Here is a 56880-nt window from a genome sequence, read left to right on the forward strand (position 1 = left end):
GGTGAACGCGGCTCCGCCCGCCCTGAAGTGACGCGCTGACCTGCACGCACTCGGTACACACCGACGCGAGGACCCGCCCCTCACCGGGGGCGGGTCCTCGCCTGTTTCGCGGTGGGAGCACCCCGTAGCATCGTGCGATGACGCAACCACGACTGGTCGCCACCGACCTCGACGGCACCCTCCTGCGACGTGACGGCAGCCTCTCCGACCGCAATCTGCGCGCGCTGCGGACCGCGCAGGACGCCGGGGCCGAGGTCGTCGTGGTCACCGCCCGGCCGCCCCGCTACCTGGACCGGCTCGCCGACATGACCGGGCTGACCGGCACGGCGGTGTGCAGCAACGGTGCCGTCGTCTACGACATCGCCACCCGTACGGTCACCGCCTCCCGGCCGCTGGCCCTGCCCACCGCCCGGACGGTGGCCGGCCTCCTCGCGGCGGAACTGCCCGAGATCTCGTTCGGGATCGAGGCCGCGGGCCACATCCACTTCGAACCCGCCTTCCTGCTGCGCTTCTCCGGCGACCCTGCCTTCGAGTCCGTCCTCCCGTCCCGGGAAGCGCTCTGGCAGACCGGGATCCCGCTCGCCAAGCTGCTCGCCTGGTCCGACCGGACCGATGCCGACACCCTGCTCACGACGGTCGAGCGGGTGGCGCCCGGCCTCGCCCAGTACACGCACTCGGGCGGGCGCGGACTGCTGGAGGTCAGCGCCATCGGAGTCACCAAGGCGGGCACCCTGTCGCTGCTCTGCGCGGAGCGCGGGCTCACCGCCGCCGACGTCGTCGCCTTCGGTGACATGCCCAACGACCTGGACATCCTCCGCTGGGCCGGAGCCGGCTACGCCATGGCCAACGCCCACCCCGCCGTCCTCGCCGCCGCCCCGTACCGCACCCTCTCGCACGAGGAGGACGGGGTCGGCGTCGTCCTGGAGCGGCTGTACGGGCCCCTCGGTACGGGGGACCTCGGCACGGCTGACCTCGGTGCGGGGGAGGAGCTCACGGTCACCCCGCTCGTCCACGCCGTCCCGGTCGCCCCGGTCGCCCCCGCCACCCGTGTCACCCCCGTACCGAGGAGCTGACAACGGCCCACGCGCGCCCGTGAGGACGGCGCAAACACCCGGGACCCTTCGCGGCAACGGACCGGCAACCTCCGCCCGGCAGGCTGGTGCCAGAACGGTACGGGCTCCTCGGCGCCAGGTGTCCCGGCGCCAGAGCGCCCCGCCGTCCCCCACCTCCGTCCCCGTCCCCACTCCCCGTCGCCCACCCCCCCCGTCACCCACCCCCGTCTCCCGCCGTCGCCTCCCGGAACGGACCCCGCAGACCCATGCAGCGCACCCGGCACTCCGCCCGCCCCAAGGGCCGCAACCTCGCAGAGGTCCCCGGCTCCCCGGCCCTGGTCGCCGTGGCGCACGGCAGCCGGGACCCGCAGGCGCTCCGGACCGTGACGCAACTCCTCGACCGCGTACGGGATATGCGCCCCGGCCTCGACGTACGCCTCGGCCACATCGAGCTGAACGAACCGCTGCTGCCGCAGACGCTCGCCGGACTCGCGGGCGGCTCCGCCGTCCTCGTACCGCTGCTGCTCGGCAGGGGCTACCACGTCAAGCAGGACCTGCCCGCGCTCGCCGCCGCCGCACCCGCCGTCCGTACCCGCGTCGCCGCCCCGCTCGGCCCCCACCCACTGCTGGTGGAGGCGCTGTACGGACGGCTCGTCGAAGCGGGCTGGCCCGCCGGTGAAGGGCCCGACGAGCAGCGGACCCGGCGCGGGGGCGCCGTCGTCCTGGCAGCCGCCGGTTCCCGCGACCCCGAGTCCGCCGCCGACACCCGGCGCACCGCCCGCCTGCTCGGCGAGCGGCTCGGCGGGGTGCCGGTGGTGCCCGCGTACGCCTCCGCCGCCACGCCCACCGTGCCCGTCGCGGTCCGCGCGCTGACCGCCCGGGGGTACCACCGCATCGCCGTCGCCTCGTACTTCACCGCCCCCGGCCGCTTCGCGACGGCGGCCGCGGACGCCGCCCCCGGCATCGCGGCGGCCCCGCTCGGCGACCACCCCGCGATGGTCCGGCTGCTGCTGCACCGCTACGACCAGGCCTGCGCGGGCGCGGCCCCGGCGGAAGGCGGCCCGTCGGCCGGCGAACCTCTCCTCGCAACCGCCTGACCCCTGTCCTGTCCTGCCCTGTCCTGCTCTGCCCTTCCGTGCGCTTCCCTCCCGCACGATCCCGGTCAACTGTCGGATCCGGTCGTTATGGTCGTAACCATGGACGGGACACACGGGACCGGTACGCACGGGACACACCAGCACGGGACACGACACACCGACAGCACGGACCAGGACGTACGCGACCAGGCCCCGGGCCTCCACGGCACGGAGCGGAGAACAGCCGCGCCTGCGCCCTCGGCGCCGCGACACCCGGCACCCGCGCCCCACTCGCCCCCCGGCTACACCCCCTCCGACACCGCACGCTGGGACACCGAGGCCGACAAGCGCCCCGGCCGCACCGCGTTCCAGCGCGACCGCGCCCGGGTGCTGCACTCCGCCGCGCTGCGCAGGCTGGCCGGGAAGACGCAGGTCGTCACGCCCGGCACCCGGGGCGACGTCTGGGACGCCAGCCCGCGCACCCGGCTCACCCACTCCCTGGAGTGCGCGCAGGTCGGCCGGGAGCTGGGGGCGGTCCTCGGCTGCGACCCGGACCTGGTGGAGACGGCCTGCCTCGCGCACGACATGGGCCACCCGCCGTTCGGCCACAACGGCGAGCAGGCGCTCAACGAGTTCGCCGCCGACTGCGGCGGCTTCGAGGGCAACGCCCAGTCGCTGCGGCTGCTGACCCGGCTGGAGCCGAAGCGGTTCGTCCGCGACCCGTACACCGGCGAACCGGCCAGCGTCGGCCTCAACCTCTCCCGGGCCGCGCTCGACGCCGCCACCAAGTACCCCTGGCCGCGCGGCGGCCACCCCACCGACCCGAAATCGGCCAAGTTCGGAGTGTACGAGGACGATCTGCCGGTCTTCTCCTGGGCCCGCGAGGGCGCCCCGCCCGGCCGTACCTGCTTCGAGGCCCAGGTGATGGACTGGTCCGACGACGTCGCCTACTCCGTCCACGACTTCGAGGACGGCCTGCACGCGGGGCACTTCGTCCCCGCCCGCCTGCACGACCCGGCCGAGCGGGAGGCGATCTGGGCGGCGGCCATCGGCCGGTACGTTCCGCCGGACACCGACCCCGAGGAGCTAGCGGCGGCGCTGGACCGGCTCATCGGCCAGGAGTGGTGGCCGCACACCTACGACGGCTCCGCTGTGGCCCAGGCCCGGCTGAAGGACGCCACCAGCCAGCTCATCGGCCGGTTCTGCCAGGCCGCCGAGACCGCGACCCGCGAGGTCCACGGCCCCGGCCGCCTCACCCGGTACGGAGCCGAACTCGTCGTCCCCCGCGAGGTCCGCGCCGAGTGCGCGGTGCTCAAGGCCGTCGCCGTCCGGTACGTCATGCAGCGCACCGAGCAGGAGGCGATCCGCGCCGGCCAGCGCGTCGTCATCGCCGAACTGGCCGCCGCGCTCACCGCCCGGGCACCGGAAGGCCTGGAACCGCAGTTCCGTGCCCTGTTCGAGTCCGCGCCCGACGACCGGGCCCGCAAGCGCGTCCTGGTGGACCAGATCGCCGCCCTCACCGACTCCTCCGCGCGCTCCCTGCACATGTACCTGACGGGACCTGCCTCCTGACGCGCCGTGACCTGCGGGGCGCGGCGGCCGTCCCCGGCGGCGCGGCGGATGATGTGCTGGCACACAGCCGGGCCCGCAACCATGGGACATGCGCCAGGAGGGGCACACCCTCTTTCGCCCTCACCCTCCGTGCGGGAGGCTCGCAGGGTGAGGGCGCCGCGCAGTACGCACCGCGCAGTACGCATTGAGGAGGCAGCAAGTGGTGGACGCACACAGGACGTTCGTCATCGTCGGCGGAGGACTGGCCGGCGCGAAGGCGGCCGAGGAACTCCGCTCGCAGGGGTTCGACGGCCGGGTGATCCTGATCGGCGACGAACGCGACCACCCCTACGAGCGGCCACCGCTCTCCAAGGGGTACCTCGCCGGAAAGGCGGACCGCGACAGCGTGTTCGTCCAGGAGAAGGCGTGGTACGCGGGCGCCGACGTGGAACTCCACCTCGGCCAGCCGGTCACCTCCGTCGACCGGTACGCCCGTTCCGTCCAGCTCGGCGACAACACCGTGATCCACTACGACAAGTTGCTCCTCGCCACCGGCTCCGAACCGCGCCGCCTCCCCATCCCGGGCACCGACCTGGTCGGCGTCCACCACCTGCGCCGCCTCGCCCACGCCGACCGGCTGCGCGGGGTGCTCTCCGCCCTCGGCCGGGACAACGGCCACCTGGTGATCGCCGGGGCCGGCTGGATCGGCCTGGAGGTCGCGGCGGCGGCCCGCGGCTACGGCGCCGAGGTCACCGTCGTCGAGCCCGAACCGACCCCGCTGCACGGCGTCGTCGGCCCCGAGCTGGGCCAGATCTTCACCGACCTGCACAGCGATCACGGCGTCCGCTTCCACTTCGGCGCCCGCCTCACCGAGATCGTCGGCCAGGACGGCGTGGTGCTCGCCGCACGCACCGACGACGGCGAGGAGCACCCCGCCCACCACGTGCTCGCCGCGATCGGCGCCGCCCCGCGCACCGGCATCGCCGAGGCCGCCGGGCTGGAGCTCGCCGACCGGGCGCACGGCGGCGGCATCGCCGTGGACGCCTCGCTGCGCACCTCCGACCCGCACATCTACGCCGCCGGGGACGTCGCCTCCGTCGAGCACCCGCTCTTCGGCACCCGGCTGCGCGTCGAGCACTGGGCCAACGCGCTGAACGGCGGCCCGGCCGCCGCCCGCGCGATGCTCGGGCAGGAGGTGAGCCACGAGCGGGTGCCGTACTTCTTCTCCGACCAGTACGACCTGGGCCTCGAGTACTCGGGGTGGGCGCCGCCCGGTTCGTACGACCAGGTCGTCATCCGGGGCGACGCCCGCAAGCGCGAGTTCCTCGCCTTCTGGCTGCGGGACCGCCGCGTGCTGGCCGGGATGAACGTCAATGTGTGGGACGTCACGGAGACCGTCCAGGCGCTGATCACCGCCCGCTCCCAGCACGACCCGAACGCCCTCGCCGACCCCTCGGTACCCCTCGAATCCCTGCTCTGACCGCCGATCCGCCCTTTCGGTCCCGCCCGGGCCCCTGTCCCGTACACGAAACCGCGCACCACCTCTGTGTACGGGACATGCCACCGGCAATCACCCGGCGCACGTGCGCGCTCGGCCCCGCGCCTCCCGGCCAGGGCAGTAACCCCTCGCGCCCCCGTAGACTTCTCCCGTGGCTGGCAGGATCAATGACGACGACGTGAAGGCGGTACGGGACGCGGTCCCGATCGACTCCGTCGTGTCCGAATACCTCCAGCTCAAGAACGCGGGCGGCGGAAACCTCAAGGGACTCTGCCCCTTCCACGACGAGAAGTCCCCCTCCTTCCAGGTCAGTCCCTCCAAGGGCCTGTTCCACTGCTTCGGCTGCCAGGAGGGCGGCGACACCCTCGCGTTCGTGATGAAGATCGACCACCTCACCTTCTCCGAGACGGTCGAGCGCCTCGCCGCGAAGGCGGGCATCACCCTGCGCTACGAGGAGGGCGGCTACAACCCCTCCCACCAGCGCGGCGAACGCATCCGGCTGATCGAGGCCCACCAGGCCGCCGCGAAGTTCTACGTCGAGCAGCTCGACGGACCCGAGGCCGAGATCGGCCGGAAGTTCCTCGCCGAGCGCGGCTTCGACCAGGCCGCCGCCGCCCACTTCGGAGTCGGCTACAGCCCGGCCGGCTGGGACCACCTCACCCGCTACCTGCGCGGCAAGGGCTTCAGCGACAAGGAACTCATCACCTCCGGCCTCTCCCAGGACGGCCGGCGCGGTCCGATCGACCGGTTCCGGGGCCGGCTGATGTGGCCCATCAGCGACACCGCCGGGGAGATCGTCGGCTTCGGCGCGCGCAAGCTGCGCGACGACGACAACGGCCCTAAGTACCTGAACACCCCCGAGACCCCGGTCTACAAGAAGTCGCAGGTCCTCTACGGCATCGACCTCGCCAAGAAGGACATCGCCAAGGCCAGCCGCGCCGTCGTCGTCGAGGGGTACACCGACGTCATGGCCTGCCACCTGGCCGGCGTGACCACCGCCATCGCCACCTGCGGCACCGCCTTCGGCAACGACCACATCAAGATCCTCCGCCGCCTCCTGATGGACAACGGCAGCGCCCGCGTGATCTTCACCTTCGACGGCGACGCGGCCGGCCAGAAGGCCGCCCTGCGCGCCTTCGAGGACGACCAGAAGTTCGCCGCCGAGACCTACATCGCCATCGCCCCGGACAACATGGACCCGTGCGACCTGCGCCTGGTCAAGGGCGACGACGCCGTCCGTGACCTGGTCGAACCCCGCACCCCGCTCTTCGAGTTCGCGCTCCGCCAGATCGTCGCCCGCTACGACCTGGAGACCCCGGCCGGCCGCGCCGCCGCCCTGGACGAGGCCGCGCCCGTCGTCGCGAAGATCAAGACGAGCAGCGTCCAGCGCGAGGTGGCCGTCCAGCTCGCCGGACTCGTCGGCATCCTCGACCAGGAGTACGTCGTCCACCGCGTCCACCAGCTCGCCCAGTGGGCGCGCGGCCGGGGCGGCGACGGCGGACGCCAGGGCAGCGGCGGCAAGCAGTCCCGCCCCGGCGCCCGGCACCAGGACGTGACGCCCGTCTCCATCGCCCCCTCCGGCCCCGCGCTCAACCTCCGCAGCCCCGCCCACCGCACCGAACGCGAGCTCCTCAAGCTGGCCCTCCAGAAGCCCGCCCTGGTCTCGCCCGCCTTCGACGCGTACGGCTCCGACGAGTTCACCGCCCCGCCCTACGCGGCCGTGCGCGAGTGCATCGCCGAGGCGGGCGGCGCCGAACAGGGCGTCGCCGAACCCCGCGATTACCTGGCCGCCGTCCTGGAGGCCACCCCGCACGACTCGGTGCGCAAACTCGTCACCGAACTGGCCGTCGAGGTCTTCCACGGCAAGTCCATCGACGAGACCTACGCGGGCATGCAGCTCGTCCAGGTCCGGCTGCGCGCCGTGGACCGCCGGATCGCCGACGTCAACAGCAGCCTCGCCCGCCTCGGCTCCCAGGTCGCCCCCGACCACCTCGCCGCCGCGCAGAACGAGGTCTGGGTCCTCCAGCAGTACGCCCAGGCGCTCCGCAGCCACGGCACCGACGCACTCTGACACCCGGCGCGCCCCGGCGCGCACGCGGAACGGCAGCACCGAAAAAGTCACCGCACGCCCCTCGTGGCGGCGTTGTGCCGTACGCCACACTGGACGGCGGTGCCTGAGTCATCGGAGCGCGTCGGCCCACCGAGGGCGGACCCCCGTCACCGCGTTCCGGCAGCGATCACCTGGAGGTCGCCCCCGTGCAGACCCGGACCGTGACGAGTACGACGGACCACGCCCCCGCGTACGCCCCCGCGATTCCCCCGCAGAGCAGGGCCGCGCACCATCCGGAGAGCGGGGCCCGGCCGCCCGCGCCCCCCGACGCCGTGCTGGAGGAGGAGCAGGACGACGAGGAGACCGCACCCGCCGCACCCCCGGGCCGGGCCACCGACCACACCGGGGCGGGATCGGACCTGCTGCGCCAGTACCTCCGGGAGATCGGCCGCGTCCCGCTGCTGACCGCCGCCGAGGAGGTGGAACTGGCCCGTCGCGTCGAAGCCGGGCTCTTCGCCGAGGAACGCCTCGCCACCGGCCCCCGCCCCGACTCCCGGCTCGCCCACGACCTCGACCTGATCACCGTCCTCGGCCGCAACGCCAAACGCCGCCTCATCGAGGCCAACCTCCGGCTCGTCGTCTCCGTCGCCAAACGCTACGTCGGACGCGGCCTCACCATGCTCGACCTGGTCCAGGAGGGGAACGTCGGGCTCATCCGGGCCGTCGAGAAGTTCGACTACACCCGGGGCTACAAGTTCTCCACCTACGCGACCTGGTGGATCCGCCAGGCCATGTCCCGCGCCCTCGCCGACCAGGCCCGCACCATCCGCGTCCCGGTCCACGTCGTGGAGCAGATCAACCGCGTCGTCCGGGTACGCCGCCGGCTGCTCCAGGAACGCGGCTACGAGCCCGCCGCCGAGGAGGTCGGCGCCGAACTCGAACTCAGCGCCGAACGCGTCCGCGAGGTCCTCCGGCTCGCCCAGGAACCCGTCTCCCTGCACGCCCCGGTCGGCGAGGAGGACGACGCCTGCTTCGGCGACCTCATCGAGGACGGCGACGCCGCCTCACCCGCCGAGTCGGCATCCTTCCTCCTGCTGCGCGAACACCTCGAAGCCGTGCTCTCCACCCTCGGCGAACGCGAACGCCGGGTCGTCCGGCTCCGCTACGGCCTCGACGACGGACGCTCCCGCACCCTGGAGGAGATCGGCACGCTCTTCGGCGTGACCCGCGAACGCATCCGCCAGATCGAGGCCAAGACCCTCGCACGGCTCCGCGGCCACGCCTACGCCGAACAGCTCCGCGGCTACCTCGACTGAGCCCCGGCCCCCCTGGTCCCGCGAACGCCGAAGGGCGCCCCCGGACGGCCGTGCAGACCGTCCAGGAGCGCCCTCGGCCGCCGTACGACCCTCAGTCGACCTCCGCCAGCGCCTCGGCGAACTGCGCCGCGTACAGCCGCGCGTACGCGCCCTTCGCCGTCAGCAGCTCGTCGTGCGAACCCTGCTCCACGATCGAACCGTTCTCCATCACCAGGATCACGTCGGCGTCCCGGATCGTGGAGAGCCGGTGCGCGATCACGAAGCTGGTCCGCCCGTGAGCGAGACGCGCCATCGCCTTCTGGATCAGCACCTCGGTACGGGTGTCCACCGAGCTGGTCGCCTCGTCGAGGACGAGGATCACCGGATCGGACAGGAACGCCCGTGCGATGGTGATCAGCTGCTTCTCGCCCGCGCTGACCCCGGTGCCCTCGTCGTCGATGACCGTGTCGTAGCCCTCGGGGAGCGTACGGACGAAGCGGTCCGCGTGCGCCGCGCGGGCCGCCTCCTCGATCTCCTCCCGGGTGACCTCGCGCGCGGCGCCGTACGCGATGTTCTCCGCGATCGAACCGCCGAACAGCCAGGTGTCCTGGAGGACCATCCCTATCCCGGACCGCAGCTCGTCGCGCGACATCCTCGCCACGTCCACGCCGTCCAGCACGATCCGGCCGCCGGTCACCTCGTAGAACCGCATCAGCAGGTTGACCAGCGTGGTCTTGCCCGCGCCCGTCGGCCCCACGATGGCCACCGTCTGCCCCGGCTCCACACTCAGCGACAGATCCTCGATGAGCGGCTTCTCCGGGTCGTAGCGGAACGACACGTTCTCCAGCCGCACACTGCCCAGCAGCTCGGCGGGACGCTCCGCGTCCACCGGGTCCGCCCCCTGCTCGTCGGCGTCCAGCAGCTCGAAGACCCGCTCGGCCGACGCGACACCGGACTGCAGCAGGTTCGCCATCGACGCGACCTGCGTCAGCGGCATCGAGAACTGCCGCGAGTACTGGATGAACGCCTGCACGTCACCGATCGACAGCGAACCCGACGCCACCCGCAGCCCGCCGACGACGGCGACCAGCACGTAGTTCAGGTTCGACACGAACATCATCAGCGGCTGCATGATCCCGCTGTTGAACTGCGCCTTGAACCCGGCCTCGTAGAGCGCCTCGTTCTCCTCCGCGAACCGCTCCGCCGACTCGTCCTGGCGACCGAAGACCTTCACCAGGCTGTGCCCGGTGTACATCTCCTCGATGTGGGCGTTGAGCTTGCCCGTCACCTTCCACTGCTGCACGAACTGCGGCTGCGAACGCTTGCCCACCCGCGACGCCACGACCACCGACAACGGCACCGTGACCAGTGCCACCAGCGCCAGCAGCGGTGAGATCCAGAACATCATCACCAGCACGCCGACGATCGTCAGCAGCGAGTTGATCAGCTGCCCCATCGTCTGCTGGAGCGTCTGAGAGATGTTGTCGATGTCGTTCGTCGCCCGGCTCAGCACCTCACCGCGCTGCTTCTGGTCGAAGTACGACAGCGGCAGCCGCGACAGCTTCGTCTGGAGATCCTCGCGGAGCTGGAACACCACCCGGTTGATCATCCGGATCGACAGCCGCGTCGACACCAGCATCAGCAGCCCGGCACCGACGTAGACCGCCAGCACCGCCAGCAGCACATGGCCCACCGCGGTGAAGTCGATGCCCTGCCCCGGAGTGAAGTCCACCCCGGAGAGCAGGTCCGCCATCGCGCCGTCGCCCTTGTCCCGCAACGCCTGGATCGCCTGCGCCTTCGTGGCGCCCTCGGGCATGCTCCGCCCGATGACCCCGCCGAAGATCAGGTCCGTCGCCGCGCCCAGGATCTTCGGCCCGACCACCGACAGACCCACGCTCAGCACACCCGCGAGGAGCATCAGGTACAGCGAGGACTTCTCCGCGCTGAACCGCCCCAGCAACCGCTTGGCCGACCCCTTGAAGTCCGCGGACTTGCTCACGGGCGCCCCGGCCATCATCCGTCCGCCCGGCCCGGCCATTACGCCGCCTCCGCTTCCGTCAGCTGGGAGAGAACGATCTCCCGGTACGTCTCATTGCCGTCCATCAGCTCGCGATGGGTACCCGTGCCCACGACCCGGCCCTCGTCCAGGACGAGAATCCGGTCGGCGTCGCGGATGGTGGACACCCGCTGCGCGACGATCACCACCGTCGCCCCCGCCGTCTCCCGCCCGAGCGCCGCACGCAGCGCCGCGTCGGTCGCGTAGTCGAGCGCCGAGAACGAGTCGTCGAAGAGGTAGATCTCCGGCCTGCGCACCAGCGTCCGCGCGATGGCCAGACGCTGCCGCTGACCGCCGGAGACATTGGTGCCGCCCTGCGCGATCGCCGAGTTCAGGCCGTTGTCCAGCCGCTCCACGAACTCCTTGGCCTGCGCCACCTCCAGCGCGTGCCACAGCTCCTCGTCGGTCGCGTCCGGGTTCCCGTACCTCAGGTTCGACGCCACCGTCCCCGAGAAGAGGTACGGCTTCTGCGGGACCAGGCTCACCGTCTTCGCCAGCAGCGCCGGATCCAGCGTCCGCACGTCCGTACCGTCGACGAGGACCTCGCCCTCCGTCACGTCGAACAGCCGCGGCACCAGCCCCAGCAGCGTCGACTTCCCGCTGCCCGTCGACCCGATGATCGCGGTCGTCTCGCCGGGCCGGGCCACCAGGTCCACCGCGCGCAGCACCGGCTCCTCGGCGCCCGGGTAGCGGAACTCCGCACCCCGCAGCTCCAGATGACCGTGGCGGCGCAGCTCCGTCACCGGGGCGACGGGCGGCACCACGCTGGACTCGGTCTCCAGGACCTCGTCGATGCGCTCGGCGCACACCTCGGCGCGCGGCACCATCATGAACATGAAGGTGGCCATCATGACGGACATGACGATCTGCATCAGATAGGACAGGAACGCCGTCAGCGCCCCGATCTGCATCCCGCCGCTGTCGATCCGGTGCGCGCCGAACCACACCACCGCGATCGACGACACGTTCACCACCGTCATCACGGTCGGGAACATCAGCGCCATCAGCCGGCCCGTGGACACCGCCACGTCCGTCAGCTCCGTGTTCGCACCCCGGAACCGCTCCACCTCGTACCCGTCGCGCACGAAGGCGCGGATCACCCGGTTACCGGTGATCTGCTCGCGCAGCACCCGGTTCACCGTGTCGAGACGCTTCTGCATCGTGCGGAACAGCGGCCGCATCTTCCGGACGATCAGGCTCACCGCGATCCCCAGCAGCGGCACCACGGCCAGCAGCACGGAGGAGAGCGGCACGTCCTGGCCGAGCGCCATGATGATCCCGCCGACGCACATGATCGGCGCGGACACCATCAGCGTGAAGCTCATCAGGACCAGCATCTGGATCTGCTGGACGTCGTTGGTCGTACGGGTGATCAGCGAGGGGGCCCCGAACCGGGCGACCTCACGGGCCGAGAACGACTGCACCCGGTCGAAGACCGAGGCCCGCAGGTCGCGGCCGAGCGCGGAAGCGGTCCGCGCCCCGAAGTAGACGGCGCCGATGTTGCAGACGACCTGGACGACGCTGACAGCGATCATCACGCCGCCGTACTCCAGGATGTAGCCCGTGTCACCCTTCACGACACCGTTGTCGATGATGTCGGCGTTCAGGCTGGGCAGGTAGAGCGAGGCGCAGGTCTGCAGGAGCTGGAGGAACACCAGCAGCAGGATCGGCCTTCGGTAGGGGCCCAGGAAGGACCTGAGCAGTTTTATGAGCACGCGTGTCTCTCGGGTCGGCGACGGCAGAGGCCGAACCATCTTGCCGTGCGCACCTCCGTGGGGACGAACCGTTTTCCCCAAGCCGGAGTCAAGAAGCGAGAGCGGGGCTCACGACCGCCGTCAGTCGGTGCCGGCCTCCGCCCCCGGCCCGTCGGACTCGAACGCCCCCGGGTGGATCTGGTCGCGCGTCGCCTCGTACTGCTGACGCACCGCCCGCCCCACCGGCAGCTCCTCGCCCGGCTCCAGCACCTGCGCCGCCGCGCCCTGCCAGGCCGGGGGAGTGGCCGGGTCGAGCCGGCCCTGCGAGACCCCCAGCGCCCACGCCGCCTGCCGGGCCGCGCCCAGCGCCGCGTACTGGGCGGGCTGCGGCACGACGACCTGCGTACCGAAGAGCGCCGGCGCCATCGCCCGCACGGCGGGCAGCTCGGCCGCGGCGCCCAGCAGGAACACCCGCCGCACGTGCACCCCGCGCCGGCGCAGCACGTCGAGCGCGTCGGCCAGCGAGCAGAGCATCCCCTCGAACGCGGCCCGCGCCAGGTGCTCCGGCTTCATCGACTCGCGCCGCAGCCCGCAGAGCGTGCCCGCCGCGTGCGGCAGCTGCGGGGTCCGCTCACCCTCCAGGTACGGCAGGAGTACGAGCCCCGAGGAGCCGGGCGTCGACTTCAGCGCGAGCGCGGACAACTCCTCCAGCCCGCCGTCGAGCCCGAGCATGTCGGCGGTCCCGCGCAGGGCCCGTACCGCGTTGGAGGTGTGCACCACCGGCAGGTGCATCCCGGTGGCGTCGGCGAACGAGGTGATCATCCCGCCCGGATCGGCCAGCGCCTCGTGGTGCACGGCCATCACGGAACCGGAGGCCCCCAGCGACACCACGGCGTCCCCGACCGCCACCCCGAGGCCGAACGCCGCCGCCATCGTCTCGCCGGTACCGGCGGAGATCAGCAGCCCCTCGGGGGTCGTACCGGCCGCGTCGGACGGGCCGAGCACCTCGGGCAGCGCGGCCTGATGACCGAGCGCCAGCTCCACGAGGTCGGGCCGGTAGGAAGAGGTGCGCGCCGACCAGTACCCCGTACCGGAAGCGCCGCCCCGGTCGGTGGTCCGCCGCGCGGGACGCCCCAGCAACTGCCACACCAGCCAGTCGTGCGGCTGCAGCACGGCGGCCACCCGCTGCGCGTTCTCCGGCTCGGTCCGCGCCAGCCACCGCAGCTTCGCCACCGGCTGCGAGGCCTGCGGTACGGCCCCGACCGCCTCGGCCCAGGGCTGCCGCCCGCCGAGCCCGTCGACCAGATCCGCCGCGGCGACCTGCGCCCGCCGGTCGTTGCCCACCAGCGCCGGACGGACGGGCGTGCCCTGCCGGTCCAGCGCCACCAGCCCGTGCTGCTGCGCGGCGACCCCGATCGCCTCGACGTTTTCGAGCAGCCCACCGGCGGCCGCCTCACCGAGGGAGAGGAGCCACGCCTGCGGATCGACCTCCGCGGCCTTCGGTTCGACCGGATGTGCGGCGTACCCCTCCCGCAGCACGGCACCCGTGTCCGTGTCGCAGACGACGATGTGCGTGAAGGCGGCGGAACTGTCCAAGCCGGCGACTATGCCCATGTACGGATTCTGCCGCATCGCGAGAACTTTCCCCCAACCGCCTCCGGCCCCGGTCCCCGCGGTGTGCGGGGGCCGGGGCCGGAAGCGCTCGGGCCGGGTGACGCGGGGCGGGTCAGGTGTTGGTGGTGCCCCAGTCGTCCTCGACACCGTTGTGCCCGGCGCGCTCCCGGAGCGACCGCACCCGGTCGGCCACCGACGCGGGCACCCGGCCCTCGACCTTCTCGCCGACCTTCTCGCTCACCGAGTGGTACGCCTTCCCCGCGTACTCCCGGCCGCTCTGCGCGGCCGACTCCACGGTGTTGCGCACGGCGGGGTTCTCGGCGACCTGGCGGGCGGACTTCTTCAGCTGCTCGTAGCGCTCCCGGCCGGCCCGCGTGCCGAGCACGTAGCCGAGAGCGAGGCCGGCGATGAACGTGAGCCGGTACCGCATGGCAGTCACCCTTCGTTCTGCGTTCGCTGCGTGAGGCGTTCTCTGCGTGGGACGTCCGCTGTGCGGGACGTCTGCTCCCCGCCTACCCGGAGGCACCCGAGATCACCCCGGCACGTACCGATTGGCGAAGCACCCCCCTGCTTGCGCTAATGTATGTGTCGCAGCGAACGCGCGCCGCTCGGCAGTAGCCAGGCAGGTACGATTTCGAGGCAACGCAGCAATCCCCTGTAGCTCAATTGGCAGAGCAGCCGGCTGTTAACCGGCAGGTTACTGGTTCGAGTCCAGTCGGGGGAGCGCGGTCCCCTGTAGCTCAATTGGCAGAGCATTCGGCTGTTAACCGGAGGGTTACTGGTTCGAGTCCAGTCGGGGGAGCCAACGGAAGAGGACCCTTCGGGGTCCTCTTCCGCGTTGTGGCCCACCTCGGCTCCGGGGGTGGATCTCCGCGCTGTGGGCCTCGTCACTCCCCGGCTGCCCGGAGCCCCTCCGCCGCCTCGCCCGTGACACGTTCGGGTCGCTTTCCGGCCGCACGGAACCGGGCAGCACGCAGCGCAGTCCTCATGATCAAGCGATGTGGACCAGCCGGAGCGAGAGATCGTATGACCGGCTATGCTGCGGCAGACGGCGCGCACACTTGTACGCGCCACGCCGAAACGGGGCGGTAGCTCAGCCGGTTAGAGCAGCGGACTCATAATCCGTCGGCCGTGGGTTCGAGTCCCACCCGCCCCACCCAGCGTCCCCAGGCAGAATCGTTCTGACCTGGGGATTCGTGTGTTCCGGGGGGCTGCGGGCTCCGCGGCGGTGCAACGGACGTGCAGCGTTCCGCGTTCTGCGATCCGGGTTCTCGTGTTTCTTCCGGGCATTCGTAACTGGGGTTTTGACGCCTCCTCGGTGGAACGAGTGGTCTGCGGTCCTGCGGTCCCGCGGTCATCGAGGGCGGCGGCGCACCCCCTGTCCACCGTTCCCCTCCGTCGAGCGGCCCGTACGGCGGTCGGCCGCGACGGCCGGTCCGACGAGAGCGCGGGGTGTGGGCCCCCGGCCTTCCCGCACCGTGTTCGTACCTCGCTCGACCACGGCATGGGCGCGTTCTCTTCGGCCTGCTTGCTGCAGGAGGCCGGCGGTGCCGGTTCGACGGCGTCACTCACCGAGGGAGGCAGGATGCCTCATCATGACGTCTCACCGCGAGGGAGCTGTGGCCCTCCTCTCGTGCGAGGCGGGCCACAGCTGCGCTCGGTTATTCCGGGATGGTGTCCAGGAACGGCCGCCCGTGCGCGCGCATGAGCCGAATCACCTCCGCGTACACGGCGTTGTCCTCGATGACGAGGGCCACGCGGTCACGCGTGTTGAAGATGGTGCCCAGCGCGACCTTCGTCCGGAGGACGACCCAGCCCTCCTCGGACCCGTCCCAGACGAAGTGGTACTCGGCGGCTTCCTCCGTCGTCTGATCCGACTCCACTCTGAAATGCCCTCCTTCGTGAACGTCGTCACCAAGCCTCCCCGGCCGGTCGGGACGACCTTCGAGGAGCGTACGGACGGCCCTGTCATCACGAAAGACTCCAGGGGGTCCTGTCCGGCCGACCGTACCCACGAGGACATGTCATCATCTGAAGACATCACTTGATGACGATCTCGGGAGAGCCTGCCGATGAATGCCCCTCACGCCACCGCCGACCTTCGGCAACGGGCCCTGGTCCCGGTACTGGTGTTCATCGGCACCGTGGTCGCGGTGATCAGCAGCCTCGGGGCTCCGCTGGTGCCGACCATCGCCGAGGTGGACCACGTGTCCCTGTCCGACGCCCAGTGGTCGCTCACGATCACCCTGCTCGTCGGCTCCATAGCCACCCCCGTGATGGGGCGCATGGGCGACGGCCCCCACCGGCGGCGGGTGGTGCTCGGGGCCCTCGTGATGGTGCTGGCCGGCAGCGTGCTGGCCGCGCTCCCCCTCGGCTTCGGTTTCCTGGTCACCGGGCGCGGGATGCAGGGAGTGGGCCTCGGTCTCGTCCCATTGGCCATCGCCACCGCGCGCGACGCCCTGCCGGGAGGGCGGTCGCGCTCCGCGGTGGCGATGCTCTCCATCACCACCGTGGCCGGCGTCGGACTCGGCTATCCGCTCACCGGCCTGATCACCCAGACCATCGGCGTCCACGCCGCCTTCTGGTTCGGCGCCCTCATCAGCGGCCTCGCCCTGCTGGCCGCCGCCCTGGTCGTACCGCAGGCGGGCGGACGGGAAAGGCGGCCCCTGGACGCACCCGGCGCGGCACTGCTCGCCGTCGGACTGGCCTCGCTGCTGCTCGCGCTGAGCGAAGGCGAGGTCTGGGGCTGGACCTCGGCCCGGGTGCTGGGCCTGTTGCTCTTCGCGCTGCTGCTCCTGGCCGGCTGGGGTTTCCACGAACTGCGCACCGCCCACCCGCTGGTGGACCTGCGGACGCTGCGCAACCGGTCGGTGCTCACGGCCAACGTCGCCGGCCTCATAGCGGGCGTGGCGATGTACATGATGATGTCGCTGATCACCCGCTTCTCTCAGACCCCGGCCTCCACCGGCTACGGCTTCGGCACATCGGTGCTGGTGACCGGGCTGGTGCTGCTGCCCTTCTCGGCCGCCAGCGTGGCCTCCAGCAAGCTGGTGCCGCTGCTGGTCCGGCGGACGTCCACGGCGGCGGTGCTGCCGATCGGCTGCGGGATCTCGCTGGTGTCGATGGTGTTGTTCCTGTGCGCCCGGGGCGGTCTGTGGGAGCTCTTCGTGGTCATGGGCGTCGCCGGACTCGGCGTCGGCTGCACCTTTGCCGTGATGCCCGGACTGATCGTCAACGCCGTGCCCGCGCACGAGACCGGCAGCGCCATCAGCTTCAACCAGGTGGTGCGCACCATCGGTTACACGACCGGCAGCGTCGTCAGCGCGGTCGTCCTGGAGGCGCACACCGACCCGGGCCGGATCCTGCCGACGGACAGCGGCTACCAGGCCGCGGCCTGGCTGGGCTGTGCGATCTGGGTGGTCGCCGGGATCGGTACGATCGTCCTGCCCGGACGGGCCGGGGCAGTGGAGTCCGGGGTGACCGCCGGGACCGTGGACGAGGAACTGCTGATGGAAGAGAGCCTTGCGGACGCCGAGGGCGCCGAGGACAGTGTGACCGCGGTACCGGGCGGACCCGTCCGGTGAGCGAGGGCAGGCGGCGGGACTCCGCCCGCAGTCGGCAGTTGCTGCTGGAGGCGGCTGCCGGCCTGTTCGCCGAACGTGGCTTCGACCGCAGTACGACGCGGGAGATCGGTGAGCGTGCCGGTGTGGATCCGGCCCTGATCGCCCGGTACTTCGGGGGCAAGGCCCAGCTCTACCTCGCGGTGCTCGACCTGGACCGCAAGGGGGTCCGGCCGGCCGACCTGTTGGAACCCGAGCGCAACCGCGGGCTGGTGAGCGGGGTGGATCTTCGCGGTCCGGGACCGATCTTCCGTTCGGCGGTCGACCCGTTGAGGGAGCCGAACGTCCGGGACGCCGCCCTGGAGCAGCTCCAGTGGCGTCTGGTGGACCCGTTGTGCGAGCGCTTCACCCGCGAGGGTCTGGACCGCCCCCGGTTGCGGGCGGAGCTGGCGGTGGCGGCGTTCGTGGGCATCGTGCTGTGCCGCCACGGCGGCACCCTGGGAGAACTCGCCGGGGCCGACGCGGACGAACTCGTCCCGCTGGTGCTGGACATGCTCGGCCAGGGCTCTTGAGCCTGCGGCCCGGTCGTCCGCGAGCCCGGACCGCGCTGTCGCGGAGAGATTCCACATGGGCGTAGTCCTTGCCTGCGTACTCGTTCTGCCCGCGGTGATCCACCTGGGGTGGATCGCGTCCTGGTGGGGAACCCGGCGCCTGCGGTGGATCGGGCTGGTTGTCGCGGCCGCGGCCTCCGTGGTCTGCGCCGTCATCGGCCGGGACGCCATGGGCCCACGGACGGACCCGCACGCCCTCGGCTGCTCCTCGGCCCTGGAGTGCACGGACCTGCGCCCGGTCTTCGTCGTCGCGTCCGGGCTGCTCGGGTTCGTGTCCTGTCTGGCGCTGGTGGTCCTGACGCTCGTGGTCGAGTTCGTCGTGCGCGTCCGGAGGAAGAAGCCGGTCTGACAGCCCTGACCGCCCTGACCGCCCTGACCGCCGTGCTGGCCCCGACCGCCCCGCACGCCGTGCTCGCCGTCGCGGAGCGGGCGCCGCCCACGCCGGGCCGGCCGGGTCAGCCGCCCCGGCCCGCGCCGAGGAAGGCGAGCAGGCTGACCGCCGCCGGGCGCGCGTCACCGACGGCGGCCCGGTGCAGGTCCCGTACGGTCCGCACCACGGCCCGGGTCACGACGTCGACGCCGGCCTTGCGTTCGAACCAGTGCCAGTCGCCGTGCGCGTTCATCTCCAGGAAGACCGGCTCGCCCCCGTCCCGGTCCCGGAGGAAGTCGAACGCCCCGAAGACGGCTCCGGTCTCCCGGGCGATGGCGCGTGCCGCCGATGCCACGGCGGCCGGGCACCGGACCTGACGTACCACCACCTCGTCCGGGCGGATCCAGATGTCCTCGGGATGTTCCTTGGCCACCTCGAAGGCGTGCAGCTCGTCCCCGGCGAGGTAGACCCGGTACTCGGCGTCGTGCTCGACGTACTCCTGGAGCATCACCGGTGTGCCCCGGGGCAGGCCGGGCAGGCCGGCGAGCCGGTCCCGGTCCAGGACCCGCGGCAGGTACCAGTCGAGCCGGCCGGGTTCCGGCTCCACGTAATGCCGGTCGAGGACCTTGAGCACGTACCGCTCGGCCGGAAGCAGCCCGGCCGCGTCCGCCGGGTCGGTGGTGACCAGCCCGCGCGGGACGCGTACACCGAGCGCCAGGGCCCGGGCCCGCTGCACCAGCTGCCCCGGATCGGCGGCGCCGATGGTGGCCGGGGAGGCGGCGGCCAGCTGCTGGGCCAGCGCGGTCCACGCGTCCCGGTACACCATCCGCCCGCCGGCCGGACCGGCCGGCAGTCCGTCCGGCGCGGCCCGCAGGGAGTAGTGGCGCAGCCAGGTCACCGTCGGGGCGAACCGGTGCCCGTCCAGGGTCAGTACACCGTCCGGCCCGTGAACGGCCCGGACGTCCGCGAGGCCGTCCGCGTCGAGCCGGTGCACGGGCACCCCGACGCGGCGCAGCAGGGCGGACACCTCGGTCGCCTCCCCGTCGCCCCGTCTGGTGAGCAGCAGGACGCACCGCTCATCCATGGGTCGGGGCCAGCAGCGATTCCGCCATCTCCAGGAGCCGCAGGGCCTTGTCGGAACGGTTGCTCGGCTCGGCGGCGCGCAGCCGGGTGAGCAGTTCGAGCCCGATGGCGGCCTGGTCGGCGAGCAGTCCGAGGAGTTCGACGTCCGCCATCTCCCGTGCGCCGCCGGCGCCCCGGTCCAGCACCTCCAGCACGCCCACGCACTCGTCGTCGCCGAACAGCGGAGCGGCCATGATGCTGTCGGGCACGTACCCGGTGGAAGCGGCGGCATCGCCGGAGAAGTGCCGCGACTCGCGCAGGTCGTCGACGAGCATCGACTGACCGGACGAGGCGACCCAGCCCGCGATGCCGGTTCCCGCCGGGAAACGCGTACCGACGAGTTGGCCGTCGCCGCCCTCACCGGCCACGGCCTCGAAGACCAGGTCACCGGTCTCCGGATCGATGAGGAAGATCGAGGAAGCCGCGGCGCCGAACGCATGGCGCGCGACTTCGACGATGGACTGCAGCAGGCGGCGCTCCACGGGCGTCGCGGCGTCAACGGGTTTCGTCATGCGCACCTCCAAGTCGACCGGTGGTGTTCCCGGCGCAGAGGAACAGCACCGTCTTGAGCTGGAACGGTGTGAGCCAGGGGTGCTTGCCGAGGATCAGCGCGCACAGGCCCGAGATGTGGGGCGCGGCGAAGCTGTTGCCGGTCGAGCGGATGGAGCCGCCGCCGGGCCACGCCACGGGGACGCGCACACCGCGTGCGTGGAACTCCACGGGCGGCGCGGGGTTGTAGTAGTACGTCATCGGATCGTCCTCGTCGTGGCTCGCGACGGAGATCACCGAGGAGAACGACCAGGGATAGCTGGGCACCGGCCGGTTGTGCGCGGAGACGACGAGCGCGCACCGGCGGAAGTAGGCCCGGTCGACGAGCTCGTGGAGCTGCGCGGTCAGGGCCGGCCGGGTCGTCGCCAGGCTCAGGTTGATGACATCGAAGTTCTGCTCGACGGCCCAGGAGAGCCCGGCGATGAGCGCCGGGCCGCTGCCCGTCTTGCCGTCGGTCAGCACCTGGACGGACGAGACCGAGACCCCCGGCGCGAGGGACCGGATCACCCCGGCGCAGGCGGTGCCGTGTCCGGCGCGGTCGGTGGGCTCGCACGGCACCATCTCCACCTCGCCGTCCTCGGCCGTGACGGCCGTCATGGCGAGGTCGACCGGGCCGACCATCGGGTGGCCGCCCTCGACCCCGCTGTCCACGACGCACACCCGGACCCCGGAACCGTCGGCTCCGCCCCATGCCCACTCCGGGGAGACCGATTCCAAGGGGACGGACGCGAACCTCTCACGCGCCTGCGCCCTCGTCACGCCCCAGGCCGGTACGCCCGGCGTGTAGGGCCGCGCGGGCCGTCTCCAGGGTGGATCGCTCATCGGTTCTCCCCCGGTCCTGCCGCTCTCCAGGCCCGTACCGTCCGGGCGGGGAGCACGGCCTCCTTCGCCGTCAGGGCGTCCAGCGCGCGCCCGGCGGCATGCCGGGCGCGCTCCGGTTCACCGGCGGCGTCCAGCACCCGGGCCGCCTCGAACCAGACGTCACCGATGAGACAGGGGTCGTCGGTGCCGTCCAGGGTGGCGGTCGCCCGCTCGGCATCCCCGACCGCGTCCCCGTACGCCCCGGCCCGCGCCCGGACCCGCGCCCGCAGCGCCAGCCGGACGGCCCGGGTACGGGTCTCCTCCGGCCGGTCCGCGGGCGGCCCGGCGAGCTCGGCCGCGTCCGGACCGAAGCCGTCCCCGGCGCAGAACCGCTCCCGTGCCGCGTACAGGCGCAGGGTGGCCGCCGTCCGCGTCTGCCCCAGAGCGGCGAGCCCGTCCGCAGCGGCCGTGTAGTGGCCGGCGGCCGGCAGGTGCGCCCCGGCGAGGGACTCGACGAACCCCGCCGTCTGGCCGGCCGCGAGCGTTCCGAGGGCCAGTGCCAGGTCGTCGCAGTGCCTGCGGACCAGCGCGATGTCCTCGCGCGCCGCGTCCACCCGGTCCGACAGGGCCAGATGCCGGGCCCGGGTGAGCAGGACCGGCACGAGCAGGCTCCGGTCGCCGTCGAACCGACGGACCAGCTCCTCGCAGAGGCCGATGGCCTGGGTGAGCGGGGTCGGCGACCACTGCGTCAGCTCACATATCGACGCGAGGATGCGGTTCCCCTCATAGGTGTCGCCGAGCCCGCGCGCCCGGGAGAGCGCGTCACGCATCGAGCCCTCCGCCGCGCCGACCCGGCCCTCGGCGAAGCTCCGCAGTGAGGACAGCTGGTGCAGCCTGCACCAGCTCAGGTCGTCCGCCGGACCGGGCGCGGCATGTCCGCCACCCGGGGCGTACGGGGCGCCGGCGGGCTCCGCTCCGCCCGAGCGCAGAGCGATCAGCTGCCGCAGGATGGCGCAGGTGTCCCGGGTCGGGGCGTCGTCCCCGTTCTTGCGCTCCGCCTCCGCCACGGCCTGCCGGGCGCTGTCCCAACGGCCCAGCGCGGCATACGTGTCGGTGATGCGGGCGGCGAGCACCCGGTGCTGGGGGTCGCCGTCCGGAGTGAGGCCGCGCCCGCGTTCCATCAGTGAGACGGCTGCGGGCAGGTCCCGGCGGTGCAGCGCCCGGTACCCGGTGGCCACCAGGGCGCGTGCCGCGCGCCCGGTCAGCGCGGGCAGCCCGGGATCGCCCGGGTCGGCCTCGGACAGCAGGCGGCACGCGGACTCCAGGCGGTGAGCGAGGTCGCTCTCCGCGGCCGGGCCCGGCGGACGGGCTTCCAGCCGGTCCGCGAGCACGGTGTGCCAGGCCGCGCGCCGGGCCTTGGAGGTCATCTCGTACAACGTGTCCCGGGCCAGTGCGCGGGTGAACCGGTACGAACCGGGCGAGCCGAACACGTGGATCACCCGGGAGCGCAGCAGCCTGGCCAGGGCGTCGTCGAGGACCCCGCCCGCCAGCGCCGGCTCGTCCGCGGCGAGTGCGCGCACGTCCTCGGCGCTGAACGACCCACCCACCACCGCCGCCCGTTCCAGCACGGCGCGGTCGCCGGCCGGCAGCCGGTCCAGCCAGGCCGTCAACAGGACCCGGATCGACGTGGGAACGCCCTGGTCCTCGGCCCGGTGGCCGGCCAGGTTCTCCAGGAGCAGTTCGGCGAACAGCGGGTTGCCGTCGCACTCCCGCACGACCCGGGCCAGGTCGTCCTCGGTGGCGACCGCCTCCTGCGCGGCGACCTCGGCCCGGTCCGCGAGCAGCCCCACCAGCCGCTCGGTCTGCGCGGGCGGCAGGGCGTCGAGACGCAGGGCGAGGTCCCCGGCCGGCACCGCGCCCGTCTCGGCGCGCGCCACACGGATGACCAGCAGCGGGGTGTCCCGGGCGCCTTTGCCGAAATCGGCGACCATGTCGGAGAGGGTCGGCTGCGCCCACTGGAAGTCCTCCAGGACCAGGATCACCGGGGCGTGGCGGCCCAGGGCCTCCAGGAGCCGCCGGAACGCCCAGCCGATCTCGTCGACGCTCACCGGGAGCCCGCTCTCGGTGCGGATGCCCAGGGCGACGGCGAGGGCGGTGACGGCGCGGTCCGCGCTCGGGCGCAGCGTCTCCAGCGCTCCTCGCGCTTCCTCCCAGCCGCCGGGCAGCGACCAGACCGCCTCGGCCAGCGGGCGGTGGGCGAGTCCGGCACCGTACGCCTGGCAGCCGGCCCTCAGGACGACGGCATCCTCCCCGGCGCGGCCCAGGAACTCCCGCACCAGGCGCGACTTGCCGATGCCCGGGGGACCGGCGACCGTGACCAGGAGGCTGCGGCGTCCGCTCCGGATCTCCGTGAACTCATCCAGCAGGAGCCGCAGTTCACCGTCGCGTCCGACGAGCGGGACCAGGTCCTCCCGGCTCGCCGCGTCGAGGACGGACAGGACCCGCCGGGCGGCGACCGGTTCGCGCTTGCCCCTCACCCGCAGCGGTGCGACGGCCTCCATGCGAACCCGGCCGCCGACCAGGCGGGCCGTCTCCTCGCCGATGAGGATCTCGTGCGGCTCGGCGTGCGACTGGAGGCGGGCGGCGGTGTGCACGACGTCCCCGACCACCCTGGCCGCGCCGCCGAGTGCCCCCGCCACCACGGCCTCTCCCGAGGCGATCCCGCAGTGGGTGTCCAGCGGCACCCCCGCACCGGACCCTCCGGCACCGGTCCCGATGGCCGTCACGGCCTCCCGGACGGCGCACGCCGCCCGGACCGCGTGCAGTGCGTCGTCCTCATGGGTGACGAACGCGCCGAAGACGGCCATCACGGCGTCGCCGATGAACTTCTCGACCACGCCCCCGTGTTCGGTGACCGCCGTCGTACAGGCCCGGTAGTACCGGTCCATCGTGCGCCGCAGCGCTTCGGGGTCCAGGGTCTCGGCGAGCACTGTCGAGCCGACGAGGTCGATGAAGAGCGCAGTAACGATTCTCCGGCTGTCCGACGACGGAGTCCCCACGACGACCGGTGTGCCGCACTCCGGGCAGAACCGGGCTCCGTCCGGCACCGTGGCACGGCAACCGCCGCACCGCGCGGCGCCGTTCACAGGAGCTTGAGGTCCTGTCCCTCCACCTCACCGGACACCGCTTCCAGTCGCTCCTTGACGGTGTTGAGGACCTGGACCTCGTGCTCGCTGAGCCCCGAGAGGACCGAGCGCTGCTCGACCGCCAGCAGGTCCACCGGATGGCCGGCCTCACGTAGTGCGTGCAGGGCGTCGAAGGGCATGGTCACCGGTACCTCGTTCCCGTAGTGCGGCCAGTCGAGGGGGGCGCCGACCGGTCCGATGGAGCACTCCGCGACCGTTGCCGCCGCGAGGACGCCGATGGCCCCGGGGGCCTCCTGCCGCTTCCGCTCGTCCGCGGGCAGCGGCGGCCAGATCCCCTGGACCAGAACACCCTGTGCGTACAGTCGCGCAATCATTTCCGTACGATTCGACGCGCCCGTTCTTCGGAGCATGTTGCATAAGTGGGCCGCCACCGTATGCGGGCTGATGCACAGAGCCTCAGCGATATCCCGGTTCGAGGAGCCGGCGGCCACGAGCGAAGCGATCAGAATTTCACGCCTGGTCAAAACCCTTACCCCTCACTTCGGTGAGCGAAGCGTTGGCCGGCAGAGAAACGCCGCGCTCCCGGGCAAGAGAGTAGCTGCGGGTCATGCTCCGGACAAGCACGCCTAGAACGGTTCACACGACACCGGATTCATAGTCATTCGAGGGATGTGAAGCCCGGGGGCGCGGGAGCAGCCTTGCCTCAGCACCAGCCAGTGACCGCCTCCAAGAAGGAGTGACCCATGTCGCAAGCACCCCTCGATGCGCTGCGCAGCGCCGGCACCCCGGTCGACCTGCTGTCGGAGTCCGAGCGCGACGTCTTCAGCGCCCTCAGCCCGGACGAGGTCGCGGTTCTCGGCTCGATCCAGGCCCGGCTCAACGCCGTGTCGGCCGCGGTCGAGGGCCAGGTGAACGACAACCAGGTCAACGTCCTCTGCTGATTCCCGACCCGGTGGGTCCGGCGGCATCGGCCGCCGGGCCCACCGGACCGCCGTGCGCCCGGACACCCAGTTGGAGCGTGATGATGGACCAAGTCAGCAGATATTTGGTGCTGAGCGACCGTGCGTACGCCCATACCAGCGGCGTCCCGGTCCGGCTCGCCTACAGCACCCGCACCGCGAGCACCGTCGCGGTGGACCTCCCCACCGCCCGGGCACTGGCGGCCCGCGACGCCGGCGCGCTCACCCCGGCCTGGACCGGCGCCCTGCGCGCGGCCCAGTTGCTCGTACCGGCCGGCGAGGACGAGCTGTCCGCCGTACTCGACCGCAACCGACGCGCGTCGGCGGAGCGTTCGGCCGTGCACATCGCCCTTCTGCCGACCTCCTACTGCAACATGGGGTGCGCCTACTGCGGCCAGGAGCACACCCGGGGCGGGCTGACCCACACCCACCGCAGCCGGGTCCGCGACCGGGTGCTGCGCGCCGTGACCGCCCCGGAGACCCGCAGTGCCCGCATCGACTGGTTCGGGGCCGAACCGATGATGGGCTACGCGGTCATCCGCGACCTCGCCCCCCGGTTCGTCGCCGCCGCCGCCGAGCACGGGGTCGCCTACTCCTCGGTGATCGTCACCAACGGCTCTCTCCTCACCCCGGCGAAAATCAACACGCTCATCCGCTCCTGCGGGGTCACCCATTTCGAGATCACGATCGACGGGCCGCCGGATATACACAATGAACACCGGCCACTGAAAAGCGGACGCGGATCTTTCTGGAACATCGTGCGCGCCGTGCGTGCCGTACTCGACGAACCGGATCTGGGCTCCACCCATTTCGCGTTCCGGACGAATGTCGACGTGCACAACCAGGACGATGTACCCCGCTATATCGAGCTGATGGCGGAGCTGGGTTTCAGTGACCCCCGCGTGTCCTTCTCGATCTTTCCCGTCCACTCCTGGGGAAACGACGTATCGGCGATCGAGGTGTCCAAGCACGAGTTCGCCGAACGCGAGACGGGGTGGCTCCGGCTGCTCGCCGAGCACGGGCTGCACACGCAGCTGCTGCCGACCACCGCGCGGAAGGTCCTCTGCCCCGCCACGACCCGCTCGTCCGAGATCATCAGCAGCACCGGAAACATCTTCTCGTGCAGCGAGTACCCCCTCGTCCCCGAGGCCGAGCGCACCCTCCCGCTGACGCACATCGACCGGGCGGGTACCGAAACGGTCCGGCCGCTGGGCCCCTTCGACGGCTGGAACGAAGAGATCGCCGCGGGCACCACCTGGTGCAAGGGCTGCGTCTTCATGCCCACGTGCGGCGGCGCCTGCCCCAAGGCATGGCAGGAGGGGCATCCGCCCTGCCCCAGCTACAAGTACAACGTCCAGGAGAGGCTCGATCTCATCGCCGCCCAGATCGGCCTGCGCGAGGCGGCCGGTGAGCCTGCCGGAGCCCGGTGATGACGGCGGAGACCGGCGCGGACTCCGCTGGCCGGCTGCTCATCGGGGTGTGCGGCTCCGGCAACGTACTCGCCGTTCCGCAGTACCTCATGGCCCTGCGCACCGGCCTCGGACCCGATGTCGAGATCCGCATGGCCATGACCCGCTCCGCCGCGATGCTCGTCCCGGCCGCCACCATGCGCCTGCTGTGCCGGGACGTGTACTGCGACGGCGAGGACGAGCTGACGACCGGCCATGTCGCCCCCGCCGTCTGGGCGGACCGGTTCGTCGTCCTGCCCGCCACCGCCAACATGCTCGGCCAGGCCGCCAACGGACTCGCCTCCGGACTCCTCAGCTCGGCCCTGCTCGCCCATGAGCGCCCGGTGCTGTTCTTCCCGAGCATGAACAGCCTGATGTGGGAGCGCCCCGCCGTCCGCCGGAACGTGGCCCGGCTGCGCGCCGACGGCCACGCCGTGGTGGACCCGGTGCCCGCCCCCGCCTGGCAGATCTCCGCGGGCGACGTGCGCAAGAACCTCGGGCTGCCGCCGCCGAACACCGTGACCGCGGTGATCCGCGAGTTCCTGGACCTGGACGTGAGGGCTGTCCCGTAACCCCTGGTGGGTGGGCGACGACAGCTACGGCACCTCGCCGCGTCGCCGGAACGTCCGCGTACATCCAGCACGCGGGCGCTCCTCCGCCTCGCGATGCACCGCATCCGACGCCGCACACCGATCCACCACGGATCACGGGGCAGCCCTTGGACCCGCTCGGCGGCTGAGCACCGGCACCAGCACGAGGAGGACACGTGGCACCAGCCGGACAGAGGTTCCGTACGGCACTGACGAGCGGACCGATGTCGGTGCGCGGCTTCCGGCTGCTGCTCGCCGGGCAGCTCTCCTCCACGGTCGGCGACTACTGCTACGCCGTGGCGCTGCCGTGGCTGATCCTCTCCGGTGACGGCGGCCCCGTCCTGCTCGGCACGGTCCTGGCCTGCTACGGCATCCCCCGCGTCGTCACCATTCCGCTGGGCGGCGTGGTGGCCGACCGGATCGGCGGCCGGCGGGTGATGCTCGCGGCCGACCTGGTGCGGGCCGTGGCCGTGGGCATCCTCGCGGTGCTCGCCTCGACCGGGACACCGACACTGGCCCAGCTCGCGCCCATCGCCGTCGTCCTGGGCGCGTGTTCCGGGGTCTTCATCCCCGCCTCGTACACCCTTCTCCCCGCCCTGCTGCCCAAGGAGGACCTGGGCCGGGGCAACGCCCTGTCGACCATGGTCAACCAGGTCGGCGGACTCCTCGGGCCGACGGCGGGCGGCGCCCTGGTGGCGGCCTTCGACGCGGGCCCGGCGCTCACGGTCGACGCCGCGTCCTTCCTCGTGTCGGCGCTGGTGCTCGCCCGGATACGCTCCGGCGCGGATGCGGACGCACCGCGGCAGGACGGGCCCGCGGGTGCCGAGGAACCCCCGGCCCGCGAGACGTCCTTCGTCGAACTGCTACGCCACGGACGGCTGTTGCACGTCGTCCTGGTGGTGGCCCTCGTCTGCAACCTGGCCTTCAACGGCACGATCGAAGTGGCCCTGCCCGAACTCGCCCACCAGGGCATGGGCGCCACCGGCTACGGCGTCCTGCTGACCTGCCTGAGCCTGGGCGGTCTGGCCGGTTCGCTGGTGGCCGCCCGCAGCCGGCCGGCTGAGTCGCCCGCCTATCTCTTCGCCGCCCTCGCGGTCGTCATGGGCATCGCCTTGAGCGCCGTCCCGTACGCCGGGGGCCTGGTCGGCGCCGCGGTGTGCGTGTGCGTCTACGCGCTGGCCAGCGGCTGGCAGAACATCGTCGTGGTGACGCTGCTCCAGGTCTGGGCCCCTCCGGCACTCATCGGCCGGGTCATGAGCCTGGTCATGCTGGCCGTCATGGGCACCTTCCCGGTCTCCGTGGCCGTGGCCGGCTTCGGGGTCCGCCACCTCGGCGCGGCCCCGTTCTTCCCGGTGGCGGGCGCTGCCATCGCCCTGTCCGTCCTGGGCGCGCTCACCCAGCGCGCCTTCCGCGACCACCGCTCCGGCACCGAGTACGCCCCACCGGTCCCCGTACCACCGGGGGCCCCGGCGAGCGGCCCCGCATCCGGCGTGCCGACCGCCCGCACCACGCATCCACGGCAGGACAACAGTCAGGAGTCACCACGATGAGCGTGTTCGTCCCGTTGGGCATGCCGCGGTTCGAGGGGGAGCCCGGCCACGGCCGGCGGCCGGGCCGGGGCACCGGCAACACCGCCTACCTGCTGGTCAACCCGCCGGTGACCGACCCGACGACCGCTTACCACTCGATCCCGTACCTCGTGGGTGCCGCCCGCGAGGCCGGCCACACCGAGTACGCCTGTGTGGACGCCAACCTCGACGCCTTCACCCACCTCGCCGACCCCGAGCGCTTCGGCGCGACGCTCGCCGCCGCCCGCCGCACCCGCGCCGAGATCGAGGCCAGGTCCACCGCCCCGCGCCGGCACGACGAGATCCGTTACCGGCAGGCACTGGCCGCCGAGGGCCTGAGCGCCACATCGGCCCGCGACGCGATCGGCGTGTTCCAGGACCCCGAGCACTTCTACCACCCCCCGACCTACGCGCAGGCGGTCGCGGTGATGAGCCGGTGGTGGGACCTGATCGCCCTGGAGATGCCGCCCGGCGCGGCGGACGGCTTCTCGATGCGGGTGAAGTCCGCCGTCAACCTGTGCAGTACGGCGGACCTGTCCGACCCGGCGGTCCCGGCGGCCGTCGCCCGCCCCTTCGAGGGCTACTTCGCCGACGAGTTCGTCCCGAAGCTGCGCGAACGCCCCTGGGCGGTGGTGGGCCTGTCGGTCAACTACACCAGCCAGCTGCCCGTCGCCCTGAGGATGGCCCGCCTGATCCGTACCGTGCTGCCCGACGCGGTGATCGTCTTCGGCGGCACCGAGGTCGGCGACGTGGTCAAGTACGCCCCGGACCTCGCGGCCCCGTGGCGGGTCTTCCAGGACGCCGACCTCATCGTTCCCGGCGAGGGCGAGACCGCCCTCATCGGCATCCTCGACGCGGTCGGCAACGGCGCGGTCCGGGGCGGCGACGCCTTCGAGGCCATCGGCGGCGTGATGACCAGGAGCCGGCCGGTCCCCGACATCGCGTACAGCGATGTGGCGGCGCTCGCCTCCCCGGCGTACGACGTGTGGGACTGGGAGCGTTACTGGGCACCCGAGCCGGTGATCCTCTACAGCCCGACCCGGGGCTGCTACTGGAACAAGTGCACCTTCTGCGACTACGGCCTCAACACCGACCGGCCGACCTCGCCTTCGCGGGAACGCCCTGTCGCGGCCGTGCTGGAGGACCTGCGGGAGGCGAGCCGCTACGGCAGGACCCTGTACTTCGCGGTGGACGCCATGTCCCCCCGCTATCTGCGCACCCTCGCCGCCGCCCTCGTGGAGTCGACTCTGGACCTGCGGTGGTCCGCCGAGCTGCGATTGGAACGCACGTTCCCCAAGCGTGCCGTGGGTGAACTCCTCGCGGCCTCCGGCTGCGTCGCTATCTCCTTCGGCTACGAGTCCGGCGCCCAGCGGATCCTCGACCTCATCGACAAGGGGGTCGGCATCGACGTCGTCCCCGACGTCCTGGCCGAGCTGGCACGCAACGGCATCGCCTCCCAGATCATGGGCTTCACCGGCTTCCCCACCGAGACCCGGGCGGAGGCGCTGGCGACGTACGAGTTCCTCCACCACCACGAGAAGCTGTGGACCACCTCGGGCATCGGGGTGTTCGCGCTGACGCCCGGTTCCATCGTGGCCAAGGACCCCGGACGCTTCGGGATCGATCTGCTGCCGCTGTCCGCCTCCGACGACATCCGGCGCTACGTGCCCTGGCGGGACCGGGAGACCGGCGAGGCCCACTGGCCGGTGGCGGAGGACCCGCGGATTCCCCGCGAGTACAGCACCGGCAACCGCCGGACCAGCTTCGACCGCCCCTTCCTCGGCGGCATCGACTCCGCGCACACCCTGCTGTACTTCGCGCGTTTCGGCCGGGGACTGCTGCCCGAGGCGCCCGAGGGGGCCGGCCACGAGAAGGAGTCCCGGGTCCGCCTGGTCGAGGAGCCCGTGGTGAGGATCCCGTTCGCCTCCGTCGACGAACTGACCGGTGTCGACGAGCTGATGGCGGAGGTGAGCCGCAGGAGCAGGGCGCACCTCGACACCACGTCAGGCGCGTACGAGGAATGGCTGGACGGCCCCGGCACGGCCCGCCCCGGGGCCTGCGGCGTCCTGGTCATGGCCAACGGCGGCCTCGTCGAGGTGCCCGCCGGGGTGGACTTCGGTACGGACAACGCCATGACCCGGGCCCTGCGCGTGATGCTCGCGACGCAGGCCCGGGTCTGAGAGCGGGCGGGGCGGCCGGGCCGGACGGCAGGGACACCAGGCATCCCGGTACATCGCACGGTGGGAAAGCCGGACGCGTCGGCCGGGCGGCGAGTCCGACGCGTCGGCGGAACCACCGCTCCCGCTGCGCCCTCAGGCGGCCAGGGGCTTCTTGGTGCTCCTGTCCGGTGCCTTGGGCGGCAGCCGGGCCGTGCGCTCGTGCGTGACGCCGTCAGGAAGCCTCCGAACGGTCAGGCGTGCGAGGCCGTTCGCGTCTTGATGGTGAGGGCGGCCAGGGACATCATCACCGCGCCGAACAGGGCGGCGCAGGCGTACATCGCGAAACCGATGTCGGCGTTGCCCGCCGAGATCAGCGCGCCGCCGATCCACGGGCCGAAGATGGCGCCGAAGCGGCCCATGCCGGAGACCCAGCCGAGGGCGGTGGGGCGGTCCTCGTCGTTGTGGTGGGTGCCGACCGTCGCGTAGACCATGGTCTGGCCCGAGAAGAGCAGCAGCCCGGCGAAGAAGACCACCGCGTACTGGACGCCGACCGACATCTCGACGCCCATGAGGTAGACGAAGACCGCGGTCAGGACGAACCAGGCGATGACGACCTTGCGGGGGCCGATCCGGTCGGCGGTGCGGCCGGCGATGAGCATGCCGCAGATGCCGCCGACGTTGAGGAACGTCGAGAAGAGCAGGGAGTCCCCGGTGTCGTAGCCGAGGTCGACCATGATCTTGGGCAGCCACTGGCCGACGCCGTAGACCAGGAGCAGGCCGGCGAAGGACGTCAGCCAGAAGCACAGCGTGGTGGACCACTGGCCGCCGCGGAAGAGGTTCTTCAGGGCGTCCAGCTTGTCCGTGGTGTTCGCCTTTGGCTCGGGCAGTTCGGTGCCGAAGTCGGCGGCGAGCAGCTCGGCGTCGGCACGGCGGCCGCGGGTGAGGAGGTTGGCCGGCGACTCGGGCAGCAGCTTGAAGGCGAGCGGCAGGAGGACCAGTGCGGGTATCGCGGAGACGAAGAAGGCCGAGCGCCAGCCGTGGTCGTCGACCAGCCAGAGCGCGATCAGCGGGGCCACGGCCCCGCCGGTCTGGTGGGCGGTCATGATGACGCCGGTGGCGAGGGCGCGGCGGCCCTTGGAGGTGAACTCCATGCCGTACGAGATCGCGATCGGCAGCAGTGCGCCCAGACCGAACCCGCACACGAAGCGGAAGACGCCGAACTGGCCCGCGGAGTGCGACCAGCCGGTGCCCAGGGTGGCGAGGGTGAAGATCACCACGCTGGTGAAGACGGTGATGCGGCGGCCGATCCAGTTCGACGCCATGCCCGAGAGGATCGTGCCGAGCAGCATGCCGAAGTTGGAGTAGCTGCCGATCGTGCCGGCGGTGTCGGGGGTGAGTCCGAGGCTGTGGCCGCCGAGCATCTTCGGGAGCACGGAGCCGTAGATGAACGTGTCGATGCCGTCGAGGAGGACGAGCCCCCAGCACAGGGCGATGACGGCGTTGCGGCTTCTGCGGGCAGCCGTGGTCCCGGGCGCCTGGGCGGGCCGGGATGTGGCGGAGGAGGACATCGTTGTTTCCTCTCGAGCGGGACGCCAGGGCGGTACGGGGCCGTGGGCCCTGGCGGGCAAGGGTGGTGAGGCCGGTGCGGCTCGCGCGGCCTTCGAGGGAGCGGGGGGTGGGCGGAGCGCCCTTCGGGCCGCGGACTTCGGGGGGAGGCGGCGGCTCGGTGTGGCTAGACATTAAGAAGCCGCCGACGACACGTCAACACTTTTGTTAACAATTACGGCAACGATTGGGCCCCGGGTGCCGCACGGGATTCGCACAGCTTTCGTGCGGTCCGTTGGTCGCGGCGTTCCCGGGGCCGGGTACGCGGGTCGGCCGGACTTCGGTCAGGCCTGGACGGGGGGCGTGCCGTGGGTGTGGAAGGACTCGATGGTCCGCAGACCCCAGGCCTGGCCCTTCTTCCGCTCCTCCTCGGTCCAGGTGATGAGCGGCCAGTCGGGGGCGAGGACGAGCCGGGTGAGCGGGTTGCAGAGCTCGATCCGGTTGCCGCCGGGCTCGTAGACGTACAGGAAGAACGTCTGCTGGATGGCGTGCTTGTGCGGGCCGGTCTCGATGAAGACGCCCGTGTCGATGGCGAGGTCGGCGGCGCGCAGAATGTCCTCGCGGGTGTCGGTGGCGAAGGCGATGTGGTGCAGCCTGCCCTCGCTGCCCGTCCAGTCGGACGTGTAGACGACGTCGTACGACTTGTCGGTGAAGGTCAGCCAACGGGCGCCGATCTTCCCCGAGTCGAGCTGGATCTGCTCGGTGGGGCGGGCGCCGAGCACGTGTTCCTGGAACTCGGCGTTGGCCAGGACGTCGGCCGCGAGGAAGTTGACGTGATCGAGGCGGCGCACGCCGACGCCCCGGTTGGGCTTCGCCTGCGGCTGGTTCTTGAGGGCCGGTCTGAGCGCCTCGGGGGCCCGGTAGTGCTCGCTCTCCCAGTACAGGGCGTGCTCGTGACCGTCCGGGTCGGTGGTGACGTAGAGCCGGCCGATACCCGGTTCGTCCTCGGCCCAGTGCCCGGTGCCGCCCGCCGCTTCGATGGCCTCGACGCGGCGCCGGAGGGCCTCCTCGCTGGAGGTGCGCAGGGCGAGCCGGCCGAGGCCCGGCTGCTCGCGGGCGGTCAGGACGAGGCTGTGGTGCTCGTAGTCGTCGAAGGTCCGGAGACGGACGGTGTCGCCTTCCTGCCCGTTCACGGTGAGACCGAGGTAGTCGGTGAAGAAGGCGACCGAGGCGTCCAGGTCCGGGGTGAACAGCTGGACGTGGCCGATGTGTGCGATGTCGCCGAGCGGCGGAGTCATGCTCGATCTCCTGTCAGGGGTGCGTCCGGCGGCGCCGTCCCGGTCGACCTGGGGAAGACGGTGCCGTCGAAGATCTTGCGAGCCGTGCGGACCACCGCGGTGCGGCGGGCCCGTGGCCGGTTGCCGGGAGTGCGGTCCAGACTGCTCTCGATGTCTGTGAAACCGCTGGGATGCTCGATACGGAGCCGTTCGCCCCGCTCAGGAGGGTGCGCGATGCCCTGCGCGACACTTCCCTCGACGAGCAGCCCCGCCGCCACGCTCGCGGCACCGAGGACGCCGATCGCGGTATGGCAGCGGACCGGGATGAACGTACGGGTGGTGACCGCGCCCCCGTGCCGGGGCGGGGCCAGCAGCGTCAGCTTGGGCACCGTGGCGGTGGATACGTCGCCGAGTCCCATGGAAGCGCCCGCCGCCAGCCGGATGTCACGGAGGCGTCCGGCGAGCTTCTCGTCCGCCTCCAGGGCCGCCGGGTCCTCGTAACCGGTGACGCCGAGGGCTCCGGCGGGTACGAGGACGGTCGGCATGCCGTTGTCCACACAGGTGACCTCGGTGCCGGCGACGGTGTCCCGCACGTTCCCCGTGGGCAGCAACGCCCCGGCGCCCGGCGGGAATTCGACGACGACGGCGGCCGCGCTCCCGGGTACTCCGGATATCTCCGTGTCGCCCCCGTACTCCACGCGGCCGCCGGGCGTCGGGAACGTCGCCGTGGCGAGGTCGCCGGAGTTCACCATGCGGATACGGACGGAGGTCGCGCCGTCGCCCGGGACGACCAGACCCCGTTCGACGGCGAACGGACCGACTCCGGCGAGCAGGTTGCCGCAGTTCTGACGGTCCGACACATGTGCCTCGTAGACGTCGACTTGGAGGAAGAGATAGTCGACGTCGGCCTCGGGCCCTGCGGAGGACGACACCACCGCCACCTTGCTGGTGAGCGGGTGGGCGCCCCCCAGGCCGTCGATCTGGCGCGGGTCCGGACTGCCCATGATCCGCAGCAGCAGCTCGTCGCGGGCCGCCGGGTCCGCGGGCAGGTCGCCGGCCAGGAAGTAGGCGCCCTTGGACGTACCGCCCCGCATCAGCATGCAGCGGACGCCCTCGGACCCCGTCACGAGGTGTACTCCTCGTGGGTGCGGTACTCGACGCCGAGCCGCTGGAGCGTCTCCCTCAACCCGTAGCGGTCCAGACCGAGTTGGCCCTCCCGGAAGGCGGCGCGGGCTCCGGCCTCCTTCCGCTCGCGCGCCTCGGCCGCCTCGGCGGTACGCCGGGCGCGCTCGCGCTCGACGACCACCACGCCGTCGTCGTCGGCGACGATCACATCGCCGGGGCGGACCACCTGGCCGCCGATCGCGATCGGTACGTTGACGCTGCCGCCGGTCGCCTTCACCGAGCCCTGCGGGCTGACGGCGGACGACCAGGCGGGGAACCCCATCGCGCGCAGCTCGGCGGTGTCCCGGATGCCGGTGTTCATGACCACGCCCCGCACGCCGCGACGCTTCAGGGCCGTCGCGAACAACTCGCCGAACAGGCCGTCCGTGCAGGGCGAGGTGGTGGTGACGACGAGGATGTCGCCCTCGCCGCACTGCTCGACCGCCGCGTGGATCATGAGGTTGTCGCCGGGCCAGCACAGCACCGTGACGGCGGTACCCGCGACACGTACGTCCTGCTGGACCGGGCGCAGATGGGTGCCGAGGAAGCCGGTACGGCCCATCGCCTCGCCGACGGTGGCGGTTCCGTAGCGGGCGAGCGCCTCGACGTCCGCGGCCTCGGCCCGGGGCGGGCCGGTGACGATCACGCCGGGCATCAGGCGAGCTCCTTCGCGATCTGCGGGTAGGGGCGCATGTAGGCCTCGGCCATGGTCCTGTGGGCCAGCCCCAGGTTCGGGCCCGCGTTCCGCTTCAGCTGGACTCCGCGGCGTACGGCGAGGTCGGTGTAGTAGTCCCACAGGTGCCGCTGCGCACCCAGGCACTCCATGGCCTTGCGCTTGGTGTCCCACACCTCGGTGATGTCGAGCAGGACCTCGGGCCTGAAGCCGCTCATCTCGGGCTGGTGCGGCTCGAAGTAGAAGACGGGCGGGGCGCCGATGATCTCCCCCTCGCCCGGGTAGCCGATGGCCTGGGCGAGGACACGGGCCTCCAGGGCCATGCGGTTGGCGGCCGGGTGGTCGCCGTTGTACGGGTCCTCGACCGGGTGCGTGAGGACGACGTCCGGCTGCGTCTCGCGGTAGACCGCGACGAGCCGGTCGGTCAGTCCGGCGGTGGCCACCAGCGGGTAGTCGCCGGCGTCGAAGAAACGGACGTCGGCGCCCAGTGCGGCCGCGGCGCGCTCGGCCTCGTCCCGGCGCAACGCCTTGATCTCGTCGAGCTTCTTCCCCTCCCGCCAGGCCTTGGCGGACTCGCCGCGCTCGCCGAAGGTCAGGCACGCGATGGTGATCTTCTCGCCGCGCGCGGCGGCCAGTGCGATGGCACCGCCGGCGCGCCACACGAAGTCCCCGGCATGGGCGGTGACGACCAGTGTCGATCGAGTGGCGACGGCAGGCGCGCCGGTGGCGTCGGTCATGCTGTATCTCCTTGGTGACAGGTGCGCACCCGCCCCAGGGGTGCGTCACTCGGCGCGCAAGGCGTCGATCACGCTGCTGAGGTGGGCGCGTACGGCCCCTTCGGCCGCTCGCGGGTCCCTGGCGGAGATCGCTTCGACCACCGCCAGATGCTCACTCAGGGACTGCTGCGGACGCCCTGGACGCAAAGCCAACCGGAAGCGGTGTCGCGCCAGTTGTGCATTGAGCCGCTCCAGGAGGGCAACGGCCGTCCGCCGGCCGGGGATGACCCGGATCAGGGTGTGCAGTTCGTGGTTGAGCTCGGAGTAGGAGACCGGATCGCCGCCGGCGACCGCCTTGGACATGGCTCTGCCCAAGTCGGTCAGCTCGTCGATCTGCGCGTCGGTCGCGATCTCGGCGGCCTTGGCGGCGCACAGCCCTTCGAGCGCCATCCGGCACTCGGTGATCTCCACGGCCTCCTCGATCGTGACCACACGCACCCGTGACCCGCGGTTGCGGATCCGCTCGACCAGACCTTCGGAGGCGAGGTCGAGCAGCGCCGCCCTGATGCCGGCGCGGGTGACGCCGTACTGCTCGGCGAGTTCGTTCTCCACCAGCCTCTGTGCCGGTGCCATCCCGCCCCGCAGGATCGTCTCCCGCAACCGCCCCAGTGCGTACTGCCTCGCCTGCTCCCCGGAGCCCGGACGGGCCTCCTCCGGCATGCGCCCTCCCTGAGTGAGTGCTTGTCGAAGCTAAATCTAGTGAACAGAATTGTCAACGATTTTGTCTGCGCCTTGTGCCCGGGCGGGCGGGCGGCGCGGCGGGGTCGGGGGGCGGGGTCGCGGGGTCGCGAGGTCGCGGGCGCCGGGCGGGGCGGCCCACGACGAAGTCCCCGACACCTGCCCGGCGTCGGGGACTTCGTGGACCGGTCCTGGACCCGATCGGTTTCCGACCGGGGCGGACCGGTCCGGACGAGAACCGGTCCGGGGCTCGGCGACCGGCAGCCGTCCGCCTGCTGGTTCCGTACGGCGGAGCGTCTACCGGCCCGTCCGCTCCCTCAAGGGGGAGCCGGTCGAGAACGTGAGCTCCTCCCAGGTGCTCGGATGACCTGTGACGCCAAGAAGATGGTTCACTCCGGCGTCGGTCCGCTCGACCTCATGCGCCAGACCTTCGACGTCCGCGGCGCCCGGCCGGCAGCTGGTGATCCACCACGCCGAACCGGGAAGCCCGAGCGGCCGGACGCGGCGCATCCCCGCCCGGCGGTCTCCACGTCACCCGGAACCGGGAGTCCTCGGCGGAGCGGCAGTGCTGCCGCGGGCCCCGGCACGGGTGCTCCTGAGCGAAGGCGGAGCCGCCCGGCGGCGGTGTGCCGACTCTGTGGGGTGTCGTCGCTCAGCTCTGTGCGGTGTCGCCGTCCGCCTGCCCGGCCCCGGCCTCGGTCGCACCCTCCGCGGCGGCCTTCTCGCGCATCTTGCGCACCAGTTCCGCCTTCTGGTCGGCGGCGCCCTGGCGGTCGAGGTTGCGGTGCGGGCCATTGTTCTGCCGCTCGGTACGGGACTGCCGCTTGCGCTGGCCGCCGCCCATGCCCACGGGGTTGTTGATGTTCTTGCTCACGGGTTCTCCCGGAATGAGGTGAGGTGATCTACGGATTCATCGGTGGGGGACGGGCGCGGCGACGTCGGAATCGGACGTCAGCGGGGGCCCGTCACGCTCTCACTCGTAAATCGGTGTCTGGAAGAACATGGCCAAGACGTTACGGCATTCCCGTACGGCGGGCTTCCCCAAGGCCACCGGCAGGCGGCCGAGGAGGGGTGGGACGTCACGTTGCGTGTCATCGGCCTCGGGTCGCCGGCGGCGTCGCGGGGGGCCGGACGGTGAGCGTGCGGAGTCAACTTCCTTGCATGCGGCGCGGTTTCGCCCCGCGCCGTGATGGACAGAGCTTCCGTGTCCCGCGTGCGCGCCCCGGACCTGCGCCTCCCGTCGTACGGGCGTCGGGCCCGGCCCGGTACGCGTACCGTCGACCATCGCCGGGAGGCTGCTGTGGAGGCTCCGTACCGTGGGCTGATCCTCGACTTCGGCGGAGTGCTCACGACCAGGATGAGGCTCAACGGGGAGGCGTTCGAGCGGGCCGAGTGCCAGGCGTCCGGAGCTCCGGCGGAACCTCTGATCGAGAAGATCGCCGCCTTCCCGCCCACCGTCAACGACGAGGCCGTGACCGGGCGGGTCGCCGAGGCGTTCGCCGCCCACTTCGGCGAGGACGCGCACACCATCGAAATCCAGACGGCCAGCGAGGACCTGAGCCTGATCCCGGACGCGTACGGGGTGCCGTTCACCTACTGGGGCATCGGCGGGATCGACCCGGAGCTGTACGCCGAGGCCGTCAGGAACGGCACCGTCGCCCGTGACGTACCGGTCAACCACAGCCCCTTCTTCGCCCCCGTCCTCCAGCCCACCCTGGACACCGGCGTCAGCGCTCTGACCGTCGCCGCACTGGCCTGGCTCGGCGTCTGAGCCGTACCCGCTCCGTCCGGCTTCTCAGTCTGGTGCCGTACCCGCTCCGTCCGGCTTCTCAGGCGAGCCAGTCGGTGTACCGGGTGGAGGAGAGGTGTGCGTTCCTGTTGGTGAGCGCGTCGCCCCTGACCGCGGCGAACATCCCGGCGGTGGGGTCGGTGACGACGGTACGGCCGTCGGCCGCGTGGGCCACCGTGATCCGGCCCAGCTCGTCCAGGGTGAAGACGTCGGGGCCGGCGATGTCACGCACCCCGCCCAGCGGGGAGCCCGCGGAGACCTCGGCCACCGCCAGGGCCACGTCCGCGGCGGCGATCGGCTGGATCGGGGTGGCGGGCAGCCGGACGGTGCTGCCCTCGGTGGTCCAGGAGAGCACCGCCTCGACGAACTCCATGAACTGGGTCGCGCGGACGATCGAGTACGGGATCGGCCCGGCCGCGAGGATGTCCTCCTGCAGCTTCTTGGCCCGGTAGTAGTCCAGCTCCGGGACCCGGTCCACGCCCACGATCGAGAGGATCACGAAGTGGCCGACACCGCCCTCGGCACCCGCCGCCAGGAGGTTGTCCATCGACTTCTGGAAGAAGGCCGGAGAGGCCTCGTCGAAGGTGGGGGAGTTCGTCAGGTCGACGATGGCGTCGGCCCCCGCCACCGCCTCTTCGAGACCGCGCCCGCTGATGACGTCGATTCCGGTGGACTGGGAGTGCGGAACCGCCTCATGACCTGCGGCGTTCAGATCGTTGACGACCTGCGAGCCGATCAGCCCGGTACCGCCGATGACCGCGAACTTCATGGGATGCCCTTCGCTCGGAGATGTATCCGAAATATGACATAGAGGGCATCGGTCGGCGTGGTCCGAGCGTGGCGTCCGGGTGCATCCGGCGGTCGGGCGCGAAGGGCCGCTGTCCCGCGCCGGGCGGTTCTGTGCCGTGGTGCCGACCGGCGCCGCACTCCTCGCCGGGGTCCCGGTCTCCGACGCCCACGGCGCCCATGACCGGGTCATCCCCCGCGAACTGCCCGACCGGACCCGGAGTTACGTGACCGGTGAGTCGAAGGCCGCCGCCACCGCGCCGCGGAGCAGTCGCGCCCACGGCTGCCCGGCCTACGGGATCGTCGCACCCACCGGTCTCGCCACCGCCCACCGGAGGCTCGGCGAGAACGGTGAAGCCAGGCATCTCCTCACCCAGGACCGGGAGTTGTGCGTCGACGGCACCACCGGTCCCGGTGACGCCGGACCGGTGCAGGCGCTGTCCGCCCACGTCGCCCAGCGGCTGGGCGACCCGGACGGAGCCCACGCACGCGCCGGCGCGCCCCGGCCGGACACCGGCTCGAAGCCGCGGAGTCGTCCGACTCCCTGGGGGGTACCGGAGCACGCCCGCACCTGAAGCCGGGCGCCACGGACACCCGCACGCGGCGGCACCGGGTGCGGGCGCCACGGACACCCGCACCCGGTGCTGCCGCGTCACTGCCCGACGAGCGTCTCGGCGCCGCTCACCGGGGCCGCCCCGCCCGCCCCCACCGGCGCGAAGAAGCGCGCGGCCCGGTCGAGGGCGTCGTCGTCCTCCAGCGCCTGGCCCGGCCGTGTGCCGTTGGCGAGCAGCACGCCGCCCCACCCCATGCGCAGGTAGTCGGCGGTGTTGCGCAGCGTGCCGATCAGCGGGTCGGCGAGGGAGGCGTCGGCCGAGGCGTACGCCGTGACGCCCCACATCGTCTTCTCCCGCATCTCCTCGGTGAACCTCGGGCCGGGGACGCGCATCCAGCCCGACCAGTGGTCCAGGTACAGCTTCACGTCCGCCGAAACGCTGTACCAGTACAGCGGGCTGACGATGACGATGTCCGTGGCCCCGCGCGTCGCCTGCCGGAGCGTCCCGGCGTTCCCGTCCGGCTCCTCGTACATGCCCGTGCCGGTGTGCCGTACGTCCTCGAAGCGCGGCAGCGGGTGATCGCTCAGCCGGATCCACCGCTGGGCCACGGACGCCGGAAGCGCCGAGGCGGCACGCCGCGCGAGTGCCTCGGAGTTGCCGTCCGGGCGCGAGCTGCCGAGGACGAAGAGGAAGGATCGGGCCGCAGGGGTGGTCATCGGGTCTCTCATTTCGCTGGTGCCGGAACGCGACAGGTCCACCATGGCGCACGCGCGTCCCCCGGCGTACCGATCGGATGCCGGTCCGGGCGGTCGGGTGGTCCGGCATCCGATCGGGTGGTCCGGGCGGGTCCGGAGGGTCCGCGGTCCGGCGGCTCCAGTGGTCCAGCAGCCCAATGGCTCCGGCGGCTCCGGTGGCTCCGCCGCTTCCGGGCCCCAGCGGTTCCGGCCGGGGTGCCCCCTCCGACGCAGCCACGGGCCGGGGCCGGTTAAGCTGGCGGTCCATGGCAATGACTGATTCGCTGTGGACCTTCGCCCTCGTCGTAGGGCTCCTCACTCTCACTCCGGGCCTCGACACCGCCCTGATCCTGCGCACCTCGGCGCTCGGCCGGCGCAGACGTGCCTGGGGCGTCGTCCTCGGCATACAGACCGGCACCCTGGTCTGGGGTGCCCTCACCTCCCTGGGCGTGACCGCTCTCCTCACCGCCTCCCACCTGGCGTACGAGGTGCTCCGCTGGGCGGGAGCCGCCTATCTGGTGTGGATGGGCGTACGGATGCTCCGCGACACCTTCAGGGGCCACTCGTCCCCGGCCGCCGACGCGCCGGAGAGCCCGCTGTCCGCCGGGGCGGACTCGATGGGCGGCGGCTGGCGCCAGGGGGCCCTGACCAATCTCCTCAACCCGAAGATGGGTGCGTTCTACGTCGCCGTCCTGCCTCAGTTCATCCCGCCCGGCGCCGACCACTTCACCGCGGGACTCCTGCTGACGAGCGTGCACCTCCTCCTCGGGCTGGTCTGGTCGGCCGTGCTCATCGGATGTGCCCGGCTTCTCAACGGCTGGCTCCGCAAGCCCCGCGCCCGCCGTCTCCTCGACCGGATCACCGGCACGGTCGTGGCCGGATTCGGCCTGCGCCTGGCATTCGGCGAGTGACCGGGGCCCCGGCCTGCCGCTCCCGTCCCCCAGGGGCGCGTACCGGCAGGCCGGGGGAGGGCCGCTACCATCCGGCGTGACCCAAAAGAGCAGACCGGATGTACACCGCACGCGCATATTCGCCGACCTGACCCCGTTGCGCACGTCCCCCGACTACCGGCGGCTGTGGTTCGGCAACACCGTGTCCTGGATCGGGCAGGGGATGACCTCGCTCGCGGTGTCGCTCCAGGTGTACGACCTCACGGGATCCGCTTTCTCCGTCGGGCTCATCGGCTTCTGCTCGCTCGTACCGCTGGTGGTCTTCGGGCTGTACGGCGGCGCCATCGCCGACACCATGGACCGGCGCAAGCTCGGGCTCGGCAGTTCCACAGGATCGTTCCTGCTCTCGGTGGCCCTGCTCCTCTCCGCCGTCGCCGGGGTGGAGCAGGTCGGACTGCTGTACGCGATCGTCGCCCTCCAGGCCGTCTGCTTCGCGCTGAACTCCCCGGCCCGCAGCTCGATGATCCCGCGGCTGCTGCCGCCCGAGCAGCTGCCCGCGGCCAACGCGCTCTCCTCCCTCACCAGCACGACCGGCACCCTGATCGGCCCCATGCTGGGCGGCGTGATCGTCGGCTGGTGGGGCTACCGCGCCGCGTACACCGTGGACGCCGTCACCTTCACCGCCTCCCTGTACGCCATGTGGCGCCTGCCCTCGATGCTGCCGGACCGGGGCCCCAAGGCCGTGCTCGACAAGACCGCACCCGGCGGGACCGACGGCGAACCCGTGACCGGGCCCGGCGAGGAGCGGCCGCGCGAGCGGGCCTCGGTGCTGGAGGGGCTGCGGTTCCTCGGCACCCGCCCCAACCTGCGGATGACCTTCTTCAGCGACCTCTGCGCGATGGTGCTCGCCAGCCCCAAGGCGCTCTTCCCGGTCGTCGCGATCGTCTGGTACCACGGCGACGCGCGCACCACCGGACTCCTCGTCGCGGCCCCCGCGTTCGGCGCCCTCCTCGGCGGAGTCTGCTCGGGCTGGCTCGGCCGGGTCAGACGGCACGGGCTCGCGGTCGTCTGCGCCGTCGCCTGCTGGGGTGCGGCGATCGCCGCCTTCGGCCTCACCCGCCAGCTCTGGCTCGGCATCGTGTTCCTGGCACTGGCGGGCTGTGCCGACACCTTCTCGATGGTCTTCCGCGGCACCATGCTCCAGGCCGCCGTGCCGGACCGGATGCGCGGGCGGCTCCAGGGCGTCTTCATCGTCGTGGTCGCCGGAGGTCCCCGCCTGGGCGACTTCCTGGCCGGCTCCGTCTCCGACCTGGCCTCCCCGGGTGTCGCCGTCACCGGCGGCGGCCTCGCGTGCGTGGTCGCGGTGCTGCTGCTGGCGCTGAAGTGGCGTGGCTTCCTCCACTACGACGCCAGGAACCCGCAGCCCTGACCCCACCGGCCCGGTCCTGACCCCACCGGCCCGGTCCTGACCCCACCGGCCCGGTCCTGACCCCACCGGCCCGGTCCGTCCCGGGACGGACCGCCCGGGATGTGGCGGTGGGCTGTCCGGGATGCGGGACGCGCTTGTCGGACGGACGGCGCGCGGATCACCATGCCTCCATGGCCCCTTGCCCGGTTGCGCGACGCCCCGTGGTTCCGCCGCGCGTCCCGACCGCGCGCTGTCGGGCCGAGCACTGTTGTCGTACGTGCCGCTGACGCGTCACCCGTGCCGCTGACGCGTCACCCGTGCCGCTCGCCGCACACCCGCCGAGCAACCAACCAGCCGTCGCTCCCGCTCCCACCGCTGCCGATCGGGGTCCGCCATGTCCGAGAGCTCCCTCCTGCTGCACTGGTTCCTGCCCACCGGCGGTGACGGCCGCGACCCCGGCGGGGTCACCGCCGTGCAGGGCCGTACCGGCTCCGCCACCCGCCGCCGTGCCGACGTCGGCTACCTCGCGCAGGTCGCCCGCGCCGCCGAGACCGCCGGGTTCCACTCGCTGCTGACGCCGGTCGGGCTCGGCTGCGTCGACCCGTGGATCCTCAGCGCGGCGCTCACCCAGCACACCGAGCGGATCGGCTTCCTCGTCGCCTTCCGCGCCGGGTTCACCAGCCCGACGCTCCTCGCCCAACAGGCCGACGCGTTCCGCCGGTTCGCCGGTGGCAGGCTCTCCCTCAACGTGGTCACCGGCGGCGACCCCGCCGAACAGCGCGCCTACGGCGACACGTTGCCGCACGACCAGCGGTACGCCCGGACCGACGAGGTGATGTCGGTGCTGCGGGACCTCCTCGACGGCAAGGAGGTCGACCACCACGGCGAACACCTGCGGATCGAGGGCGCCAAGCTCACCGACCCCGCCGTCCAGCACCGCGTTCCCCTGTACTTCGGCGGAGCGTCCCCCGCCGCCGAGGCGGTCGCCGCCCGCCGGGCCGACGTCCAACTGCTCTGGGGCGAACCGCCCGCCGCCATCGCCGGGCGCATCGCGCGGCTGCGCGCGGTGGCCCCCGCGCTGCGGTACGGCATCCGGCTGCACGTCATCAGCCGGGACACCTCCGCCGAGGCATGGTCCGAGGCGGACCGGATTCTCTCGGGCATCGACCCGGAGGCGGTCCGGGCGAGCCAGGAGCGGTTCGCCCGGATGGACTCCGTGGGCCAGGCCAGGATGACCGCCCTGCACGGCGGCAGCGCCGACGCCGCGAAGCTGGAGATCTCCCCGAACCTCTGGGCCGGTATCGGCCTGGTGCGCGAGGGGGCCGGCACCGCGCTGGTCGGCTCGCACGACGAGGTGGCCGCCCGGCTGGACGAGTACCGGCGCCTCGGCGTGGACGAGTTCGTCCTCTCCGGCTACCCCCACCTGGAGGAGGCGTTCCGGGTCGGCGAGGAGGTCGCCCCCCGGCTCCACGCCCTCGCGGCGGCCTCCTGAGCCGGGGCACCGCCTACAGTGCCTCCGGCTCCTCGCCCACGATGCCCCGGGCGATCCCCAGGGCCACCAGGTCCTGTGGCCGCAGGCCGAGCTGGTCGGCCGTCTCGTAGGCCCGGGACGGCGGGCGCTTGAGGATCGCAGCCGCCGGCTCCGGTGCGATGACCGAGAAATAGCTGTCCGCCGTGACATGGGTACGGCCGGGGGCGGCCAGGGCGAGCGCGCCGCCCGAACCGCCCTCGCCGATCACCAGCGTGGTCACCGGCACCCGGGCCTCCGCGATCGCCGCGAAGGCGTCGGCGATCGCCGCGCCCGCCCCGGCCCGTTCGGCCGCCGCGTCGTTGGCGGCGCCCGGGGTGTCGATCAGGGTGAGTACGGGAATGGACAGCCGGTCCGCGAGACGCACGGTCCGGGCCGCCGTCCGGTACCCGGCCGGCCGGGTGGCGGTGCCGCACTGGGCGACGTAGGCCACCGGCCGGTCCCCGTGCAGCCCGAACCCGCAGAGCGTCCCCGGGTCCGTGCCGCCCGCCCGGTCGCCGTGCAGGGTGAGCCGGTAGGTGAAGTACGCGTCCAAGTACGCCTCCGCACGCGGACGTTCGGGCGCACGGGCCCGGGCCACCGCCTCCCGGCCGGTCGCGGGGAGCCGGGTGCGGGAGAGCGCCCGCGGCACTGGCGCGGGCCGTACGCCGGACGCCCGCGCACCGGCCTCCGTGCCGCTTCCCAGCACCGCCAGCCACCGCCCCAGCGTCCCCGCCAGCTCCGCCTGTTCCACCACCGCGTCGACCTGTCCCGCCGCAAACTGCCCCTCGGCGGTGTACGCGTACGGGTCCGCTTCCGGCGGGCGCACCCGTGAACCGGCGAACCCGACCTGCGCCCCCGGCAGCGCCAGCACCACGTCGGCGCCCGCTCCCACGGTGGCCCAGCCGCCCCCCGTCGTCGGGTCCCGCAGGACCGCGAGCTGCGGCAGCCCGGCCGCCCGCAGCTCCGCCGACGCGCGGGCCACCCGCTGGAGCTGGGTGAGCGCGACCATGCCCTCCTGCATCCGGCTGCCGCCCGTGGCGACCAAGGAGACCAGCGGCAGCCGGAGTTCCCGGGCGAGGGTGTACGCGGCCGTCAGCCGGTCCCCGGTGAGGTGTCCCAACGAGCCACCCAGGAAGCCGAATTCGAAGGCGAGCAGCACGCAGGGCTGCCCGCCCACCAAGGCCGTTCCGTGCACGACCGACTCCGTCTCACCGGTCCGCTCCGCGGCCTCGGCCCGCGCCGCCCCGTAACCGCTCCAGCCGAGCGGACCGTCCGGTACCCGCGCGGCGCCCGGGTGATGCTCGTCGCCGGGAGCCGGCCGCTCGTCGAAGGTGTCCGCGACGACGGCGATCATCCCGCGCGCGGTCCGGCGCGCCGGCCGCTCAGCCACCGTGCCCCGGCCCGCTCGCGGGATCGGCCGTCAGCGCCCGCTTCATGATCTTGCCCAGGTCGTTGCGCGGCAGTGCGTCGAGATGGCGGACGGTACGGGGACGCTTGTGCGGGGCGAGGAGCTTCGCCACATGGTCCGCCAACTCGGCCTCGCCGGGCGGCGATCCGGGGTCGGCCGGGACCACCCAGGCGACGATCCGCTCACCGAGGTCCGGGTCCGGCTCGCCGGTGACCGCCGCCTCCCGCACTCCGGGGTGGTCGAGCAAAGCGTTCTCGATCTCGCCCGCCCCGATCTTGTAACCGCCGCTCTTGATCAGGTCGGTGGCCTTGCGCCCGACGATCCGCACGTACCCGTCGGGGTCCACCGTGGCCATGTCGCCGGTACGGAACCAGCCGTCCCCGGTGAACGCCGCCGCCGTGGCGTCCGGCCGGTTGAGGTACCCGCTGAAGAGGTTCGGGCCACGCACCTGGATCTCGCCGATCGCCTCCGGGCCGTCCGCCGGGGAGCCGTCCTCCTCCACCAGGCGGAGCTCCACCCCGGCGAGCGGCGGGCCGACCGTGCCGGGCCGGGGGACGCCGTCCGCACGGATCCCGGTGTTCATCAGGGTCTCCGTCATGCCGTACCGCTCGATCACCCGCCGCCCGGTCGCCGCGTGGATGCGCTCGTGGTCGTGGACCGGCAGCGCGGCCGAACCCGAGACCAGCAGCCGGGCACCCGTCAGCGCCCCGGCCAGCGCGGCCGCGGCGCCCTCCCCGGCGGTGCCTTCGCCGGCCCCGAGCACCTCGGCCAGGCGGTGGTACATGGTCGGCACGCCGAACAACATCGTTCCGCCGGAACCCAGTTCACGGGTCACACCCTCGGCGGAGAACCTGCCCAGGTGGCGTACCGAACCGCCCCGGCGCAGCGGACCGAGCACTCCCAGCACCAGTCCGTGCACGTGGAAGAGCGGCAGTGCGTGGACGAGGACGTCGTCGCCGGTCCAGCCCCAGGCGTCCTCCAGCGCGTCCAGCGAGGCGGCGACCGCCCGGCGGGGCAGGAGCGCACCCTTGGGCGGCCCGGTGGTGCCGGAGGTGTAGACGACGAGCGCGGCCGTCTCGGGACCGGGCTCCACGGGGACGGGCGCCGGAGCGCCGACGGGCGCGGGAGACGCGTCGTCCCCGTCCACGAGGACATCGATCCGGGGCAGCGCGGCGAGCACCGCCGGCAGTACGTCCCCCGGTCCGGCGAGCACGGCGGCCGGTGCGCTGTCGCCGACGATGTGCGCGAGCTCGCGCTCGCCGGTCTTCGGGTTGAGGGGGACGGCGGGCACGCCCGCGAGGAGCGCGGCCACCACGGCGACCACGGTCTCCGCGGACGGCGTCGCCCAGACGGCGACCCGGCCGCCCGCTCCGGTGATCCGGGGCCCGAGCGAGCCCGCGAGCGCGGACAACCGGGCGTACGAGAGGGAGAGTCCGCCGAACCGGACCGCCTCCCGGCCGTCCGTGCCGGCCGACGGATGCTGGAGCGCGGGAAGCAGGGGCTCGGGCGGAAGGGGCGCGGGGGAAGGTTGCGTCACGCCCGCCAGCGTAAGGGCTCGCGGGGAGGCGGCACCTTGGATTCCCCGCAAGCCCCCGAGGGCCGGCCGGGGACTCAGCCCGAGTCCCGCTGGATGTTCCGCATCCGCCCGTACGCGTACACGCAGCCCGCCAGCGCGAGGTCGGAGAGCAGCATGAAGCCGATCGAGTACGAGCCCTTGGCGCTGTAGATCGCGCCCATCACCAGCGGCGGCACGAACCCGCCGAGGCCTCCCATCGCGCCGACGATGCCGGTCACGCTGCCCACCTTCGGCTGCGGGGTCACCTGCGAGACCAGGGCGAAGACGCTGCCGCTCGCGGTGCCGAGCCCGGCCGCCATGGCGAGCAGCGCGATGGTGCCGACCGGGTTCAGCGCCGGGTCGAAGGCCTGGACGATCGCCATCAGCGCGGCCAGCAGCAGCGCCGCCGCGGTGACCACCGCAGGGTGCAGATGGTCCGACAGGTAACCGCCGACCGGCCGGAAGACGACGGTCACCAGCGCGAAGCCGGCCGCCTTGGTGCCCGCGTCGGTGGGGGACATGTCGTACCAGGTCTTGAGGTAGGTCGGCAGGTAGACCCCGAACGCCACGATGCCGCCGAAGCCGATCGCGTACAGCGCCGACAGCTCCCAGGTCACCCGCAGCTTCCCCGCCGCGGTGAGCCGGTGGACCAGCGTGTCGGCCGGTACGGGCCGGTCGGGGCGGTCGGTGATCAGTACGGCGGCCAGCAGCGCGTACACCACCAGCGCGCCCGCGACGACCAGGAACGGCAGGTTGTCGCTGTGCTTGGCGATGCGCGGGGTGAAGTACCCGGAGAGCGCCACCCCGCCCATGCCCATGCCGAAGACGCCGAGCGCGAGCCCCCGGTCGGAGGGCGGGAACCACGAGTTGACCAGCGGGATGCCGATGGCGAACGTGGTGCCGCCCAGCCCCAGCAGAAAGCCCACCGCGAGCATCGCCCCGTACGAGTCCTTCGCCGGGATCAGCAGCAGTACGGGCACGACGGTCAGCGCCGACACCGCGGGGAACATCAGCCTCGCGCCGAACTTGTCGGTCAGCGCGCCCACCGGGATACGGCCGAGCGAGCCGACGATGACCGGCACGGCGACCAGGAACGACTGCTGGAACGAGCTGAGGCCGAGCCGGTCCTTGAACTCGCCGGAGAGCGGCGAGACCAGGTTCCACGCCCAGAAGGTCAGCGCGAAGCCGATCGTGGCCACGACGAGATTGCGGTACGCGGCGGCGGAAGGTCTGGCCGCCGCCGGTGCGGCGGGCTGCTCGGGGGCTGCTGTCTCCACGGGCCCAGTCAAGTGCGGCCGCCCACCCGGAGCCCGTCGGACTGCTCCAACCGGGGCCCCGCGACTCCGCAGCCGTATCCGGGGGCGAAGCTCACCCCCGGTGCGCACCCGTGCTCCCACCGTCGCCTCCGCAGTCCGTTTCGCCCGAATGTTGCGACAATCGGCGTATGGACCGGCTGGACAGAGAAATACTCGCCATCCTCCAGGAGGACGCCCGGATCTCCTACCGGGACCTGGGCGTACGCGTCGGGCTCAGCGCCAACGCGGCGGGCGACCGGGTACGCAGGATGCGCCGCGACGGCGTCATCCGCGGCTTCACGGTGATCGTGGACCCCGCCGCCGACACCCGCTCCGGACTCGTCGTCTTCATCGACGTCTCGCTGCGCCTGGACACCACCAACGAGGAGTTCGAACGCTCCGTGCTGATGCTGCCGGGCATCACCGAGGTGGTGCACCTCACCGGCGGCCACGACTACCTCGTACGGGCCACCGCCGCCGACCCCGGCGCCCTCGACTCCCTGCTGCGACGCCTCAAGCGGGACGCGGGCGTCGCCCACTCCGTCACCCGGATCGCGCTGCGGGCGGCCCCCACCCACGGACCGGGCCACTGACCGGGCCCGCGCGGGCGGAGCTCAGATCGGCGCCTGCCAGGTGACCGGCGGACGACGCTCGCCCGCCTCGTCCTGCCCGTCGTCCGCGACCAGCAGCCGCACCGCCCGCCGCCCGTCCGGCAGCCGGACCGTCGCGTCCACCTCGACCTCGATCGCCGATACGCCCGCCCGGCGGTGAGCGGCCGCCAGCGCGCCCCGCAGGGCCGCCAGCAGCTTTCCGGCCGCCGGTTCTCCCACCAGCGCGTCCACCGGCCCCGCGAAGTGCACCGACGGCTGGAAACCGAGCAGGGCCGAGGCGCCCGCGGTCTCCCGCAGCACCCGGCCCCGGAACGTCGTCGGGGCGTCGGCGGGCGGCTGCTGGAGGGCGAAGATCGTGGTGCGTACCTCCTGGATCGTGGAGTCGAGCTCGTCCACCGCCCGCACCAGCAGACCGTCCGCCTCCACCGCGTCGTCCGGGTCCCCGGACCACTCCGGGGCCTTCGTCGCCGCGGCGGCCCGGCGACGCGCCGACTCCAGCGTCATCTCCGTCGCGAAGAGCCGCTGGACCACGAGATCGTGCAGGTCGCGGGCGATCCGGTCACGGTCCTCGTAGACCGCCAGCTGCTCCCGGTCGTGCTGGGCGTCGGCCAGCACCAGGGCCACCGCCGCCTGCGAGGCGAACTGGGTCGCCAGCTGCCGGTCCGCCGAGGTGTACGGCCTGCCGCCCCGCAGCCGGGGCAGGGCGAGGGTCCCGATCAGCCGGCCGTCGCTCTCCAGCGGCAGCATCATGCTGGGCCCGAACCGGTGGCGCACCGAGGTCGTCATCAGCGGGTCGGTCGCCGCGTCGTCCATGAACACCGGCTCCCCGCCCAGCAGATGGACGAGTACGGGCGAGCCGGGCGCGATCGAGGCGCCCAGGATGCCCGTCGGGTCCTCCAGGGTCGACACGGTGACGATCTCCATGCCCCCGTCCTCGCGGGACTGCAGGATCACCCCGGCCGCCGCCTCCGCGAGCACCCGGGCCCCCTCCGCGACGGTCTGGAGCGCCTCGGCCCGGCTCGTGCCGGTGAGCAGCGCGGTGGTGACGGCCGCCGCTCCCTGGAGCCAGCGTTCCCGCTGGAGCGCCGACTCGTAGAGCCGCGCGTTGCTGATCGCGATGCCCGCCTGGGCACCGAGGATCCGCAGCAGCGCGTCGTCGGCGTCGGTGAACGGCCGGCCGCCGCTCTTCTCGGTGAGGTAGAGGTTGCCGAACACCTCGGTGTCGACCCGGACGGGCGTCCCGAGGAAGGTGTGCATGACCGGGTGCCCGGGCGGTACCCCCACCGAGCGCGGGTCGCGGGTCACGTCGTCGGAGCGCAGCGGCCGGTGTTCGTTGATCAGCGCGCCCAGCACGCCCCTGCGGCCGTCCGGGAGCGCCCCGATGCGCCGGCGCTCCTCGTCGCCGAGGCCCGCGGTGTACAGCTCGGTGATCCGGCCGGACTCGGGGTCCAGCACCCCGAGGGCGCCGTAACGGGCGTCGGTCAGCAGCGAGGCGGTGTCCACGATCTGCTGGAGCGTGGTGCCCAGCCCCAGATCGGTGCCGACGCTGAACACCGCCTCCAGCAGCTCCGGCAGCCGGGGGGCGTAGCCGTGCCCGCTGCCCCCGGGGGCAGCGGGGCCGCCCGCCGCGCCGTAGGCGTCCTCGGGCCCGTCCGGTCCGCCGCCGTGCTCCCGCTCCATCCGCCCCGCCCCGGCCCGCGGGGCGGTCAGCCGGCGAGCGGGTTGAGGACCATCGGCGCGATCGTGCCGTCCAGCATCGCGCCGAGGCCGAGGATCGAGCAGACGTCGGGCCGCTCGGCGATGGTCACCGGCATCCCGGTGGCGGTGCGCAGCAACTGGTCGAAACCGGGCAGCAGGGCACTGCCGCCGACCATCATGATGCCCCGGTCGGCGAGGTCGGCCACCAGATCGGGCGGGCAGTCCCGCAGGACCCTGCCGAGACCGTCCAGCACCGCGGTGAGCGGGGTGTGGATCGCCTGCCGCACGGCCGCCGTGTCCACCTGCACGGAACGGGCCAGCCCGGTCGCCACGTCGCGGCCGTGGATCTCGGTCACGTCGGGCCCCTGCGAGGTCAGCCCGTTGCCGCTGAGGGCCAGTTGGAGGGGGCGCACGGACTGGCTCGGCAGCATCAGCTCGTGGTGCTGGCGCAGGTGCTGGATCACCGCGTTGTCGATGGTGTTGCCGCCGATGGGGATGCGTACGGCGGTGACGATCGAGCCCAGCGAGAGCACCGCGATCTGGGTGGTGGCCGCCCCGCACACCATGATCATGGTCGCGGTCGGCTGCTCGACCGGGAGCCCGCAGCCGACGGCCGCCGCGATCAGGGTGTCCACCAGCTCCACCCGGCGGGCGCCGAGCCCGACCAGGGTCTCCACGGTCGCGCGCTGGGCCAGCGGATCGCTGTCGTGCGGGGTGCAGGCCGCGGCCCGCAGCCGGGGCTTGCGGCGCAGCTGGCGGCGGAGCTTCTCGCCGATCAGGTGGCGCAGCATCCGCTGGGCCATCTCGATGTCCACCACGGTGCCGCCCGAGACGGGCCGGGCCACCCGGATGTAGCCGGGGGTGCGGCCGGTCATCTGTTCGGCGAGCGCGCCCACCGCGATGAGCGATCCGGTGCGGGTGTTGACGGCCGCTACGCTCGGTTCGTCGACGACGAGCCCGAGCCCCTTCACGTACACGCGGGTGCTCGCGGCCCCCAGGTCGACGGCGATGTGGCAACGGCGCAACTGCTCAAGGCTGACGGTCACGGCAGGTTCTCCCGAGAGCTGGTGGGGTCCCGGCGGCAGCCGGCTCTCCTTCGCATCGTGGGCGGAGCGGTGACCGGGCGCGCGCTGAGGTACGCCGGACGGGCCTGCGGGAGCAGCGGGGCTCAGGGCGTCCGCGGGCCGGGCAGCAGCCGCTGGAACAGGCCCCAGGTGAACTCGGCGACGTACGGGGCTCCGGTCGCCGGGTCGGTGAAGGCCAGCGCCCAGCGGGTCGGCGCGCTGCCCTCCATCGGGCGGACCGGCGCGAAGGCCCGCGCCACCTCGTCCACCGTGCAGGACCACGGGGTGAGGTCGGCCGCGCTGCGCAGTTCGGGGCCCGGGGCGCCGGGCGCGCGGACCAGCCAGGCGTTCCACACGGCTCCGCCGGGTGCGGCCATCACCTCGAACCGCAGGTCGGGCCAGAGCGGCAGCGCCCACGTCAGCGCGGAGCACTCCAGGTCGCCGACGGTCCGGCGGACGGATCGTTCGGGTTCACCGAGAACGGAGCGGTACCGCCGCAGCACGCCGCGCCCGCCCGGCCCGCGCACCATGGCCTGCCAGCGCCGGTTCGCCTCGCGCGCCTCGGCGAGGGTCGCGCTCAGCTCGTGCCGGGCCTCCTCCGCCAGGTCCGGCTGGTGGTCGGCCATCCGGCGGAGCAGGACGAGCTGGAACTGGAGCGGTCCGAAGGGGGCGGCGGCGGTCATGGGGCCCATCCTGCCCGCCCGCCGTTCCCGGTGCTCAGCCGTTCCCGGTGCTCAGACCCCGGGGCCCCCGAGGTCCCCGTCCGGCCCGGCCCCGAGCATCCGGCGCAGCAGGTCCCGCAGCACCGTGCGCTCCGCGTCCGACAGGCCGGCCAGCGGCTCGCGGGCGAAGTCCAGCGCCTCGCGGAGCCGGAGGGCGGTCAGGCGCCCCTGCTCGGTCGGGGCGGCGAGCTTCACCCGCCGGTCGTGCGGGTCCGGGCGGCGTTCGACCAGGTCCCGGGCCTCCAGCCGGTCCACGATGCCGGTGACGTTCGAGGGCTCGCACTTCAGCTTCTGGGCGATCCGGCGCATGGGCATCGGTTCGATGGACAGCAGACGCAGGACCCGCGCCTGTGCGCCGGTGAGCGAGAAGGAGGCGGCGGCCCGGTCGTACTCCTCGTAGTAGCGCGCCACGACAGTGCCGATCAGCTCGACGACTTCGAGGGTCAGAGGATCTGTGCGCGGGGTGGTCATGACACACAGGATACCCAGTTACTTGACAAGGTGAAATATTCAGGAGCATGGTTGTTTCATGTGGTGAAGCTTTTCCACGCCGTACGCCCCACCGGGTACGGACCCCCACCCCCGACACCGAGGAGAACCCGAGCCCATGTCTGCAGCACTTCCCGCCTCCAGCCGCGAATGGCACCTCGTCGCCCGCCCGCACGGCTGGCCGAAGCCCGAGGACTTCGCGCTGCGTGAGGCGCCGGTGACGGCTCCGGCCGAGGGCAGCGTCCTCGTCCGCAACCTCTACTTCTCGGTCGACCCCTACATGCGCGGCCGGATGAACGACGTCAAGTCGTACACCCCGCCCTTCGAGCTCGACCGGCCGATGGACGGCGGCGCGGTGGGCGAGGTCGTCGCCTCGAACGCCGAGGGCATCGCCGTCGGCGACCACGTCCTGCACGGCCTCGGCTGGCGCGAGTACGCCGAGGTCCCGGCGAAGCGCGTGGCGAAGGTCGACCCGGATCTCGCGCCGCTCTCCGCCTATCTCGGCGTGCTCGGCATGACCGGCCTCACCGCCTACGCCGGACTCTTCGAGGTCGCCTCCTTCAAGGAGGGCGACGCGGTCTTCGTCTCCGGCGCCGCCGGAGCCGTGGGCAGCCAGGTCGGCCAGATGGCCCGGCTCAAGGGCGCCTCCCGCGTGATCGGTTCGGCCGGATCCGACGAGAAGGTCAAGCTCCTCGTCGAGGAGTACGGCTTCGACGCGGCGTTCAACTACAAGAACGGCCCGGTCCGCGACCAGCTCCGCGAGGCAGCCCCGGACGGCATCGACGTCTACTTCGACAACGTCGGCGGCGAGCACCTGGAAGCCGCGATCTCGTCGTTCAACGTGCACGGCCGCGCCGCCATCTGCGGCATGATCGCCCAGTACAACAGCACCGAGCCGACCCCGGCCCCGCGCAACCTCGCGCTCGTCATCGGCAAGCGGCTGCGCCTGGAGGGCCTGCTCGTCGGCGACCACACCGCGCTCCGGCCGAAGTTCGTCGAAGAGGCCGCCGGCTGGCTGGCCTCGGGCGAGCTGAAGTACCGCGAGACCACCGTCGAGGGCATCGAGAACGGCTTCAGCGCCTTCGACGGCCTGATGCGCGGCGAGAACACCGGGAAGATGATCGTCTCGCTCGTCTGACCGTCTCCCCCCGTCCGACCGTCCGACCGTCCGCCCCGTCCGGACGTCTCTCCCGTCCGACCGCACGGCCTTGGCCACCAGCAGGAGGAACCCCCATGAGCATCCCGAACATAACCGTCGCCTACACCGCCGTCGCCACCGCCGAGAACGGCCGTGACGGCCGGGTGTACTCCGACGACGGCAACCTCGACGTCGTCGTCAACCCGCCGAAGGCGATGGGCGGCAGCGGCAGCGGCACCAACCCCGAGCAGCTCTTCGCGGCCGGCTACAGCGCCTGCTTCCAGAGCGCCCTCGGCGTCGTCGCCCGGCAGAAGAAGATCAGCATCGCCGGGTCGACCGTGACCGCCTCGGTCGGCATCGGCCAGGCGGACACCGGCGGCTTCGGCCTGGAGGTCGCGCTCACCGTCTCCATCCCGGACGTCGGCACGGAGGCAGCGCGCGAGCTCGTCGAGCAGGCCCACCAGGTCTGCCCGTACTCCAACGCCACCCGCGGCAACATCAAGGTCGACCTGATCGTCGCCTGATCCCGCCGCCCACCGCGGCGATCGCGCACCCCCCGGACACCCCGTGGCACCGTCCGGGGGGTGCGCACGTACCCTGGCGCCATGAGTGATCTCGCGGCCGGATTCGGCTACTTGCTGAAGGGTCAGCGCTGGGTCGGCCGGCACGGCCGCTGGTTCGGCTTCGGGCTGCTGCCGGGGCTGATCACCCTCGTCCTGTACGCGGGTGCGCTCGTCGGACTCGCCTACGGCGCCGACGACTTCGTCGGCTGGTCCACCCCGTTCGCCGACGACTGGTCCTCGCCCTGGCTCGGACTGCTGCGCAACACGCTGACCGTCCTGGTCTTCGCCTTCGGCCTGTTCCTGGCGGTCATCACCTTCACCGCCGTCACCCTCCTGGTCGGCCAGCCGTTCTACGAGTCGCTCTCCGAGGAGGTCGACCGCAGCGAAGGCGGCGAGGTTCCCGAGTCCGGGCTCCCGCTCTGGCGCGAACTCTGGATCTCGGCCCGTGACTCCGTCCGCATCCTGGTGCGGGTCTCCCTCTACGGCATCGCCCTCTTCGCCCTCGGATTCATCCCGGTGGCCGGACAGACCGTCGTTCCCGTCCTCGGATTCTGCGTCTCCGGCTACTTCCTCGCCGAGGAACTCACCTCCGTGGCCCTCCAGCGCCGGGGCCGCGACCTGCGCTCCCGCCTCGCCCTGCTGCGCGGCCGGCGGATGCTGGTCCTCGGCTTCGGCGTCCCGCTGACCCTCGCCTTCCTCGTCCCGGTCGTCGCCATATTCCTGATGCCGGGCGCGGTGGCCGGCGCGACCCTGCTGGTCCGCGACCTCGTCGACGCCGGGGACGCCCCCGGGGCGCAACCCGCCCCGGTCACCTCGCTGGTGAAGGCCGAAGAGGACTGACGACTCCAACTCCCGCCCCACGCAAGGGAAAACACACGCCGCGAAAGCAAAGGCCCTGAATTAGCCGCTTGTTGAGGCACACTTAACCCGAACGCCTCTTTGCGCATAGACAGTACGAACCTGTCCCGTACGCACACAGGTGCGCCGGGGGATCGGCGCGCGGGATCAGCCGGACACCCCGGCCCCCGCGAGGAGCCGCCCCCATGCCGAGCACCGCCCGCGCAGCAGCGCAGCCCCGTACGGCGGGCGGCACGGCAGAGCCCGCCCCCGCCCCCGGCCTCGTCCACCGGCCGGACATCCAGGGGTTGCGGGCGGTCGCCGTCGGGCTGGTGGTGCTGTCGCACGCCGGAGTGGCGACGGTCGCGGGCGGCTATGTCGGCGTCGACGTCTTCTTCGTGATCTCCGGCTTCCTGATCACCTCCCTGCTGCTGCGCGAACGCGCCGCCACCGGCCGGGTGTCGGTCCGCGCGTTCTACGCCCGTCGCGCCCTGCGGCTGCTGCCCGCCGCCTCCGTGGTGACCGTGACCACCCTCGCCGGTGCCTGGCTCTTCCTGTCGAAGGCGCGGCTCGCCGAGTACGCCGGTGACGCCCTCGCCAGCGCGCTGTACGCGGTCAACTTCCGCCTGGCGCTGGCCGGTACGGACTACCTGGCGCAGGACAGCCCGCCGTCGCCCTTCCAGCACTTCTGGTCGCTGGCCGTGGAGGAGCAGTTCTACCTGGTGTGGCCGCTGCTCCTGCTGCTGGCCCTGCGGCTCGCCCGGGGCCGGTACGGGCGGGCCGCGCTGCCGCTCGGGGCGGTGTGCCTGGGATCGTTCGCGCTCGGCATCCTGCTCACCCGCGCTTCCGCGCCCTGGGCGTACTTCGGCTCACCGCCCAGGGCCTGGGAGCTCGGCGCCGGCGCCCTGACCGCCCTCGCGGCCGACCGGCTCCGCCGACTGCCCGCG

50 protein-coding genes, 3 tRNA genes and 2 pseudogenes (2 of these 55 cut by a window edge) are annotated in these 56880 nt (G+C 72.6%); 28 read left to right on the forward strand and 27 right to left on the reverse strand.

Going from position 1 to position 56880, the window contains the following annotated elements:
- From ACWCSV_RS15215 to ACWCSV_RS15245, 7 genes are all read left to right on the forward strand, one after another.
- Positions 1–31, forward strand: partial view of a GH92 family glycosyl hydrolase gene (locus ACWCSV_RS15215; RefSeq protein WP_451142271.1) — the 3' portion only. It extends 2315 nt beyond the left edge of the window; 31 of the gene's 2346 nt are visible here — the last part of the coding sequence; its start codon lies beyond the left edge, outside the window; its stop codon occupies positions 29–31.
- A gap of 106 nt (positions 32–137) precedes the next feature.
- Positions 138–1073: an HAD family hydrolase gene (locus ACWCSV_RS15220; RefSeq protein WP_451142273.1), complete on the forward strand. Its 936-nt coding sequence runs from the start codon at positions 138–140 to the stop codon at positions 1071–1073.
- Positions 1074–1318: 245 nt separating this feature from the next.
- The gene (locus ACWCSV_RS15225; protein ID WP_451142275.1) at positions 1319–2149 is read left to right on the forward strand and encodes a sirohydrochlorin chelatase; all 831 of its coding nucleotides are present in this window, start codon (positions 1319–1321) and stop codon (positions 2147–2149) included.
- 99 nt (positions 2150–2248) lie between these two features.
- Positions 2249–3700, forward strand: a complete 1452-nt coding sequence (locus tag ACWCSV_RS15230) for a deoxyguanosinetriphosphate triphosphohydrolase (protein WP_451142277.1) — start codon at positions 2249–2251, stop codon at positions 3698–3700.
- 199 nt (positions 3701–3899) lie between these two features.
- The gene (locus tag ACWCSV_RS15235; RefSeq protein WP_451142279.1) at positions 3900–5159 is read left to right on the forward strand and encodes an NAD(P)/FAD-dependent oxidoreductase; all 1260 of its coding nucleotides are present in this window, start codon (positions 3900–3902) and stop codon (positions 5157–5159) included.
- 169 nt (positions 5160–5328) lie between these two features.
- Positions 5329–7248, forward strand: a complete 1920-nt coding sequence (dnaG, locus tag ACWCSV_RS15240; protein ID WP_451142281.1) for a DNA primase — start codon at positions 5329–5331, stop codon at positions 7246–7248.
- A 170-nt stretch (positions 7249–7418) separates the two neighbouring features.
- Positions 7419–8543 (forward strand): RNA polymerase sigma factor, encoded by a 1125-nt coding sequence (locus ACWCSV_RS15245; RefSeq protein ID WP_451142399.1) that lies wholly within the window; start codon positions 7419–7421, stop codon positions 8541–8543.
- Positions 8544–8634: 91 nt separating this feature from the next.
- Here ACWCSV_RS15245 and ACWCSV_RS15250 read toward each other — a convergent pair whose 3' ends face one another.
- The 4 genes from ACWCSV_RS15250 to ACWCSV_RS15265 form a co-directional block, all read right to left on the reverse strand.
- Complete coding sequence (locus ACWCSV_RS15250; protein WP_451142283.1) at positions 8635–10560, reverse strand: ABC transporter ATP-binding protein; 1926 nt, start codon at positions 10558–10560, stop codon at positions 8635–8637.
- Positions 10560–12293 carry an ABC transporter ATP-binding protein gene (locus tag ACWCSV_RS15255; RefSeq protein ID WP_451142285.1) on the reverse strand — a complete coding sequence of 578 codons (1734 nt, stop codon included), beginning with the start codon at positions 12291–12293 and terminating at the stop codon, positions 10560–10562. Before ACWCSV_RS15255 ends, ACWCSV_RS15250 begins: the two co-directional genes overlap by 1 nt.
- A 120-nt stretch (positions 12294–12413) precedes the next feature.
- Positions 12414–13886 (reverse strand): FGGY family carbohydrate kinase, encoded by a 1473-nt coding sequence (locus ACWCSV_RS15260; RefSeq protein ID WP_451142287.1) that lies wholly within the window; start codon positions 13884–13886, stop codon positions 12414–12416.
- A gap of 112 nt (positions 13887–13998) precedes the next feature.
- The gene (locus ACWCSV_RS15265; RefSeq protein ID WP_266704007.1) at positions 13999–14316 is read right to left on the reverse strand and encodes a YtxH domain-containing protein; all 318 of its coding nucleotides are present in this window, start codon (positions 14314–14316) and stop codon (positions 13999–14001) included.
- Between the two features lie 221 nt (positions 14317–14537).
- Here ACWCSV_RS15265 and ACWCSV_RS15270 point away from each other — a divergent pair.
- The 3 genes from ACWCSV_RS15270 (at position 14538) to ACWCSV_RS15280 (ending at position 15042) form a co-directional block, all read left to right on the forward strand.
- A tRNA-Asn gene (locus tag ACWCSV_RS15270) sits at positions 14538–14610 on the forward strand.
- 5 nt (positions 14611–14615) lie between these two features.
- Positions 14616–14691, forward strand: a tRNA-Asn gene (locus tag ACWCSV_RS15275).
- A gap of 277 nt (positions 14692–14968) precedes the next feature.
- Positions 14969–15042 (forward strand) — tRNA-Ile (locus ACWCSV_RS15280).
- Between the two features lie 505 nt (positions 15043–15547).
- Here the strand turns inward: ACWCSV_RS15280 and ACWCSV_RS15285 are convergent.
- Positions 15548–15769: a hypothetical protein gene (locus ACWCSV_RS15285; protein ID WP_451142289.1), complete on the reverse strand. Its 222-nt coding sequence runs from the start codon at positions 15767–15769 to the stop codon at positions 15548–15550.
- A gap of 189 nt (positions 15770–15958) precedes the next feature.
- On the opposite strand from ACWCSV_RS15285, the gene ACWCSV_RS15290 reads away from it, so the two are divergent.
- Genes ACWCSV_RS15290 through ACWCSV_RS15300 form a run of 3 tightly spaced genes read left to right on the forward strand, consistent with a single transcriptional unit; the run spans position 15959 to position 18406 of the window.
- Positions 15959–17470: an MFS transporter gene (locus tag ACWCSV_RS15290; RefSeq protein ID WP_451142291.1), complete on the forward strand. Its 1512-nt coding sequence runs from the start codon at positions 15959–15961 to the stop codon at positions 17468–17470.
- Entirely contained in the window at positions 17467–18018 is a 552-nt protein-coding gene (locus tag ACWCSV_RS15295) for a TetR family transcriptional regulator (protein ID WP_451142293.1), read from the forward strand. The genes ACWCSV_RS15290 and ACWCSV_RS15295 overlap by 4 nt, the downstream gene beginning before the upstream one ends.
- Before the next feature lie 55 nt (positions 18019–18073).
- Positions 18074–18406, forward strand: a complete 333-nt coding sequence (locus ACWCSV_RS15300; RefSeq protein WP_451142295.1) for a hypothetical protein — start codon at positions 18074–18076, stop codon at positions 18404–18406.
- A 106-nt stretch (positions 18407–18512) separates the two neighbouring features.
- Here the strand turns inward: ACWCSV_RS15300 and ACWCSV_RS15305 are convergent, their stop codons facing one another.
- The 6 genes and pseudogenes from ACWCSV_RS15305 to ACWCSV_RS15330 form a co-directional block, all read right to left on the reverse strand.
- On the reverse strand, positions 18513–19511 hold the full coding sequence (locus tag ACWCSV_RS15305; RefSeq protein ID WP_451142297.1) for a hypothetical protein: 999 nt from the start codon (positions 19509–19511) through the stop codon (positions 18513–18515).
- Entirely contained in the window at positions 19504–20031 is a 528-nt protein-coding gene (locus ACWCSV_RS15310; protein WP_451142401.1) for a GAF domain-containing protein, read from the reverse strand. The genes ACWCSV_RS15305 and ACWCSV_RS15310 overlap by 8 nt, the downstream gene beginning before the upstream one ends.
- Before the next feature lie 13 nt (positions 20032–20044).
- Positions 20045–20920, reverse strand: a complete 876-nt coding sequence (locus ACWCSV_RS15315; protein ID WP_451142299.1) for a S8 family serine peptidase — start codon at positions 20918–20920, stop codon at positions 20045–20047.
- Positions 20917–23958: an AAA family ATPase gene (locus ACWCSV_RS15320; protein WP_451142301.1), complete on the reverse strand. Its 3042-nt coding sequence runs from the start codon at positions 23956–23958 to the stop codon at positions 20917–20919. Before ACWCSV_RS15320 ends, ACWCSV_RS15315 begins: the two co-directional genes overlap by 4 nt.
- An 83-nt stretch (positions 23959–24041) precedes the next feature.
- Positions 24042–24419 (reverse strand): aroma-sacti cluster domain-containing protein, encoded by a 378-nt coding sequence (locus ACWCSV_RS15325; protein ID WP_451142403.1) that lies wholly within the window; start codon positions 24417–24419, stop codon positions 24042–24044.
- A 6-nt stretch (positions 24420–24425) separates the two neighbouring features.
- Positions 24426–24569 (reverse strand): annotated as a pseudogene (locus ACWCSV_RS15330) (helix-turn-helix domain-containing protein); the annotation flags it as partial.
- Between the two features lie 219 nt (positions 24570–24788).
- Between ACWCSV_RS15330 and ACWCSV_RS15335 the strand changes: the two are divergent.
- From ACWCSV_RS15335 to ACWCSV_RS15355, 5 genes are all read left to right on the forward strand, one after another.
- Positions 24789–24986, forward strand: coding sequence for an aroma-sacti cluster domain-containing protein (locus tag ACWCSV_RS15335; protein ID WP_266703991.1), 198 nt, complete (start codon positions 24789–24791; stop codon positions 24984–24986).
- An 83-nt stretch (positions 24987–25069) separates the two neighbouring features.
- Positions 25070–26434 carry a radical SAM protein gene (locus ACWCSV_RS15340; protein WP_451142303.1) on the forward strand — a complete coding sequence of 455 codons (1365 nt, stop codon included), beginning with the start codon at positions 25070–25072 and terminating at the stop codon, positions 26432–26434.
- Positions 26434–27024 (forward strand): flavoprotein, encoded by a 591-nt coding sequence (locus ACWCSV_RS15345; protein WP_451142305.1) that lies wholly within the window; start codon positions 26434–26436, stop codon positions 27022–27024. Before ACWCSV_RS15340 ends, ACWCSV_RS15345 begins: the two co-directional genes overlap by 1 nt.
- A 194-nt stretch (positions 27025–27218) precedes the next feature.
- Entirely contained in the window at positions 27219–28592 is a 1374-nt protein-coding gene (locus ACWCSV_RS15350; RefSeq protein WP_451142307.1) for an MFS transporter, read from the forward strand.
- Entirely contained in the window at positions 28589–30790 is a 2202-nt protein-coding gene (locus tag ACWCSV_RS15355) for a B12-binding domain-containing radical SAM protein (RefSeq protein ID WP_451142309.1), read from the forward strand. Before ACWCSV_RS15350 ends, ACWCSV_RS15355 begins: the two co-directional genes overlap by 4 nt.
- 230 nt (positions 30791–31020) lie before the next feature.
- Here the strand turns inward: ACWCSV_RS15355 and ACWCSV_RS15360 are convergent, their stop codons facing one another.
- The 7 genes from ACWCSV_RS15360 to ACWCSV_RS15390 all read right to left on the reverse strand — a co-directional run bounded on the left by ACWCSV_RS15360 (position 31021) and on the right by ACWCSV_RS15390 (position 37756).
- Positions 31021–32337 carry an MFS transporter gene (locus ACWCSV_RS15360; RefSeq protein ID WP_451142311.1) on the reverse strand — a complete coding sequence of 439 codons (1317 nt, stop codon included), beginning with the start codon at positions 32335–32337 and terminating at the stop codon, positions 31021–31023.
- A 321-nt stretch (positions 32338–32658) separates the two neighbouring features.
- Complete coding sequence (locus tag ACWCSV_RS15365; protein WP_451142313.1) at positions 32659–33612, reverse strand: VOC family protein; 954 nt, start codon at positions 33610–33612, stop codon at positions 32659–32661.
- Complete coding sequence (locus ACWCSV_RS15370) at positions 33609–34718, reverse strand: 4-oxalomesaconate tautomerase (RefSeq protein WP_451142315.1); 1110 nt, start codon at positions 34716–34718, stop codon at positions 33609–33611. Before ACWCSV_RS15370 ends, ACWCSV_RS15365 begins: the two co-directional genes overlap by 4 nt.
- On the reverse strand, positions 34715–35410 hold the full coding sequence (locus ACWCSV_RS15375) for a 4-carboxy-4-hydroxy-2-oxoadipate aldolase/oxaloacetate decarboxylase (RefSeq protein ID WP_451142317.1): 696 nt from the start codon (positions 35408–35410) through the stop codon (positions 34715–34717). Before ACWCSV_RS15375 ends, ACWCSV_RS15370 begins: the two co-directional genes overlap by 4 nt.
- The gene (locus ACWCSV_RS15380) at positions 35410–36165 is read right to left on the reverse strand and encodes a PIG-L deacetylase family protein (protein WP_451142319.1); all 756 of its coding nucleotides are present in this window, start codon (positions 36163–36165) and stop codon (positions 35410–35412) included. The genes ACWCSV_RS15375 and ACWCSV_RS15380 overlap by 1 nt, the downstream gene beginning before the upstream one ends.
- A gap of 45 nt (positions 36166–36210) precedes the next feature.
- Entirely contained in the window at positions 36211–36864 is a 654-nt protein-coding gene (locus tag ACWCSV_RS15385; RefSeq protein ID WP_451142321.1) for a GntR family transcriptional regulator, read from the reverse strand.
- Between the two features lie 670 nt (positions 36865–37534).
- Positions 37535–37756, reverse strand: coding sequence for a DUF6243 family protein (locus ACWCSV_RS15390; RefSeq protein ID WP_451142323.1), 222 nt, complete (start codon positions 37754–37756; stop codon positions 37535–37537).
- A gap of 498 nt (positions 37757–38254) precedes the next feature.
- Between ACWCSV_RS15390 and ACWCSV_RS15395 the strand changes: the two are divergent.
- A pseudogene (locus ACWCSV_RS15395) lies at positions 38255–38653 on the forward strand (amidohydrolase); the annotation flags it as partial.
- A gap of 58 nt (positions 38654–38711) precedes the next feature.
- Here the strand turns inward: ACWCSV_RS15395 and ACWCSV_RS15400 are convergent.
- On the reverse strand, positions 38712–39440 hold the full coding sequence (locus ACWCSV_RS15400; protein WP_451142325.1) for an SDR family oxidoreductase: 729 nt from the start codon (positions 39438–39440) through the stop codon (positions 38712–38714).
- A gap of 139 nt (positions 39441–39579) precedes the next feature.
- Between ACWCSV_RS15400 and ACWCSV_RS15405 the strand changes: the two genes are divergently transcribed.
- Positions 39580–40032, forward strand: a complete 453-nt coding sequence (locus ACWCSV_RS15405; RefSeq protein WP_451142327.1) for a hypothetical protein — start codon at positions 39580–39582, stop codon at positions 40030–40032.
- Between the two features lie 77 nt (positions 40033–40109).
- Here the strand turns inward: ACWCSV_RS15405 and ACWCSV_RS15410 are convergent, their stop codons facing one another.
- On the reverse strand, positions 40110–40727 hold the full coding sequence (locus ACWCSV_RS15410; RefSeq protein WP_451142329.1) for an NAD(P)H-dependent oxidoreductase: 618 nt from the start codon (positions 40725–40727) through the stop codon (positions 40110–40112).
- A gap of 284 nt (positions 40728–41011) precedes the next feature.
- Between ACWCSV_RS15410 and ACWCSV_RS15415 the strand changes: the two genes are divergently transcribed.
- The 3 genes from ACWCSV_RS15415 (at position 41012) to ACWCSV_RS15425 (ending at position 44535) form a co-directional block, all read left to right on the forward strand.
- Positions 41012–41656, forward strand: coding sequence for a LysE family translocator (locus ACWCSV_RS15415; protein ID WP_451142331.1), 645 nt, complete (start codon positions 41012–41014; stop codon positions 41654–41656).
- A 76-nt stretch (positions 41657–41732) separates the two neighbouring features.
- Positions 41733–43064 (forward strand): MFS transporter, encoded by a 1332-nt coding sequence (locus ACWCSV_RS15420; RefSeq protein WP_451142333.1) that lies wholly within the window; start codon positions 41733–41735, stop codon positions 43062–43064.
- A gap of 373 nt (positions 43065–43437) precedes the next feature.
- Entirely contained in the window at positions 43438–44535 is a 1098-nt protein-coding gene (locus ACWCSV_RS15425) for an LLM class flavin-dependent oxidoreductase (RefSeq protein ID WP_451142335.1), read from the forward strand.
- A gap of 13 nt (positions 44536–44548) precedes the next feature.
- On the opposite strand, the gene ACWCSV_RS15430 is transcribed toward ACWCSV_RS15425, so the two are convergent.
- The 3 genes from ACWCSV_RS15430 to ACWCSV_RS15440 form a co-directional block, all read right to left on the reverse strand.
- On the reverse strand, positions 44549–45907 hold the full coding sequence (locus ACWCSV_RS15430) for a carboxyl transferase domain-containing protein (protein WP_451142337.1): 1359 nt from the start codon (positions 45905–45907) through the stop codon (positions 44549–44551).
- Between the two features lie 28 nt (positions 45908–45935).
- On the reverse strand, positions 45936–47498 hold the full coding sequence (locus ACWCSV_RS15435; RefSeq protein ID WP_451142339.1) for an acyl-CoA synthetase: 1563 nt from the start codon (positions 47496–47498) through the stop codon (positions 45936–45938).
- A gap of 74 nt (positions 47499–47572) precedes the next feature.
- Positions 47573–48793 carry a nitrate/nitrite transporter gene (locus tag ACWCSV_RS15440; RefSeq protein ID WP_451142341.1) on the reverse strand — a complete coding sequence of 407 codons (1221 nt, stop codon included), beginning with the start codon at positions 48791–48793 and terminating at the stop codon, positions 47573–47575.
- Positions 48794–48960: 167 nt separating this feature from the next.
- Between ACWCSV_RS15440 and ACWCSV_RS15445 the strand changes: the two genes are divergently transcribed.
- Complete coding sequence (locus tag ACWCSV_RS15445; RefSeq protein ID WP_451142343.1) at positions 48961–49404, forward strand: Lrp/AsnC family transcriptional regulator; 444 nt, start codon at positions 48961–48963, stop codon at positions 49402–49404.
- 21 nt (positions 49405–49425) lie between these two features.
- Here ACWCSV_RS15445 and ACWCSV_RS15450 read toward each other — a convergent pair whose 3' ends face one another.
- From ACWCSV_RS15450 to ACWCSV_RS15465, 4 genes are all read right to left on the reverse strand, one after another.
- Positions 49426–51102, reverse strand: a complete 1677-nt coding sequence (locus ACWCSV_RS15450; RefSeq protein ID WP_451142345.1) for a GAF domain-containing protein — start codon at positions 51100–51102, stop codon at positions 49426–49428.
- Between the two features lie 26 nt (positions 51103–51128).
- Positions 51129–52166, reverse strand: coding sequence for a rod shape-determining protein (locus tag ACWCSV_RS15455; RefSeq protein ID WP_451142347.1), 1038 nt, complete (start codon positions 52164–52166; stop codon positions 51129–51131).
- A gap of 122 nt (positions 52167–52288) precedes the next feature.
- A complete protein-coding gene (locus tag ACWCSV_RS15460) occupies positions 52289–52867 on the reverse strand; it encodes a hypothetical protein (RefSeq protein WP_451142349.1) in 579 nt (192 codons plus the stop codon).
- 51 nt (positions 52868–52918) lie between these two features.
- Complete coding sequence (locus ACWCSV_RS15465; RefSeq protein ID WP_451142351.1) at positions 52919–53377, reverse strand: MarR family winged helix-turn-helix transcriptional regulator; 459 nt, start codon at positions 53375–53377, stop codon at positions 52919–52921.
- Between the two features lie 136 nt (positions 53378–53513).
- Between ACWCSV_RS15465 and ACWCSV_RS15470 the strand changes: the two genes are divergently transcribed.
- The 4 genes from ACWCSV_RS15470 to ACWCSV_RS15485 form a co-directional block, all read left to right on the forward strand.
- Positions 53514–54533, forward strand: coding sequence for an NADP-dependent oxidoreductase (locus ACWCSV_RS15470; RefSeq protein WP_451142353.1), 1020 nt, complete (start codon positions 53514–53516; stop codon positions 54531–54533).
- 95 nt (positions 54534–54628) lie between these two features.
- Positions 54629–55057, forward strand: coding sequence for an organic hydroperoxide resistance protein (locus ACWCSV_RS15475; protein ID WP_451142355.1), 429 nt, complete (start codon positions 54629–54631; stop codon positions 55055–55057).
- An 81-nt stretch (positions 55058–55138) separates the two neighbouring features.
- Entirely contained in the window at positions 55139–55936 is a 798-nt protein-coding gene (locus ACWCSV_RS15480) for an EI24 domain-containing protein (RefSeq protein ID WP_451142357.1), read from the forward strand.
- 203 nt (positions 55937–56139) lie between these two features.
- On the forward strand, positions 56140–56880 hold the start of the coding sequence (locus ACWCSV_RS15485) for an acyltransferase family protein (protein ID WP_451142359.1). 1383 nt of this gene lie beyond the right edge of the window; only the first 741 of its 2124 coding nucleotides appear in the window; the start codon lies at positions 56140–56142; its stop codon lies off the right edge, out of view.

The organism is Streptomyces sp. NPDC001770, assembly GCF_053596135.1.

What these genes read in the sequence shown, in the direction of transcription:
- ACWCSV_RS15225 (WP_451142275.1), top strand. Translation starts at nt 1,319, where the DNA reads ATGCAGCGCACCCGGCACTCCGCCCGCCCCAAGGGCCGCAACCTCGCA.
- ACWCSV_RS15375 (WP_451142317.1), bottom strand. Translation starts at nt 35,410, where the DNA reads ATGCCCGGCGTGATCGTCACCGGCCCGCCCCGGGCCGAGGCCGCGGAC.
- ACWCSV_RS15450 (WP_451142345.1), bottom strand. Translation starts at nt 51,102, where the DNA reads ATGGAGCGGGAGCACGGCGGCGGACCGGACGGGCCCGAGGACGCCTAC.
- ACWCSV_RS15470 (WP_451142353.1), top strand. Translation starts at nt 53,514, where the DNA reads ATGTCTGCAGCACTTCCCGCCTCCAGCCGCGAATGGCACCTCGTCGCC.
- ACWCSV_RS15340 (WP_451142303.1), top strand. Translation starts at nt 25,070, where the DNA reads ATGGACCAAGTCAGCAGATATTTGGTGCTGAGCGACCGTGCGTACGCC.
- ACWCSV_RS15345 (WP_451142305.1), top strand. Translation starts at nt 26,434, where the DNA reads ATGACGGCGGAGACCGGCGCGGACTCCGCTGGCCGGCTGCTCATCGGG.
- ACWCSV_RS15385 (WP_451142321.1), bottom strand. Translation starts at nt 36,864, where the DNA reads ATGCCGGAGGAGGCCCGTCCGGGCTCCGGGGAGCAGGCGAGGCAGTAC.
- ACWCSV_RS15220 (WP_451142273.1), top strand. Translation starts at nt 138, where the DNA reads ATGACGCAACCACGACTGGTCGCCACCGACCTCGACGGCACCCTCCTG.
- ACWCSV_RS15335 (WP_266703991.1), top strand. Translation starts at nt 24,789, where the DNA reads ATGTCGCAAGCACCCCTCGATGCGCTGCGCAGCGCCGGCACCCCGGTC.
- ACWCSV_RS15445 (WP_451142343.1), top strand. Translation starts at nt 48,961, where the DNA reads ATGGACCGGCTGGACAGAGAAATACTCGCCATCCTCCAGGAGGACGCC.
- ACWCSV_RS15325 (WP_451142403.1), bottom strand. Translation starts at nt 24,419, where the DNA reads ATGATTGCGCGACTGTACGCACAGGGTGTTCTGGTCCAGGGGATCTGG.
- ACWCSV_RS15355 (WP_451142309.1), top strand. Translation starts at nt 28,589, where the DNA reads ATGAGCGTGTTCGTCCCGTTGGGCATGCCGCGGTTCGAGGGGGAGCCC.
- ACWCSV_RS15300 (WP_451142295.1), top strand. Translation starts at nt 18,074, where the DNA reads ATGGGCGTAGTCCTTGCCTGCGTACTCGTTCTGCCCGCGGTGATCCAC.
- ACWCSV_RS15465 (WP_451142351.1), bottom strand. Translation starts at nt 53,377, where the DNA reads ATGACCACCCCGCGCACAGATCCTCTGACCCTCGAAGTCGTCGAGCTG.
- ACWCSV_RS15480 (WP_451142357.1), top strand. Translation starts at nt 55,139, where the DNA reads ATGAGTGATCTCGCGGCCGGATTCGGCTACTTGCTGAAGGGTCAGCGC.
- ACWCSV_RS15305 (WP_451142297.1), bottom strand. Translation starts at nt 19,511, where the DNA reads ATGGATGAGCGGTGCGTCCTGCTGCTCACCAGACGGGGCGACGGGGAG.
- ACWCSV_RS15360 (WP_451142311.1), bottom strand. Translation starts at nt 32,337, where the DNA reads ATGTCCTCCTCCGCCACATCCCGGCCCGCCCAGGCGCCCGGGACCACG.
- ACWCSV_RS15410 (WP_451142329.1), bottom strand. Translation starts at nt 40,727, where the DNA reads ATGACCACCCCTGCGGCCCGATCCTTCCTCTTCGTCCTCGGCAGCTCG.
- ACWCSV_RS15475 (WP_451142355.1), top strand. Translation starts at nt 54,629, where the DNA reads ATGAGCATCCCGAACATAACCGTCGCCTACACCGCCGTCGCCACCGCC.
- ACWCSV_RS15460 (WP_451142349.1), bottom strand. Translation starts at nt 52,867, where the DNA reads ATGACCGCCGCCGCCCCCTTCGGACCGCTCCAGTTCCAGCTCGTCCTG.
- ACWCSV_RS15230 (WP_451142277.1), top strand. Translation starts at nt 2,249, where the DNA reads ATGGACGGGACACACGGGACCGGTACGCACGGGACACACCAGCACGGG.
- ACWCSV_RS15260 (WP_451142287.1), bottom strand. Translation starts at nt 13,886, where the DNA reads ATGGGCATAGTCGCCGGCTTGGACAGTTCCGCCGCCTTCACGCACATC.
- ACWCSV_RS15315 (WP_451142299.1), bottom strand. Translation starts at nt 20,920, where the DNA reads ATGAGCGATCCACCCTGGAGACGGCCCGCGCGGCCCTACACGCCGGGC.
- ACWCSV_RS15415 (WP_451142331.1), top strand. Translation starts at nt 41,012, where the DNA reads ATGGCAATGACTGATTCGCTGTGGACCTTCGCCCTCGTCGTAGGGCTC.
- ACWCSV_RS15380 (WP_451142319.1), bottom strand. Translation starts at nt 36,165, where the DNA reads ATGACCGACGCCACCGGCGCGCCTGCCGTCGCCACTCGATCGACACTG.
- ACWCSV_RS15250 (WP_451142283.1), bottom strand. Translation starts at nt 10,560, where the DNA reads ATGGCCGGGCCGGGCGGACGGATGATGGCCGGGGCGCCCGTGAGCAAG.
- ACWCSV_RS15365 (WP_451142313.1), bottom strand. Translation starts at nt 33,612, where the DNA reads ATGACTCCGCCGCTCGGCGACATCGCACACATCGGCCACGTCCAGCTG.
- ACWCSV_RS15430 (WP_451142337.1), bottom strand. Translation starts at nt 45,907, where the DNA reads ATGATCGCCGTCGTCGCGGACACCTTCGACGAGCGGCCGGCTCCCGGC.
- ACWCSV_RS15265 (WP_266704007.1), bottom strand. Translation starts at nt 14,316, where the DNA reads ATGCGGTACCGGCTCACGTTCATCGCCGGCCTCGCTCTCGGCTACGTG.
- ACWCSV_RS15425 (WP_451142335.1), top strand. Translation starts at nt 43,438, where the DNA reads ATGTCCGAGAGCTCCCTCCTGCTGCACTGGTTCCTGCCCACCGGCGGT.
- ACWCSV_RS15290 (WP_451142291.1), top strand. Translation starts at nt 15,959, where the DNA reads ATGAATGCCCCTCACGCCACCGCCGACCTTCGGCAACGGGCCCTGGTC.
- ACWCSV_RS15400 (WP_451142325.1), bottom strand. Translation starts at nt 39,440, where the DNA reads ATGAAGTTCGCGGTCATCGGCGGTACCGGGCTGATCGGCTCGCAGGTC.